At 62.3% G+C, this 57,671-nt stretch carries 48 protein-coding genes, 1 tRNA gene and 1 pseudogene; 17 read left to right on the top strand and 33 right to left on the bottom strand.

The genetic code is table 11. The features are described from left to right. Nucleotides 1–359 precede the first annotated feature (359 nt). Nucleotides 360–1,121 carry a GGDEF domain-containing protein gene (locus tag L4923_RS22155; protein ID WP_239369196.1) on the top strand — a complete coding sequence of 254 codons (762 nt, stop codon included), beginning with the start codon at nt 360–362 and terminating at the stop codon, nt 1,119–1,121. Nucleotides 1,122–1,351: 230 nt separating this feature from the next. Here L4923_RS22155 and L4923_RS22150 read toward each other — a convergent pair whose 3' ends face one another. From L4923_RS22150 to rtcR, 7 genes are all read right to left on the bottom strand, one after another. Further along, complete coding sequence (locus L4923_RS22150; protein WP_425530989.1) at nt 1,352–3,829, bottom strand: DNA translocase FtsK; 2,478 nt, start codon at nt 3,827–3,829, stop codon at nt 1,352–1,354. Nucleotides 3,830–3,977: 148 nt separating this feature from the next. After that, on the bottom strand, nt 3,978–4,823 hold the full coding sequence (locus tag L4923_RS22145) for a DUF3313 domain-containing protein (protein ID WP_275448525.1): 846 nt from the start codon (nt 4,821–4,823) through the stop codon (nt 3,978–3,980). 186 nt (nt 4,824–5,009) lie between these two features. Further along, complete coding sequence (locus L4923_RS22140) at nt 5,010–5,633, bottom strand: methyltransferase family protein (protein WP_239369192.1); 624 nt, start codon at nt 5,631–5,633, stop codon at nt 5,010–5,012. A 205-nt stretch (nt 5,634–5,838) separates the two neighbouring features. Then, nucleotides 5,839–7,119 (bottom strand): HAMP domain-containing sensor histidine kinase, encoded by a 1,281-nt coding sequence (locus L4923_RS22135; protein WP_239369190.1) that lies wholly within the window; start codon nt 7,117–7,119, stop codon nt 5,839–5,841. Between the two features lies 1 nt (nt 7,120). Next, a complete protein-coding gene (locus L4923_RS22130; protein WP_239369188.1) occupies nt 7,121–7,807 on the bottom strand; it encodes a response regulator in 687 nt (228 codons plus the stop codon). A 203-nt stretch (nt 7,808–8,010) separates the two neighbouring features. After that, nucleotides 8,011–8,087 (bottom strand) — tRNA-Arg (locus L4923_RS22125). 128 nt (nt 8,088–8,215) lie between these two features. Further along, a complete protein-coding gene (gene rtcR / locus L4923_RS22120) occupies nt 8,216–9,826 on the bottom strand; it encodes an RNA repair transcriptional activator RtcR (protein WP_239369186.1) in 1,611 nt (536 codons plus the stop codon). A gap of 208 nt (nt 9,827–10,034) precedes the next feature. Here rtcR and L4923_RS22115 point away from each other — a divergent pair, with 208 nt between their 5' ends. Both L4923_RS22115 and L4923_RS22110 read left to right on the top strand, forming a co-directional pair. Next, nucleotides 10,035–11,594, top strand: a complete 1,560-nt coding sequence (locus L4923_RS22115) for a vWA domain-containing protein (protein ID WP_239369184.1) — start codon at nt 10,035–10,037, stop codon at nt 11,592–11,594. Between the two features lie 1,212 nt (nt 11,595–12,806). After that, nucleotides 12,807–14,195, top strand: coding sequence for an RtcB family protein (locus L4923_RS22110; RefSeq protein ID WP_239369182.1), 1,389 nt, complete (start codon nt 12,807–12,809; stop codon nt 14,193–14,195). Nucleotides 14,196–14,200: 5 nt separating this feature from the next. On the opposite strand, the gene L4923_RS22105 is transcribed toward L4923_RS22110, so the two are convergent. The 15 genes and pseudogenes from L4923_RS22105 to L4923_RS22040 all read right to left on the bottom strand — a co-directional run bounded on the left by L4923_RS22105 (nt 14,201) and on the right by L4923_RS22040 (nt 30,248). After that, the gene (locus tag L4923_RS22105) at nt 14,201–14,455 is read right to left on the bottom strand and encodes a hypothetical protein (protein ID WP_239369180.1); all 255 of its coding nucleotides are present in this window, start codon (nt 14,453–14,455) and stop codon (nt 14,201–14,203) included. A gap of 59 nt (nt 14,456–14,514) precedes the next feature. Continuing rightward, nucleotides 14,515–14,703 (bottom strand): annotated as a pseudogene (locus L4923_RS31230) (helix-turn-helix domain-containing protein); the annotation flags it as partial. 95 nt (nt 14,704–14,798) lie between these two features. Continuing rightward, the gene (locus tag L4923_RS22100) at nt 14,799–17,036 is read right to left on the bottom strand and encodes a nitric oxide reductase activation protein NorD (protein WP_239369178.1); all 2,238 of its coding nucleotides are present in this window, start codon (nt 17,034–17,036) and stop codon (nt 14,799–14,801) included. 5 nt (nt 17,037–17,041) lie between these two features. Next, a complete protein-coding gene (locus L4923_RS22095; protein WP_239369176.1) occupies nt 17,042–17,875 on the bottom strand; it encodes a CbbQ/NirQ/NorQ/GpvN family protein in 834 nt (277 codons plus the stop codon). Between the two features lie 171 nt (nt 17,876–18,046). After that, complete coding sequence (locus tag L4923_RS22090) at nt 18,047–19,084, bottom strand: aliphatic amidase (RefSeq protein WP_239369174.1); 1,038 nt, start codon at nt 19,082–19,084, stop codon at nt 18,047–18,049. A 92-nt stretch (nt 19,085–19,176) separates the two neighbouring features. Next, complete coding sequence (urtE, locus tag L4923_RS22085; protein ID WP_239369172.1) at nt 19,177–19,872, bottom strand: urea ABC transporter ATP-binding subunit UrtE; 696 nt, start codon at nt 19,870–19,872, stop codon at nt 19,177–19,179. Continuing rightward, on the bottom strand, nt 19,865–20,623 hold the full coding sequence (gene urtD / locus L4923_RS22080; protein ID WP_239369170.1) for an urea ABC transporter ATP-binding protein UrtD: 759 nt from the start codon (nt 20,621–20,623) through the stop codon (nt 19,865–19,867). The genes urtE and urtD overlap by 8 nt, the downstream gene beginning before the upstream one ends. Further along, nucleotides 20,620–21,846, bottom strand: a complete 1,227-nt coding sequence (urtC, locus tag L4923_RS22075) for an urea ABC transporter permease subunit UrtC (protein ID WP_239369168.1) — start codon at nt 21,844–21,846, stop codon at nt 20,620–20,622. The genes urtD and urtC overlap by 4 nt, the downstream gene beginning before the upstream one ends. A 32-nt stretch (nt 21,847–21,878) precedes the next feature. Beyond that, nucleotides 21,879–22,748, bottom strand: coding sequence for an urea ABC transporter permease subunit UrtB (gene urtB, locus L4923_RS22070; protein WP_239369166.1), 870 nt, complete (start codon nt 22,746–22,748; stop codon nt 21,879–21,881). Between the two features lie 65 nt (nt 22,749–22,813). Beyond that, on the bottom strand, nt 22,814–24,061 hold the full coding sequence (locus tag L4923_RS22065; RefSeq protein ID WP_239369164.1) for a transporter substrate-binding domain-containing protein: 1,248 nt from the start codon (nt 24,059–24,061) through the stop codon (nt 22,814–22,816). A gap of 234 nt (nt 24,062–24,295) precedes the next feature. Further along, nucleotides 24,296–24,961: an ANTAR domain-containing response regulator gene (locus tag L4923_RS31125; protein WP_239369162.1), complete on the bottom strand. Its 666-nt coding sequence runs from the start codon at nt 24,959–24,961 to the stop codon at nt 24,296–24,298. 23 nt (nt 24,962–24,984) lie between these two features. Next, nucleotides 24,985–26,145, bottom strand: a complete 1,161-nt coding sequence (locus L4923_RS22055; RefSeq protein WP_425530990.1) for a transporter substrate-binding domain-containing protein — start codon at nt 26,143–26,145, stop codon at nt 24,985–24,987. Nucleotides 26,146–26,228: 83 nt separating this feature from the next. Further along, nucleotides 26,229–27,245: an alpha/beta fold hydrolase gene (locus L4923_RS22050; protein WP_239369158.1), complete on the bottom strand. Its 1,017-nt coding sequence runs from the start codon at nt 27,243–27,245 to the stop codon at nt 26,229–26,231. 64 nt (nt 27,246–27,309) lie between these two features. Next, nucleotides 27,310–28,623 (bottom strand): purine-cytosine permease family protein, encoded by a 1,314-nt coding sequence (locus L4923_RS22045; protein ID WP_239369156.1) that lies wholly within the window; start codon nt 28,621–28,623, stop codon nt 27,310–27,312. 431 nt (nt 28,624–29,054) lie between these two features. Then, nucleotides 29,055–30,248, bottom strand: a complete 1,194-nt coding sequence (locus tag L4923_RS22040; protein WP_239369154.1) for a GGDEF domain-containing protein — start codon at nt 30,246–30,248, stop codon at nt 29,055–29,057. Between the two features lie 366 nt (nt 30,249–30,614). Between L4923_RS22040 and L4923_RS22035 the strand changes: the two genes are divergently transcribed. Together L4923_RS22035 and L4923_RS22030 are read left to right on the top strand one after the other, a co-directional pair. Further along, a complete protein-coding gene (locus L4923_RS22035; protein WP_239369152.1) occupies nt 30,615–31,508 on the top strand; it encodes a DMT family transporter in 894 nt (297 codons plus the stop codon). A gap of 28 nt (nt 31,509–31,536) precedes the next feature. Beyond that, nucleotides 31,537–32,217: a class I SAM-dependent methyltransferase gene (locus L4923_RS22030; RefSeq protein WP_239369150.1), complete on the top strand. Its 681-nt coding sequence runs from the start codon at nt 31,537–31,539 to the stop codon at nt 32,215–32,217. A 263-nt stretch (nt 32,218–32,480) separates the two neighbouring features. Here the strand turns inward: L4923_RS22030 and zwf are convergent, their stop codons facing one another. From zwf to L4923_RS22015, 3 genes are all read right to left on the bottom strand, one after another. Then, nucleotides 32,481–33,866: a glucose-6-phosphate dehydrogenase gene (zwf, locus tag L4923_RS22025; RefSeq protein WP_239369148.1), complete on the bottom strand. Its 1,386-nt coding sequence runs from the start codon at nt 33,864–33,866 to the stop codon at nt 32,481–32,483. 11 nt (nt 33,867–33,877) lie between these two features. Further along, nucleotides 33,878–34,885: a phosphogluconate dehydrogenase (NAD(+)-dependent, decarboxylating) gene (gene gnd, locus L4923_RS22020; protein WP_239369146.1), complete on the bottom strand. Its 1,008-nt coding sequence runs from the start codon at nt 34,883–34,885 to the stop codon at nt 33,878–33,880. Nucleotides 34,886–35,185: 300 nt separating this feature from the next. Beyond that, a complete protein-coding gene (locus L4923_RS22015) occupies nt 35,186–36,079 on the bottom strand; it encodes a LysR family transcriptional regulator (protein WP_239369144.1) in 894 nt (297 codons plus the stop codon). A gap of 113 nt (nt 36,080–36,192) precedes the next feature. Between L4923_RS22015 and L4923_RS22010 the strand changes: the two genes are divergently transcribed. Beyond that, the gene (locus L4923_RS22010) at nt 36,193–36,888 is read left to right on the top strand and encodes a type 1 glutamine amidotransferase domain-containing protein (RefSeq protein ID WP_239369142.1); all 696 of its coding nucleotides are present in this window, start codon (nt 36,193–36,195) and stop codon (nt 36,886–36,888) included. Nucleotides 36,889–36,930: 42 nt separating this feature from the next. On the opposite strand, the gene L4923_RS22005 is transcribed toward L4923_RS22010, so the two are convergent. Continuing rightward, nucleotides 36,931–37,641 (bottom strand): HAD family hydrolase, encoded by a 711-nt coding sequence (locus L4923_RS22005; RefSeq protein WP_239369140.1) that lies wholly within the window; start codon nt 37,639–37,641, stop codon nt 36,931–36,933. A gap of 12 nt (nt 37,642–37,653) precedes the next feature. Next, a complete protein-coding gene (gene pgi, locus L4923_RS22000; protein WP_239369138.1) occupies nt 37,654–39,291 on the bottom strand; it encodes a glucose-6-phosphate isomerase in 1,638 nt (545 codons plus the stop codon). A gap of 335 nt (nt 39,292–39,626) precedes the next feature. On the opposite strand from pgi, the gene pdxR reads away from it, so the two are divergent. From pdxR to L4923_RS21985, 3 genes are all read left to right on the top strand, one after another. Next, a complete protein-coding gene (gene pdxR / locus L4923_RS21995) occupies nt 39,627–41,117 on the top strand; it encodes a MocR-like pyridoxine biosynthesis transcription factor PdxR (protein WP_239369136.1) in 1,491 nt (496 codons plus the stop codon). A gap of 412 nt (nt 41,118–41,529) precedes the next feature. Next, nucleotides 41,530–43,119, top strand: coding sequence for a trimethylamine methyltransferase family protein (locus tag L4923_RS21990; RefSeq protein ID WP_239369134.1), 1,590 nt, complete (start codon nt 41,530–41,532; stop codon nt 43,117–43,119). A gap of 72 nt (nt 43,120–43,191) precedes the next feature. Then, nucleotides 43,192–43,785, top strand: a complete 594-nt coding sequence (locus tag L4923_RS21985) for a dimethylsulfonioproprionate lyase family protein (protein WP_239369132.1) — start codon at nt 43,192–43,194, stop codon at nt 43,783–43,785. Between the two features lie 10 nt (nt 43,786–43,795). On the opposite strand, the gene chrA is transcribed toward L4923_RS21985, so the two are convergent. The 3 genes from chrA to L4923_RS21970 all read right to left on the bottom strand — a co-directional run bounded on the left by chrA (nt 43,796) and on the right by L4923_RS21970 (nt 46,943). Continuing rightward, nucleotides 43,796–45,004: a chromate efflux transporter gene (chrA, locus tag L4923_RS21980; RefSeq protein WP_239369130.1), complete on the bottom strand. Its 1,209-nt coding sequence runs from the start codon at nt 45,002–45,004 to the stop codon at nt 43,796–43,798. A gap of 116 nt (nt 45,005–45,120) precedes the next feature. Then, complete coding sequence (locus L4923_RS21975) at nt 45,121–45,405, bottom strand: hypothetical protein (protein WP_239369128.1); 285 nt, start codon at nt 45,403–45,405, stop codon at nt 45,121–45,123. A gap of 71 nt (nt 45,406–45,476) precedes the next feature. Beyond that, nucleotides 45,477–46,943 carry an MATE family efflux transporter gene (locus tag L4923_RS21970; protein WP_239369126.1) on the bottom strand — a complete coding sequence of 489 codons (1,467 nt, stop codon included), beginning with the start codon at nt 46,941–46,943 and terminating at the stop codon, nt 45,477–45,479. 341 nt (nt 46,944–47,284) lie between these two features. On the opposite strand from L4923_RS21970, the gene L4923_RS21965 reads away from it, so the two are divergent. Continuing rightward, entirely contained in the window at nt 47,285–47,704 is a 420-nt protein-coding gene (locus tag L4923_RS21965) for a GFA family protein (protein ID WP_239369124.1), read from the top strand. Between the two features lie 276 nt (nt 47,705–47,980). Continuing rightward, nucleotides 47,981–49,825: a sensor domain-containing diguanylate cyclase gene (locus L4923_RS21960; protein ID WP_239369122.1), complete on the top strand. Its 1,845-nt coding sequence runs from the start codon at nt 47,981–47,983 to the stop codon at nt 49,823–49,825. Nucleotides 49,826–49,836: 11 nt separating this feature from the next. Here the strand turns inward: L4923_RS21960 and L4923_RS21955 are convergent, their stop codons facing one another. After that, nucleotides 49,837–50,640, bottom strand: a complete 804-nt coding sequence (locus tag L4923_RS21955; RefSeq protein WP_239369120.1) for an alpha/beta fold hydrolase — start codon at nt 50,638–50,640, stop codon at nt 49,837–49,839. Nucleotides 50,641–50,930: 290 nt separating this feature from the next. Here L4923_RS21955 and L4923_RS21950 point away from each other — a divergent pair, with 290 nt between their 5' ends. The 5 genes from L4923_RS21950 to L4923_RS21930 all read left to right on the top strand — a co-directional run bounded on the left by L4923_RS21950 (nt 50,931) and on the right by L4923_RS21930 (nt 54,000). Further along, nucleotides 50,931–51,083, top strand: coding sequence for a hypothetical protein (locus L4923_RS21950; RefSeq protein WP_239369118.1), 153 nt, complete (start codon nt 50,931–50,933; stop codon nt 51,081–51,083). Between the two features lie 13 nt (nt 51,084–51,096). Then, nucleotides 51,097–51,765 (top strand): DUF2066 domain-containing protein, encoded by a 669-nt coding sequence (locus L4923_RS21945; protein ID WP_239369116.1) that lies wholly within the window; start codon nt 51,097–51,099, stop codon nt 51,763–51,765. Between the two features lie 159 nt (nt 51,766–51,924). Next, nucleotides 51,925–52,902, top strand: a complete 978-nt coding sequence (locus L4923_RS21940; protein WP_239369114.1) for a bestrophin family protein — start codon at nt 51,925–51,927, stop codon at nt 52,900–52,902. Between the two features lie 211 nt (nt 52,903–53,113). Continuing rightward, nucleotides 53,114–53,779 carry a glutathione S-transferase family protein gene (locus L4923_RS21935; RefSeq protein ID WP_239369112.1) on the top strand — a complete coding sequence of 222 codons (666 nt, stop codon included), beginning with the start codon at nt 53,114–53,116 and terminating at the stop codon, nt 53,777–53,779. 71 nt (nt 53,780–53,850) lie between these two features. After that, nucleotides 53,851–54,000: a hypothetical protein gene (locus tag L4923_RS21930; RefSeq protein ID WP_239369110.1), complete on the top strand. Its 150-nt coding sequence runs from the start codon at nt 53,851–53,853 to the stop codon at nt 53,998–54,000. A gap of 140 nt (nt 54,001–54,140) precedes the next feature. Here L4923_RS21930 and L4923_RS21925 read toward each other — a convergent pair whose 3' ends face one another. Continuing rightward, nucleotides 54,141–55,946, bottom strand: a complete 1,806-nt coding sequence (locus tag L4923_RS21925) for an IlvD/Edd family dehydratase (RefSeq protein ID WP_239369104.1) — start codon at nt 55,944–55,946, stop codon at nt 54,141–54,143. Nucleotides 55,947–56,099: 153 nt separating this feature from the next. Here L4923_RS21925 and L4923_RS21920 point away from each other — a divergent pair, with 153 nt between their 5' ends. Further along, on the top strand, nt 56,100–56,555 hold the full coding sequence (locus tag L4923_RS21920; RefSeq protein ID WP_239369102.1) for an SRPBCC family protein: 456 nt from the start codon (nt 56,100–56,102) through the stop codon (nt 56,553–56,555). Nucleotides 56,556–56,819: 264 nt separating this feature from the next. Here L4923_RS21920 and L4923_RS21915 read toward each other — a convergent pair. Then, the coding region (locus L4923_RS21915; RefSeq protein WP_239369100.1) for an Mrp/NBP35 family ATP-binding protein at nt 56,820–57,671 on the bottom strand (852 nt) is incomplete at its 5' end.

The raw sequence follows: 57,671 nt of genomic DNA, 5'->3' as shown, positions 1-57,671 counted from the left end.
GAGTCGACAAGCTTGAGGGCGTTCAAATGGAAGAATATTCGTTACTGACCCCGAATCTTTCTTCATGTAGTAAAAAAGGCACATACACCCAATTAAAGTTGCCTTGCCTTGGCAAGTTTCGTCTTGACACGTCTCAGCTTGGAACAAGCTCCCGTGATATTTGGCCGACATAAGGTCTTCGCAAATTCAGATCACATTAACGGGCCGGCATGCTGAGAAGCTGCAACATATGTTGATCGAGACGGCTTCTAGAATCTGTAGGAACTAAGTTGAAAATTGTCTTCAATATGAGCGGTTTTCGAAACCAAGGCTGAACGCATTGTGGTTTATTCACATAACGTTGGCATGGAGAATGACAGTTGGCGAACGAAGATCCTAAAAGCCGCTATCCGGTTGACTGGCGACCGGTTGCAAAACTGGTCCTGATCGGCACGGCCATCTGCATCGGCGTCTCGGCGATCTTCAGCTACCTGCTGCTGTTCGGTTCCTTCTCCAGCTTCCAGCGGACGGTTATCACGTCGCTGGCTATCCCCATCGTCATAGGGGTGCCCGTCTTCACGCTGCTTAGCCTGAAGATGGAAGAGATTCGCCGGCTGAGGAAGGAACTGACCCATTCGGCCAGCCATGACAGAACGACGGATCTCTATCATGCCGATGTGTTCTCCTCGCTTGTGGACCGGCGCGTGCGCGCACCGATGGGGAAAACGCGCCCGCAAGGCGCCTTGCTGGTGGTCGATGCCGGCCAGTTGAGATCCACCGCCGAGCAGTACGGCTTCGAATGGGCCAATGAAGCGCTGAGGTCGATTGCCACCACCATTCGGTCATCAGTGCGCAAGGAAGATTTTGTCGGCCGGCTGGGTGAGACCGAGTTCGGCGTTTTCCTGCACCATGCGAGTGAGGAAGACGCCCTAGAGGTCGGCGAGCGCATTCGCGGTGAAGTCGGCAAAGTCTATTTTGCCCCGCAGGGCAAGGCGATCGAACTGGCCGTGCAGGTCGGCGGCATTTCGTTCGAGGACGCCACGACCGTCACCGAATTGCTGCGTATCGCCGACAAGCAGCTCGACTCGGCCAGGCGGCAATCCAGCGGCCTGGAGATCAAGAAGCTGATCGCGGACAGCTAAGCGTCCCCCGACGACGGAGCGCCGGACTCAAACCCCGTTCAGGTTGCCCGCATCGACCGCCGCACGGCATCCACCACCGCGGACGCGTGGCCCAGATGGAGCGCGTCCTTTGGTGGCAGATTCCAGCTAGAGCGTTTCCGTTTTTCACGGAAACGCGGAAACGCTCTAAGCTTTTGTTTTTTGTCGCATTTTTTGTAACGCCAAGTGATTCCACTTGGCTACAAAATGCTCTAGCGAATGATCTCGCGCTTGCCGACATGGTTGGGCTCGCCGACAATGCCTTCCTTCTCCATGCGCTCGACGATCGAGGCGGCACGGTTATAGCCGATGCCGAGCCGGCGCTGGATGTAGGAGGTCGAGCACTTCTTGTCGCGCAGCACCACCTTGACCGCCTCGTCATAGAGGTTGTCGCCATCCTCGGCGCCCATGCCGCTCTTGTCGAACACCGGGCTGTCGTCGACTTCGGGCAGCTCTTCCTCTTCGTCGGCGGTGACCGTCTCGAGATATTCAGGACGTCCCTGGGACTTGAGGTGATTGACGACGTGCTCGACTTCGGCGTCGGAGACGAATGGACCGTGCACGCGGGCAATGCGGCCGCCGCCGGCCATGTGCAGCATGTCGCCCTGGCCGAGCAATTGTTCGGCACCCTGTTCGCCGAGAATGGTGCGACTGTCGATCTTCGATGTCACCTGGAAGGAGATGCGGGTCGGGAAATTGGCCTTGATGGTGCCGGTGATGACGTCAACCGAGGGGCGCTGCGTGGCCATGATCAAATGGATGCCGGCGGCACGCGCCATCTGGGCAAGACGCTGGATGGCGCCCTCGATCTCCTTGCCGGCGACCATCATCAGGTCGGCCATCTCGTCGACGATGACGACGATGTAGGGCATCGGCGCCAGGTCAATCTCCTGGTCCTCGAACAGCGGCGCGCCGCTGCCTTTCTCGAAGCCGGTCTGCACCTGCATGACCACGACCTCGCCCTTGTCGCGGGCGACAGCGGCGCGCTGGTTGTAGCCGTCGATGTTGCGCACGCCGAGCCGAGCCATCTTGCGATAGCGGTCCTCCATTTCGCGCACTGCCCATTTCAGCGCGGTGACCGCCTTCTTGGGATCGGTGACGACTGGCGTCAGAAGGTGCGGGATGCCGTCATAGATCGACAGTTCCAGCATCTTCGGATCGACCATGATGAGGCGGCATTCTTCTGGCTTCAGCCGGTAGAGCAGCGACAGGATCATGGTGTTGATGGCCACCGACTTGCCCGAGCCGGTGGTGCCGGCGACGAGCAGATGCGGCATCTTGGCAAGTTCGGCGATGACGGGCTCGCCGCCGATGGTCTTGCCCAGGCAAAGCGCCAGCTTGCAGGCCGTATTCTGGAAACCGTCGGATTCGATCAGTTCGCGGAAATAGACGGTTTCGCGGGTCTCATTCGGCAATTCGATGCCGATGACATTGCGGCCCGGAATGACGGCGACACGAGCCGAGATTGCCGACATGGAACGAGCGATGTCGTCGGCCAGCCCGATGACACGCGAGGATTTCACGCCCGGCGCCGGTTCGAACTCATAAAGCGTGACGACCGGCCCCGGACGGACATGGATGATCTCGCCCTTGACGCCGAAATCCTCAAGCACGCTTTCGAGAAGATCGGCATTCTGCTCCAGCCGCTCCTGCGACATGTAGAAGCCCTGCCCTTCCGGGGGCAGCTGCAGCAGCTCCTCCGACGGCAGCTCGTAGTCGCCCGGCTCAACCTCAGCCATCCTGCCGACCATGGGCAGCGACTGGCGCGGCGCCGGCATGGTGATCTCGACCGTGCGCGAGGGAACGGCTGGTGCTGCATCGTTTGCAGCGACGGGCCGGTTGACCGGTGTGGTCGCGACGACCGGGGCTTCAACGGCTGCTGTGGCGACCGTCTCCGCCACGGCCGGCACGACGGTCCTGACCGTTTCGGTCGAGGTCATCTGCATGGAAGCCGAAACCTCGATGACCCTGTAGAGAGATGTCGCGTCAGGGGTGACGACCGGCCGGGGCTCGGCCCGGCGGGGAGCAGAGACAGGCGCTGCTGCCTTGGGGGATACAGAGGCCGCCTGTGCCTGAGCGGATGCCACCGGGGCGGACTGCGGCACGAATCCGGAGGCGAACTCAAAGAAGGCGTGGTCGGAGAGATAGGACCAGCGTGTTCTGGCCGCGGGCGCGGCGGCTTTCGCTGCCGGTTGATGAGACACAGCCGTGCAGGTCACGGCAGCCGGTGGAGTGGGGGCGGCTTGCTTGCTTTCGACGGCACCACTGGCGGGGTGCGGCTGCTGAGACGGCACGGTTGCCTGGGCCGGCCTGGCAGCCATGGCGGGTCTTGATGGCTGAGGCGTGGGGATGACGGGCCGCTCGAGCGACTGCACGGGCTGCACCGGCTCCCCTTGCTCGCCGTCCTTGATCTTCTTGACCTCGCGATCGGGGGTGCGCGTGAAGCGAACATTGGGCGCCAGGAAGAAATAATCCTGCCATTCCGGGCGCGCGAATTCGCCGTCGCCGCCGAAATTGGGAAACACCGCGCCGTCGCTCTTGGGTTTCATATATGTGTGTTCGGTGCCACTGCGGCCAGCGATGCGGCCGGCGAAGTCGACCGCATTCGGCGCGACCTGGTGGCGAGGCTGCTCATCCTCCTCAGACGCAACAGCCGTCAGATTTGCCCGAGAAAAACGCATGGATGCCATACTGGAGACTCGCCGATTTGAATGCCTCCTGAGACATAGGAACCGATGGTTAACAGTCCCTTCCGAAAACGGGCTGGAATGAGAGGAAGTGATGGCGCGGCGCTCGGCGGCCGCACTCACGATTTGTGACGAGATCTATTGTCTGTCGCTATCGGGAGGCTACGGCGCCTTTGTCGACCCAGGTTGGCGGCAGGCCAAATCGGGCAGCGACCATTCCCGGAATGCCGGGAGCCCTCCCGAAAACCCTGCAGGCGTCGTATTTCGGATTGCCACCGAGCGAAACCCGCAATTTTTGCATCGACGGGATAGCCGGTATTCCCTTGAACGGATCCTTGCCCTTGACGAGCATGCGGCTGAAATCTGCGGCGAACGTGGAGGAGAGGGAATACGCATCTCCGACAGTGGATATCCGAGCCTTTGTCGTGATCATGTTGGCACCACGCGACCAGACCATGGCGGCCTTCTGCAAACCATCCTTATCGAGCGCTTCCGCCTCGATGGCCAGCCCGCCAAGGCCGATCGGAAGGCGCGGAATCGGAACTCCGAGATCTGCCACGGAGGCGCCGAGCGACGCTGCGATGGAGCCCGCGGCGGCCAGACGATTGGTCGCAACGATGTCGGTGACCGTTGCGTGGATGACGAGGTCTGCCGGCTGGCTCGGAGGCACAATCTGGAAACGGTCGCTAAGGTTGGTGCAGATCGCCCGGTCGATCGCGTTGCTGACCAGCGCGAGATCTCGGGCATTGAAACCATGGCTGCCGATTCGCGTCGAGGTCGGCACGATGCGCACCGTCTTTGCTGCCAGCACCGGCGTGGAATCCAAACGCAATTTTGCTTTTGTGAGGGTTCCGCCCGATGGGCTCATTCCGGCGTAGGAACTGAGGGACGTTCCCTCGGGCAAGGGCACACTTGTGCATGCGGACAGACACCAGAACAGGGCGACGCTGAGCGCTGCTCGCGGCTGCTTTTCAAGTCGTCGGAGCTTCAAGGTCATTGTCCGCCCTGTGAACCGGGATGATGGATCAGGCTTTTACCGACCCCGGCGTTAAGGGCGGTAAGGGCCGTGTAAAGTTCGGTAAAAGTCACGATCAGGCTTTGCCGATTGCCGCAAAGCGCCAAGCGTGGCGCCGCCGCCCAACGGCAGCGGAGCGATTGGCCGGCAGGACAGGCAACTCGGCTGTCAAAAAAGCCGCAACATAGGCCTGATGAGCCCCGCAAACTGCAGCGCCTGGATGAAGTCGGACGCAGGGATCGCGAGAAGAAAGCAAGAACTGTCGATGGCAGTGCGCTTCAGCGCAACCGGATTGAACGTCGCGGACATTTGGTGTGTGCCGGCGCCTGGCCTGAAACGTGGAAAGAAGGCCGGCACCTGCCGGCAATATTTCCAGTAGGCTTCGCCGAAGAGCCCGTCCAAAGAAATCGCTTCGCGGGCGGAGACATAAGCGAATACCAGATATCCGAACAAGAAATAGACAACCGCTATCGTGAGCGAGCCGAACGCAAGTCCGATGCCGGCCAGTCCCAGCGAAGAAAAGAAATACAGCGGATTGCGGGTGTAGCGATAAGGGCCGTTGGCAATGAGCTCCCGATTCTTGCGCCCGCCTATGTATAACGATGCCCAGCACCGCCCGGCGACACATAGGATGATGAGGGCCGATCCCACAAACTCTATGACGTGGCGGGGAAGGGTCTGCGGCGACCACGCGCTCTGAGAGAACAGGATGGGCGTCAGAAGCAGCGGGACGGCCAGCCAGAGGAACCGCACCCTCTTGCCCTGCTGAAACGCCATCATAGTCACCGACATTGGTTCACTTTCGCACTGGAAACCGGGCTCCCGGTCCAGCCGTAGCGACGCCAGCGTTAATGGCGGTAAAGACAGTGCAAAGTTCGGTAAAACTTACGATCAGGCCTAGAGCGTTCCCGTTTTGACGGAACGCGGAAACGCTCTAAGTTTCTGTTTTCGTTGCATTTTTGTAACGCCAAATGATTCCACCTGGCTCTAAAATGCTCTATGCGTTCGCAGGCGGGCGCGTCGCCGGCTGCCGGGGGATCTCCAATGTGACAGTCAATCCGCCGGTGTGCGGCAGCGACGCACAGACCCGCCCGCCATGGCGCTCGATGGCCTGTCTGGCGATCGCAAGGCCAAGGCCGTAGCCGCCGCTCGGAGCCGCGTCGCTCCCGCGGGAGAATGGCTGGAAAATCCGCTCAACTTCGTCTCGCCTGACGCCCGGCCCCTGATCCGCAACGCATACTTTGAGAAGGTCACCCTTCGTCTCGCATTGCACGGTGATGTGCGAATGTTCGGCGGTGTATTTGACGGCGTTGCGGATGATGTTTTCCAGCGCGCGATAGATCAGCTCACCCTCGACCTCGGCAAGGAAGCTGTCGTCGACAATGGGAGTGATCGAAACATTGCGCGCCTGGGCTTCGAAGGCTGCATCGGCCAGGATTTCGTTGAGGAGATCGATGACGTCCAGCGTCTGTGTCTTCAGCGGAAGGCGGGAACCGGCTGTCAGCCTGGCGAGCGTGAGCACTTCGCCGACCAGCGTATCGAGCCGCTCGACCTCCCGGTCCATGCGATCCAGCATGGCATCGAGCTTCGCCGGATTTTGCCGCAGCACGCCGCCGACGGCCTGCAGACGGGACAATGGAGAGCGCAATTCATGGGACACGTCGTGGAAAAGTCTCTGCTGCGTATCCTGGAGGTCCTGCAACCGCGCGGCGCTGGAATCGAAATCGTGAGCGAGCGCGGAGACCTCGTCCTTCCGACCCGCCATCTTATGCCCGATGCGGACGTCGAAACGACCTTGGGCGAGAGCGCTCAAACCATCGCGCAGGTGCACAACCGGGCGAATGAGATAGAGGGCGAGTGCAGCGGCCGATATCGCACTCGAAATCAGGATACCCACTGCCGGCAGGAAACGACCGAACGTGGCGGGAATGACCGTGTATGGCTGCGGCGCGGAAATCCGGTAGCAAATCCCGTCCTTCAGAACGATTCTGGTCTCCGCCTCGCTCGTGTCGATACATGCGCCGGGCTCCGTTGTCCTGGAGATCGTGAGGCCGACCGGTACCGTATCCTCGCTTGTGCGGGCAAAGCGCCGAGCCGCATCCTCACCGTCCTTGGCAAGCAGTTTTTCCGTCAGGTCGAGGACGACTTCCCGCTTCTGACGTTCCAGTTTCGAAGCGGAAGGGAGCGTCTGATAGAAATTGAGCGTCAGGATTATGATCGCTACGGCGACGAGCGTTAGCCAGGTTATCAGGAAGAACTTCGTAAACAGCCGGGGCATGTCAGTCCAAAAGAAGCTGGTAGCCTTGGCCGCGGACAGACTTTATCCGTGACTGTCCTTCTTCCCTGAGGCCGAGCTTCTGACGCACGCTGCTGATGTGGACATCGATGCGCCGATCGAACGGGGCCAGTGGCTTCCCGAAAGCCCGTTTCGAAATGTCCTGCTTCGATACCAGCTGGCCGGCATTGCGGGCGAGGACTTCGAGCAGGCTGAACTCGGTGCCGGTAAGGTCCAGCGGCTGTCCGTCCCATTCGGCTGTCCTGTTGCCTGGATGAACCGCGAGCCGGCCGGCGCGTATTGTCTCGGCAGGGGAACCGGCCGCAGGCTGGTTGGCACGACGAAGAATCGCGCGCACCCTGGCCGCGAGTTCTCCTGGCGAGCAGGGTTTCGTCACATAATCGTCCGCACCGAGGTTCAGGCCTGATATCCGGTCGATGTCATCACCCCTCGCCGTCAGCATCAGCACGGGAATCTGGCTGAGTTTCCTGATCCGTTGCAGGACCTCGATGCCGTTCATGCGAGGCATCATGATATCGAGCACGATCAGATCGACCGAGTTGCGCGCAGCAGCAGCAATCGCAGCACCGCCATCCGTGCCCGTCGCGACGTCATACCCTTCTTCGGTTAGGTATTCCTGCAGCAGCGTCGTCAGCTCGACATCGTCGTCGATGAGGAGGACCTTGCTCATTGCACTCCGTCCGTCATTCATGCCGGCCACCCATAAGGCACAAGTGCGCGCGTGCGACTGGATTTTACCCAACTTAACACAACTTGCCGGCACTTGACGTTCATCCGGCTGGGGATGGAGGGGCGATCGGTCGCGCTCCACCGCCGCCAGGGTCTGCAGCTTCATGGATCGCGATTGGGTTCTTTCGACGGCGAGACATTGGTTGGCGCACCCGACAGGATTCGAACCTGTGACCCCTGCCTTCGGAGGGCAGTACTCTATCCAGCTGAGCTACGGGTGCTTCCGGGATCGCAAGATCCAGAAAACGAACCAGCCCGCCGGGGCCGGTCAACGGCTTCATAGACGAAGCCGGCACCCGCTTCAATGCAGAAATGGAACTTGAATGCTGTGCCCGGCAGGGTGGCGTGTTCAAACCGGGGCTGAGGTCAGCTCCTCGAATGTCAGCCCGAACCGTATGAGATATTTGCGTAAGCGGTCCGCATCGTTGCCGCTCTTCTTCTGAAGGCGGGAAACGGCAAAAAGCTTCCGTCCTGCAGCGCTTATCGAGCCGCTTTCGCGGCAGACATCGATCACATTGGCCAGTTGCGTGCGATCGAACGGGTCGATTGCTTCAACGCGGTCTGCGCCGAGTATCGCCAGCAGCGACTTGCCCGGCGCCGCATCGGTTTCGGCGGGCGCCCATATCTGCCTGAGGCGGCCGATCTCGTCGCGCACGGTCTCTTCATTGATGCGCCCTTCCGGCGCGAGCGTCGCCATGCGGGTTACCGATGCGGACAGGTCGCGGAAGTTCGCACGCCAGGCTGCATCCGGCGCCATGGCGAAAGCCAGATAGAGGTTGCGAGCCTCCTTGTTGAAGGACACGCTCTGCCCCTCAAGCTCAGAAAACCGCTTCAATTCGAAGTCGAGGTTCGGCTCGATATCCTCGCGACGGTCTTTTAGGGCAGGAAGCCTGAACGTCCACAGATTGAGCCGCGCAAACAAATCTTCCCGAAAGCGACCTTCGTTGACTGCGATTGCGAGGTCTCTGTTGGTCCCCGCAAGCAGCTGGAAATCCGAGGCGACGTCCTGGTCGGCACCGACCGGGAGAAAGCGTTTCTCCTCGATAGCCCGCAAGCACATCGCCTGCTCGTCGGCGCCAAGTTCTCCGATCTCGTCAAGGAAGAGGACACCCTTGTCGGCTGCCTTCATCAAACCGGCGCGGGCGGCCTGCGCACCGGTGAAGGCGCCCTTCACATGGCCAAACAAGGTGGACATCGCCTGGTCACCGCGCAGCGTTGCGCAATTGACCTCAATGAAAGCGCCGCTGACCTGGTGCTGGGCTTTCTTGAGCTCGTAGATGCGCTTGGCAAGCTGCGACTTGCCGGCTCCCGTAGGGCCAGTCAGCAAAACCGGCGCTCGCGAACGGATCGCCACCTTCTCGATTTGGTCGATCATGGAATTGAAGGATGGGTTGCGCGTAGCGATGCCCGATTTCAGGAAAGACGTCGCCTCCTCACGTTCTGCCGCGAACCGTGTGGCTATGGCATCGTAACGTGACAGGTCGAGATCGATGATCGAATAGCTGCCCGCGACATTGCCGCTCTCGCCGCGGTCTTTGGGCGGCGAGAGCTGCAGAAGTCGCGCCGGAATGAAATGGGCTTCGGTGAGCAAGAACCAGCAGATCTGGGCGACATGCGTGCCCGTGGTGATGTTGACGAGATAGTCCTCGCGGTCCGGATCGAACGCATAGCCGCGGGCAAATGCGTGCAGGCTGGTGTAGACCTCGCTGAAGTCCCAGGGATCCTTAAAGTCGATCACATGCGAGCGCACCTCGGTTGCAGGCGATATCTCGTTAATATCGGCCGTCACCTGTGCGGCCAGCCCCGCTGCCGATCCAGAACCATGGATCAGTTCGAGCCGGTCGATGAAGAGTTCGGGTTGCTGGCATAGAGCCACCGTCGGTCGCCACCGCTGCCAGCGTCCCCCTCGTCCCATATCCAGCGTGGTTCCAAGAAAACCGATAACGACCCGACGACGCATCTCTTATCCAAAAATCTAACCTGTTATCTGACAATATCAGGAACCGAGAACCAACTCAATCACGCCAGCTTAGCATTAAACCCGATGCAATTTTTTTATGTCAGCAAAATCAGCAGGTTATAAAAAATCTTCTCTCCGGTCGGCTCATAGCACGCAGGTTGGCACGCAACTTGGAATGTAGATGGCGTGAACAGAAGGAACGAGAACAATGGCAAACAAATCCGTGTTTGCGACGATCCAGGGAAAGCTGCTCCCGCGCGCTGACGCCATGAACCAGGCAGGTGCCCAGGCCTATGCTCTGACACCGCACCAGGCTCTGGCGCAGTTGGCATCGACAGGAACGATGAACGCGACCTTCTATGCAGAGCCGCGGGAGCAGCTGGATGAAGTGCTGAAGCTGGCCTGGCAGGTCGAGCCGGAATTCCTGGCGAAGACTGCCGTGCATGCCTACGAAACCGGCTACATGAAGGACATGCCGGCGCTGCTGCTGGCCGTGCTCTCCATGATGCAGGGCGACGCCTTCGAACGTGCCTTCGTGCGGATCGTGAAAAACGGGCGCATGCTGCGCAATTTCGTGCAGGTCATGCGCTCGGGAACGGTCGGACGCAAGTCGCTTGGAACGCGGCCGAGGCGGCTCGTGCTCAACTGGCTCGAGCGTGCCTCGGACCTCGAGATCATGCGGGCAGCCGTCGGGAACGACCCGTCGCTGGCGGATGTCGTGAAGATGATGCATCCGAAGCCGGTTTCGGCCTCGCGTGCGGCGCTTTACGGCTACCTCATCGGCAAGCCGCACGACGTGCTGGCGCTGCCGGATCTGGTGAAGGCCTTCGAGGCCTTCAAGCGCGATCCGTCGTTGCCGGTGCCCGAAGTGCCGTTCCAGATGCTGACCTCGATGCCGCTGACGAAGGCGCATTGGGTGCAGATCGCGGAGACGGCCGGATGGCAGATGCTGCGGCAGAACCTCAACACCTTTGCGCGCAACGGCGTGTTCGAGGTGGAAGGTTTCGCCGAGAAGCTGGCGGCGCGGCTGCGTGACCCAGCGGAAGTGAAGCGCGCCCGCGTCTTCCCTTACCAGCTGATGGTTGCGTTCAACAGTGTCGATGCCGGGGTACCGAATGTCGTGCGCGATGCATTGCAGGATGCGATGGAAGTCGCGCTCGGCAACGTGCCCGAGGTGAACGGCCATGTTGTGGTGGCGCCGGACGTGTCGGGCTCGATGAGCTCACCCGTTACAGGCCACCGCAAGGGGTCGACCTCGGTCGTGCGCTGCATCGACGTGGCTGCCCTGGTGGCGGCGGCCCTGCTACGGCGCAACCCGACGGCTAAGGTGCTACCGTTCGAGAACGATGTGGTGGACGTCCGACTCAACGCGCGCGACTCGGTGATGACCAATGCGCAGAAGCTTGCCGCGGTCGGCGGAGGTGGAACCAATTGTTCGGCTCCGCTTGCCCGCCTCGTCAAGGAGCGCGCCAAGGTCGACCTCATGGTGTTCGTGTCGGACAACCAGTCCTGGGTGGATGGAACCTCCTATCCGCATCAGGGAACGGCGACGATGCAGGAATGGCGCAAGCTCAAGGCGTTGAATCCTGGGGCGAAGCTGGTCTGCATCGACATCCAGCCCTACACCACGGTGCAGGCCAAGCCGGGAGCCGACATCCTGAATGTCGGCGGTTTCTCCGACCGGGTCTTCGAGGTGGTCGGGACGATGCTCTCTTCGAAGGGCGATCCGGACCATTGGGTCCGCCGCATCGAGGCGACCGAACTTTAGAGCAATTCCAGGAAGAGTGTGTAGCGGTTTTCCGTACGGAATTGCGTCAAGAGTTAGAGTGTATTCGCGTTTCCATGAAAAATGGAAACGCTCCAACGACGATCCCGGCGGATGACCCGCCGGGATCACCAGCGGTGATATTGAACAGGCATGACGAATGCCGATGGAACTACAGGCTGTTACCTCCAGGTCGCGGGTTCGAATCCCGCCGGATCCACCAGATACGGGTCCGTAGCTCAGCGGTTAGAGCAGGTGCCGATCCGAACGGACCGGCGACGTTTCATCATTCTTGTCGTCATGACCCTCGACTCTGAAAGGTACACAGAAAGAAGACAACGACGTGGCGGATGCCGGTGAAACTACAGCTTCAGGTGCTCCTTACGCAGGTTCAAATCCTGTCATGCTCATGCAGAGCGTGTGGCCGAGTGATCAGGCGGGAAAAATGTTTCATCACCCCTTGCCGCCACGACCAAGATTTGCCGCGGCGAATGCCGGACGGAACTACAGCACCGATCGGGGCAATCCGCGAGGTTCGACTCCTCGCCTGGCAGGCGCTCTCTGGCACGAGCGGGATCCCGGAGTTTCGTCCACCCTTGTCGCTGCGACAACGAATAGCCGGCGAATGCTGGCAGGACTACAGGTAGCGCGCCCGTCGCAAGACGGGAGGTCGGATGTTCAAATCATCCCTTCGCCTTCGGGCGGAGTGGCGCAGCAGAAACGGTCTTGCCGATCTCGTCGCCGGTGCGGCGAATGCCTGCGGGACTACAGGGATAGAGCGCCTGCCTTGAGAAAGGCGGGAGGTCGGGTGTTCAATCCACCCCTTTCGGGTTCTTCCGGAAAAGTAGCTCAGTACCGTCTCGCAAATCTTGTCGCCGTGTTCGCGGGGAAGACGAATGAATGCAGGACTAGATTGGGACTGGCGGTTCGAATCCGCCCGGCGGATTCCGCCGAATTGTCTTCCGGCCGAATGGCGGATGCAGGCCAGACTACAGGTAGACGCAACCTGCGCAGGCAGGTGTCGAAAGACGTGAAGGTTCGTGTCCTTCCTTCGCAACGTCTGCGAAGTGGCGGAACAAGTCTTGCCGATCCTGGCCGCTATTCGGCCATCACGATCTAGAGCATTTTGTAGCCAAGTAGAATCACTTGGCGTTACAAAAATGATGCTAAAACAAAAGCTTAGAGCGTTTCCGCTCTCTTGAAGGGAATGTGGTTATGGTTGAGGTATTGAGTGGACAGGATCTGATAGACGCCGGGCTGGCGCAGGGCAAGTGGTTCGGCAAGGCGCTGGCCGCCGCCAATGCCGTGCTCGAAGGCGGCGGCTCGATGGATCAGGCGATGCAGGTGGCGCAGGGTTTCGCGCCGCCGCCGGTGATTGCCCCGCATCCTGCCGGTTCGGTGCCTTTCCACGTGAACATCGAAGCGGAAACGCCCGAGGAAGCCGCCAATGTCGAGGCGGTGAGCCGGAGCATGACGGAGCTGATGCGCACGCCTGTCATCAAGGCCGGCGCGATCATGCCCGATGCGTGTCCCGCCGGCCCATCCGGCACGATCCCAGTCGGCGGCGTGGCGATCTCGGAAGCCATCCACCCAGGCATGCATTCGGCCGACATCTGCTGCTCGATGGCGATCTCGACCTTTCCAGGTGTTGCGCCAGCCGCGCTGCTCGATGCCGTCCATGCCGTGACGCATTTTGGCCCGGGTGGCCGGCCGCGCGGCCAGCAGATGCGGCCTCCGAAGGATGTCGCGGAGCGCATCGACGGCAACCTGTTGCTGCGCGACGTGATGAGCGCCGCCATCGAGCATTTCGGCACGCAGGGAGACGGTAACCATTTCGCCTTCGTCGGCACGATCAAGTCGACGGGAGAAACGGCGCTGGTGACCCATCACGGATCGCGGGCGCCGGGCGCCAGGCTCTACAGCAAGGGCATGAAGATCGCCGAGAGCTACCGCAAGCAGCTCTCGCCCGAAACGCTGCCACAGAACGCCTGGATCCCAGCCGATACAAGCGAGGGTGAGGACTATTGGGATGCCTTGCAGACAATCCGCGCCTGGACGAAGGCGAACCACGAACTGATCCACGAAATGGCCGCGGAACGCCTGTCGGCCAAGGTCGCGGATCGGTTCTGGAACGAGCACAACTTCGTCTTCAGGCGCTCCGACGGACTGTTCTACCACGGCAAGGGTGCGACGCCGGCCTTCGACAACTGGGCCGATGACGCGACGGACCTGACACTGATCCCGCTCAACATGGCGGAGCCGGTGTTGATCGCGCGCGGAAAGAACGCCCCGAACGGTCTGGGCTTCTCGCCACACGGTGCCGGGCGCAACTTTTCGCGCACGCAGCACCGCAAGCAGAAGGCGGGACGAACGAATGAAGAGATCTTCGCTGAAGAGACAAAGGGCATCGACACCCGTTTCTTCTGCGGCGTGACCGACATTTCCGAACTGCCCAGCGCGTACAAGAACGCTGCGGCGGTGCGTCGGCAGATCGAACATTACGGTCTCGCCGAGATCGTCGACGAGGTGCTGCCTTATGGCTGCATCATGGCCGGTGACTGGGAAGTCGGCGCGCCCTGGCGCAAGAAGAAGCAGCGCTCGTAGGGCGCTCACCGGTTGCGGGGATGCATGGTCCCGGCAACCGGAAAATCCGTCAGCCCCGTCTGGGCGGCAGCGACGGCTCGCGTGCGTCTGGCCAACCGTGCGGGACGTGCCGCCTTTCGTTCGTCAATTCCCTTTTTTCCCAGCTGCACATCATGAATGCCGGCCACCAGTGAACGGATCGAGTCCTGCAGGTTTGACGGCAGCGCCGAGAATTCCCGCCACATCTTCCGATCCGCCGGGTCGAGCCCGGCGATTTCCATGTTGCGGCTGGCACCATTGCCGCCCGGGCTTCGGGCATGCTCGGAGAAAAATAGTCGATCGGCACGCTGAGATATTCGGCACAACGCTGCAGCATCGCCGGCGAGATACGGTTGCGGCCCCGTTCGTATTTCTGCAACTGCTGGTAGGAAACGCCGATATGAGTGGCCAACTCCATCTGGGTGACATTGCGCAGCTGGCGCAGGCCCAGCAACCGCGCCGCTATGGCGGCCGTTTCCGTATGGTGCATCGCTCTCGTTCCCCCTCTGCTTCGATTGCTCGGGGCTTAAGCGACGGCCCCTTTACTGGCGCCTTGAGCCCCAAATCCTGCATGCTGCATTTCCGTCATCGGCTCAGCGTCAGATAGAGCTTCGGCAAAAGATCGGTCAGCCGCTCGACCGCCGCGATGGTGATGGCGTTGCGCTGGCCGAAGATGCGGCCGAGATAGGAATCGGCGTTGGAGTCCAGCCCGACACAAAACGTGTCGATGCCGAAAAGGTTGAGGTGATGCACCGCCTTGCGGGCATCCTCGACCAGATATTGGCGATCCTCGATGTCGATGTCGGAGGGTTCCCCGTCGGTGACAACCAGCAGCAGGCGGCGGTAACTGCGTTCGCAGGCAAGGTCGGCTCCGGCATGGCGCATGGCCGCGCCGATGCGGGTAGAGAGCCCGCTTTCGAGGCCGTCGAGCCGGGCGTCGACGAGATCATCATAAGTCTGGTTGAAATCCTTGATGCGGACATAACGCACGTCGTCACGCTTGTCGGAGCAGAAGGCAGCGATGGCGAAGGGATCGCCCAGTCCCGCCATGGCCCTTGCCAGCAGGGCGGCCGACTGACGCTCGACATCCAGCACCGTCCGCGTCGAGCCACGCACCTTTTCTGCCGTCGACTGCGAGATGTCGAGCAGCAGGAGTACCGATAGGTCGCGGCTGCGCCGCTCATAACGTCCGTGAAGGCGATGGTCGGGGGCCTCGCCGATGCGGCGGGCAACCATCGCCTCGATGCAGGCGTCCATGTCGAGGAACTCGCCTTCCGGCTGGCGACGCAGGCGCTCGGCGCGGCTGACGCGAGCGGAGCGGATAAGTGCCTTCACCCGCGCGACGAGATCGGCATGCTCTTCGACAAGCCGCGCGGCCGGACCGCTGGCGACGGCTTTCGGCGCGTATTCCTTGACCGATGTCCATTCCGGCTGCTCGCGCGCAGCGACATAGTCGTATTCTGGATATCGGGCGACGAGCACACCGTCCTGCGCCTGCTCGATCAGCTCGACGCACCCGCCGGCGTCACCCATTTCGGTTTCAGTACGGTCGGGCGGACGGCTGTCGTCCAGCTCCTCGCGGATGCGCGCCGAAGACAGCACCTGCTCGGCCTCGGACGATTGCTGCTGGTCGTCGTCGCCGAAATCCCAAAGGCCGAGATTGTCATCGCGGTAGGGCGGCTGCACGACATAGTTCTTCGGGTCGAACTGCACGCGCATCTGGCCGAGATCGTTGCCGAGCAGGTCGCCGATGCGGCGGCTGATCTGCTGGCTGGCCCAGTCTGCTTCGGCTTCGAAGAAGGCGCGACGGCCCTTCTGCACCCAGGGATCGGGATCGTCGTAGCCCGGATCGGCGAGCGCCCGGGCCAGCCGCGCGAACAGGCCGGGTGCGGTGGCGGTGCCGGAGGGTTCGGCCGCATGGAAAGGCGTGAACAGGCGCGCAAGGCCGGGCAATTCGCGCATAGCCAGGTGCTCCACCCTGGCGTCCTCGATCAGCGACACCAGCGCGATCTGGGCCGGCTTCAAACCACCAACCGGAAAGCGTTCGTGGGAGAATTTGAGGTGGGCGCCGATATGGGCAACGGCGGCGCGGTAGAGTTTTTCGCTGTCGCTGCCGGAGAAGCCCGGATAGGCGGCGGGCAACCTGACGACGCTGCCGTCGAAACCCGGTCGTCGCCTGGCCTGTTCCGGCGCGTTGGCCGGCGTCTCGCGCATCGGCGGCGTCTCGCCCCACAGGGCGGTCAGATAGGGTTTCAGTCGCGCTTCGAGGTCGAGGAAGCCGACCTCGCCGCTTTCGCGCAGCAGCCAGCGCCGCGCATTGGGGTCTTCCAGCGTGAAGAAGCGCAGGCGCCGCTCCGGCTCGCCATTGTTCGAACGCAGGCCAATCCTGATCCAGGACGCCAGCGCGTGCACGTCCAGGCGTGCGGTGAGGCTGGCGGTCTGGTCGAGCAGGGCGCCTGCCGATTCCGGCGCCTGATCGCCAACCTGCTCGATCAGCCGCAGCCACTCCTGCAGCGAGGCGGCATCGTTATAGCGTTTTGCCGCGACGATCGCGGCGACCGGTGCCACCGCTGCTGCGCGGCGGCCAGCCCTGATCGCAAGGCCGGACACGATCGTCGCCAGGACGATTGCCGCCTGTGGCGAAGCCAGGCGCGCGAGTTCGGGCGAGTGCCTCAGATAGCTGTCGGTGACGACATTGCCATAACCGGCACCCGCAAGACGACGGCAGACGTCGTCCCAGGATTCGTAGAGATCCCCCGGGAAAGCAGACCGGATGGTTTCGCCCGGATGCATCGCCCTGACCGTCTTGTGCTCAGCGGTCATCGCCGTCAGAGACAGGCGGCGATCGCGGCGGTGAGGGCGTCGCGCATGTCGGTATCGTCGGTGATCGGCAGCACCAGTGCCACCTCGCAGGCCTGGTCGAGCGCGATGCCGCCGGCGACGAGCTGACCGGCATTGATCAGCATGCGCGTCGAGGCGCCCTCTTCCAGCCCATGCCCTTTCAGATTGCGCGAGCGCTGCGCGATGCGCACCAGCGTTTCGGCAACGGGCCGCTCGACGCCGGCTTCCGAGGCCACGATCTCGGCTTCGATCGCGGCATCCGGATAGGTGAAGGCGATGGCCGCGAAACGCTGCTTGGTCGATTCCTTCAAGTCCTTGAGTACGCTCTGGTAGCCGGGATTGTAGGAGATGACGAGCTGGAAATCGGGATGCGCCTTCAAGACCTCGTTCTTCTTTTCCAGCGGCAGGATGCGGCGGTCGTCGGTCAGCGAGTGGATGACGACAGTGGTGTCTTGCCTGGCCTCGACGATCTCGTCGAGGTAGCAGATAGCGCCGGAGCGCACGGCTAAAGTCAGCGGGCCGTCATGCCAGACGGTGCCGTCCGCATCGAGCAGGTAGCGACCGACCAGGTCGGAGGCGGTCATGTCCTCATGGCAGGACACGGTGACCAGCGGACGCTTGAGCCGCCAGGCCATGTGTTCGACGAAGCGGGTCTTCCCGCAGCCGGTCGGCCCCTTGAGCATTACCGGCATGCGCGCGCCATAGGCGGCCTGGAACAGTGCGACCTCGTGCCCGACGGAGCGGTAATAGGGTTCCCGGTCGATCCTGAAATCGTCGAGCGCAGGATCGTGAGCCGATTTGGCGCCGCTGGTGCTGTGCATTTCCAACCTCGATGCAATTGCCTGTCAGTTCCGCCCGCCCGCTTGCTTTCCCGAGCCCTGGCAGAGCGAGCCCACGGCAAAGCCACCGCGAGCGAAGAAGCGTGAATCGGAAACCTGGGCCAAACGTGTCGCGGCCCCTCGCCTGCCGCGACACTTTGGTGGCCGCGCCGTTCAGCGGTGCGCCGCCACCTTGTTCGGGATGCCTTCGATCGGGCTTTCCGGCGTGCCGACCGTCTGACGGGTCATCGCCTCGACCTTCTCGCGCGTGCCTTCCGGATCGGTGATCCACTGATGGTAGAAGTTGTACGGGCACACGGCGTGGCCGCGAGTGTCGTCACCGGAGTTGATCAGGCCGGTGTAACCGCGGTGCAGCAGCTTGAAGAGGTGGTTCTGCGACTGCATGTTGCGGCGCGCGTCGCGCAGCAGCGAGGTCGACAGCTGGGCATACTGGATGCCGTTCTCCTCGGTGCCGCATTCGCCGAGCGTGCGGCCGTCGAAGCCGATGATCGCCGAATGACCGAAATAGGAATAAACGCCGTCGAAGCCGGACGCATTGGCGACCGCGACATAGACATTGTTGGCCCAGGCCATGGATTTCGAGATCAGCACCTGCTGTTCTTTAGCCGGGTACATATAGCCCTGGCAGCGGATGATCAGCTCGGCGCCGCGCATGGCGCAGTCGCGCCAGATCTCGGGATAGTTGCCATCGTCGCAGATGATCAGCGAGATCTTCAGGCCCTTGGGACCGTCGGAGACATAGGTGCAGTCGCCAGGATACCAGCCTTCGATCGGTACCCAGGGCATGATCTTGCGATACTTCTGCACGATCTCGCCCTTGTCGTTCATCAGGATCAGCGTGTTGTAGGGCGCCTTGTTGGGGTGCTCCTCATGGCGCTCTCCGGTCAGCGAGAACACGCCCCAGACACGCGCCTTCTTGCATGCTTCGGCGAAGATCTTGGTCTCCTCGCCTGGAATGGCGGAGGCGGTCTCGTACATTTCCTTCTGGTCGTACATGATGCCGTGCGTGGAATATTCCGGGAAAATCACCAGATCCATGCCGGGCAGGCCACGCTTCATGCCTTCCACCATCTCGGCGATCTTGCGGGCATTGGCGAGCACTTCTTCGCGTGTATGCAGCCGCGGCATCTTGTAGTTGACGACGGCAACACCGACGGTGTCGTTGCTGCTCGAAATATCGCCATGGTACATTTTTCAGTCTCCTCCTGTGGTTGCTGAACTCTTTGTTGGGGCATGATCTTTTCCGAAAACCGGGAACCACTTTTCGGGATCATGCTCCGCATCTAGACGACGAGATGTTTGTGGATGAGGTCGTCGCTTAGCTCGGTGATCGCGCCGCCGACGGCGACGCTGCCGCGATTGAGGATCGCGAAGTGTTTGGAGGCGCGGCGAGCAAAAGCGATGTTCTGCTCGACCAGCACGATGGTCAGGCCCTGCTTGCGATTGAGATCGATCAGCACGTCCTCGATCTGCTCGACGATGTTGGGCTGAATGCCCTCGGTCGGCTCGTCGAGCAGCATCACCTTGGGTTCCGACAGCAGCGCCCGCGCGATCGCCAGCTGCTGCTGCTGGCCGCCGGAGAGGTTGCCGCCGCGGCGATTGAGGAATTCCTTGAGGATCGGGAACAGGTCGAGCACCCATTCGGCGATACGGCCGCCGCCGCCCCTGGCGGCAAAGGTGCCGACCATCAGGTTCTCGCGCACGGTGAAGCCGGGCAGGACGCCGCGCCCTTGTGGGACATAGCCGAGGCCGGCCAGCGCGCGCTCATGGGTCGGCTTGGCCACCAGTTCCTCACCATCCAGCTTGATCGAACCGGAGGTGCGACTCATCAAGCCAAGCATGGTGCGCAGCAGGGTGGTCTTGCCGACGCCGTTGCGGCCGAGCACGGAGAAGAAGTCGCCCTTCTCCACCGTCATCGACACCGATTGCAGTGCGCGGCTGCGGCCATAGAAGCCGTCGACATTGGCAAGCTCAAGCATGGCCGATTCCTCCGGAACCGAGATAGGCGTCACGCACCGCCTGGTTGCTTTCGATGTCGGTGATGCTGCCCTCGGCGAGCAGCTTGCCCTGGTGCATCACCGAGATGGTCTGGGCGATGTCGCGCACGAAACCCATGTCGTGTTCGACGACGATCAGCGTGTGGCGTCCGCCGAGCCGGGTGAAGAGCTGCGCCGTCTTCTTGGTCTCCTGCGCCGTCATGCCGGCGGTGGGCTCGTCCATCAGGATCAGCGACGGGTCCTGCGCGAGGATCAGAGCGATCTCCAGCCATTGCGTCTGCCCGTGCGAAAGATGCGCGGCCGGCGTGTCGAGCTCGTCCTCGAGGCCGACCAGTTCGGCCAGCCGCTCGATGTCTTCGGTGTCGCCGCTTTGGCCGAAGGTCGCCAGGTTGGCCAGCACGCCGGGCTTTCTCGAGTGGCCGATGTGCAGGTTGTCGCGCACGCTGAGCGCCCGGAACACGCTGGGCACCTGGAACTTGCGGCCAATGCCAGCGCGCGCGATGGCGTGTTCGCTGAGCCGATGGATCGGCTTGCCCTTGAACACGATCTCGCCACCCGACAGACGAGTCTTGCCGCAGATCAGGTCGAGTGCGGTGGTCTTGCCGGCGCCGTTCGGACCGATCAGGCAGCGCAGTTCGCCAGCGCGGACCTTGAGGCAGAGGTCCGACACGGCGCGAAAGCCGCTGAAGGACACGCTGGCATTCTCGACAACAAGTTGATTTTCAGTGGTCATCGCGTGCTCTCAATCTCGCGGCCATTGGCGATGGGCTCAGCATGTTGCGCCTGCTTCGGGGCCGGGCGCTGCCGTTCGAAACGCCTGGCAAGGCTGGCGAAAGCGCCGGCGATGCCTTGCGGCAGGAACAGCACGACGAGCACGAACAGCAGGCCCATGATCAGGGTCCAGGTGTCGAGGAAGGTTTCCGATTCCGACAGTGCGCCCTGGACGCCGGTGACGATGAGGGCGCCGAGCATGGCGCCGAGCAGGCTCTGGCGACCGCCGACCGCGACCCAAATGACGACCGAAAGCGAGAGCGGCACGCCGAGGAAGGTCGGCGAGGCGAACTCCATGACGACGGTGTAGAGCATGCCGGCAAGGCCCGCGATCGCCGCCGAAACCGAGAAGATGAAGATCTTGTAGAGCGCGACGTCGTAGCCGAAGAAGCGGACGCGGTCCTCCTGATCCCGGATCGCCTGTACGATCAGGCCGGCCTTGCTCTTGGTGATGGCCAGCGCCAGGAACAGCGTGACCGTCAGGCAGATGGCGACAAGATAGTAGCTCGACGAGCCATAAGCATCGAAGGTGAAACCGGCGACATCGAACTGGCCGAGGTCGGTGATGCCGTTGAAACCGCCGGTGAAGGCCTGCTGGTCGATGATGACGAGTTGCACCACCACCATGGCGGCGAGCGTGATGATGGCGGCGTAGACGCCGGTCACTCTGCCCTTGAAGACGAACCAGCCGAGCAGGGCAGCGACGCCCGCTGGCAGCAGGATGCCGGCCAGCACGCCGAACAGCGGCGAATAGAACGGCGTCCAGAACCAGGGCAGTTCGGTGACGTTGTTCCAGACCATGAAGTCGGGCAGGCCATCTGCGCCGGTGTGCACCGGAATGGTCTTCAGCTTCAGCATCATCGCCATGCAGTAGGAACCGATGCCGAAGGTCATCGCCTGGCCGAGGTTGAGGATGCCGGCATAACCCCAGGACAGGCTGAGCGAGACAGCCAGCATGCCGAAGACCAAGTAGCGGGCATATTTGTTGAGCAGGAAAGCGTCCTGCAGGAACACCGGCACCAGCAGGATGGCCAAACACACCGCCGCGTAGAGCGCGATTTCGGTCTTCGTTCTGGCTAGAGCGTTTCCGTTTTTCACGGAAACGCGGAAACGCTCTAGTTCTTCGTTTTCACGCAATTCCGGACGGAAAACCGCTACGCCCTTTTCCTGGATTTGCTCTGGCACTCTGTTGTTTCCTTGATTGGACATGATCGGTCTCAGGCCCGCACGCGAGCGGTGAATAGGCCCTGCGGCCGGAAGCGGATGAGCACGACGATGGCGAGCAGCACCAGCGCCTTGGCGATCGTGTCGTTGGAATAGAAGGCGAGATAACCCGACAGCTCGCCGAGGATGCCGGAGCTGGCCAGCGTGCCCATCAGGCTTTGCGTGCCGCCGAGCACCACCACCATGAAGGCGTCGACGACATAGGTGGTGCCCATCTCCGGCGACACGCTCTTCAGCGGCGACACCAGCGCGCCGGCAAGGCCGGCCATGCCGGCGCCATAGGCGAAGGTCGAGCGATAGATGCGGCCGGCATTGATGCCGAAGGAGGAGGCGACCGCCCGGTTCTGGGTGATGGCGCGCAGCTTCAGGCCGAAACTGGTGTAGCGGTAGATGCCCCAGGTCAGCGCGAACAGGCCGAGCGCCAGGAACAGGATGAACAGGCGATAGGCGGAATCGGTCGCGCCGAGGATGTTGACGCTCTGCGACAGCGATTCCGGCATCTGCACATAGCGCAGCTCGCCACCGGCGGTCAGGCGGATCGCCTGCTGCGCCATGACGCCGATGCCCCAGGTCGCGAGGATCGTGTCGAGCGGCCGATCGTAGAGATGGCGGATGACCAGCGTCTCGATGAGCCAGCCGAACAAGGCGAGCAGCAGGAAGATCGGCACAAGGCTCGCCAGCAGACCGAGCCCGAACTGCGTCTGCAGGAACCAGGCCGCGTAGGCGCCGAGCATGACGAACTCGCCATGGGCAAGATTGATGACGCCAGTGACGCCGTAGATGATGGCGAGGCCGAGCGCGACCAACAGCAGGATGGAGCCGATGCTCAGGCCCGTCATGATCTGGGAGACGAAGATTTCCATGGCGCCGCTTCTTCCGGGAAAGAGGGGATGGTGGCGGTGCGAGACCGCCACCATTGTTGTGGCAATCAGCTCTGCTTCAGTCCTTCGGCCGTGCAATGCTGGTTGGGGTAGGCCTTGTAAGGCGAAGGCTCGAGCCAGTTGGCCGACTGCTTCAGGATCTTGAACTGACCATCGGCCTGGCACTGGCCGATCTTCGGCCACAGCCAGCTGTGCAGGTTCTCCGGCTCGATGCGTACCTTGCCCTGCGGCGCGACCAGTTCCTGGCCCTTCACCGCTTCGCGGATGGCGGTGGGCGAGATGTCGGAGCCGGCCAGTTTCTCGACCGCCTGCTTGAACAGGTAGATCTGGAAGTAGGATGGCTCGGACACGAAGTGGGTGACCTTGTCGCCGCCCCAGCGCTTCTTGTAGGCGTCGACGAATTTGTGGTTCTCGGGCGAGTCCCACACCATGAAGTAGGGCGCCGAGGTGAAGTGGCCCGCGGCCGCCTCGCCGCCCATCGCCGCCACCTCGTTTTCGGAGGTGGTAAGGCTGGCCATCGGCATCTTCTCGGGGTCGAGGCCGGCGGCATGGTACTGGCGGTGCAGCGCCACGACGGAATCGCCGACCACGGTGGAGAAGATGACGTTCGGCTTCTCAGCCTTCAGCTTGTTGATGACGGACGAGAATTCCGAATGGCCGAGCGGCACATACTCCTCGGCCACCACTTCGGCGCCGAGTTCGGCCAGCAGCTTCTTGCAGTAGTTGTTCTCTTCCTTCGGATAGATGTAATTCGAGCCGATCAGGTACCAGCGCTTGCCGAACTTCTCGACCAGCCATGGCACGAAGTCGTCCTGCTGCTGGTTCGGCACAGCACCGGTATAGATGACGTTCTTCGAACATTCGCGGCCCTCATAGAGGGTCGGGTACCAGTAGAGATTGTTCTGCTTCTCGAACACCGGCAGCACAGCCTTGCGGCTGGCCGAGGTGTAGGAGCCGAACACCGAAACACATTTGTCGGACAGCACCAGCTTGCGGGCCTTCTCGGCGAAGGTCGCCGGATCGGAGGCCGGATCTTCGACCACCGGCACCAGCTTCCTGCCGTTGATGCCACCGGCGGCGTTGATCTCCTCGATCGCCATGATCGTCGCCTTGTTGAGCGACTCCTCGATGATGGCCGTGGTGCCGGTGAGCGAGAACAGCACACCCACCTTGATCTCACCGTCGGCGGCATAGGCCAGCGACGAATTCTTGCTCCAGATATGCGGGAAACCGACGAGGGACACGGTGCCGAAAGCGGCGGTGGCCTTCAGAAAACTGCGACGATTGCTTTTCACCTTTCTTCTCCCCTGAAAACAGAAAAGGCCCCGAAGCGAGCTGCCGAAGCAGACCGTTTCGAGGCCGTATTGCCCTGTTGTTTTTCGCGGCAGCAACGCCGCTGCGAACCCTCCAAGGGCTCGCTAGAGTAAGGTCGTACGCAACAAAAAACCCCACGTCCCGCTTCCGCGAAAGTCGTGAGGTTCCGTTACCTTCATTTCGCCGGCAGCGTCGTTGCTGCCGATACCCGAACGCTAGCCAAGAAGTTCGTAGGAGTCAATGATGGCGGTGGCCACCGCGCCGATCGTCACGCGCCGTTCCATCGCCTGGCGCCTGAGATAGTTGTAGGCCTCTTCCTCGCTGACATTCTTTAGCCGCATAAGCAACGATTTCGCCCGCTCGACACTGCGCATGGTGCGCAGGCTCTCGTCCAGCTTTTCAATGCGTCCGCGCAGTCGGCGCTCGTAGAGGAAATGGCCGCGCGCCAGCGCGAGGGTCGACTGCACCGAACGCGAGGTCACCGGATAATGCAGCACGCCGTGGGCCGCGCAATTGTGCAGCAGGTTGAGATCGAGCATGCCGGCGCCGGGATCGATGACCACCAGGGCCGAGGCCGGCTCTCCCGGGATCCAGGGCAGGCGCTGCGGCAGGTCTGGCGAAAGCACGCAGAAGACGACGTCATACTGCGCCGGTATCTGCGACGGCATCGGCCATTCGTGGTGCACGTCGCAACGCAGGCGCTGCAGTTCACGGATCAGCCGCTCGCCGTCGTCATTGCGATCGACGATGACCGCGACCTTGAGGTTCCAGAACGAACGCGACGACGGTGGCCCGGATGGCGCATCGCGACCGCCTTCCTTCTTGGCACCCGCACCCTGTCGATCGCGGGTGAATCTTGCGATGTCGATGGTTTCCTGCACTGTCTGTTCCTCCCCGCCGCCGCCTATGCGAGCTCGAGATTCTTCTGGCCAAGGCTGCGCCCATACCCCAGCAGATAGGGGTCGGAGAGAACGCAGGATGGCGATTCATAAACAAGGTCGAACTGGCCTTGCCGGTTGGCGCGGCCGATACGCGTCCACAGGTCGGCGTGACCCCAGATCGGATTGATGGCGACGTCGCCCTGCGGCGCTTCGAACTCCGATCCCATCACCGAAGCACGCAGGATCTCGGTGTCCATCGAGTTGGTCTGCTCCAGCGTCTTGGCGAAGGCGTTGACCTGGAAATAGGACGCTTCCAGGCACATGTTGGTCGGCTCGTCATCGCCGTATCGTTTCTTGTAATCACGCACGAAGGACGAGTTGCGCTCGTTGCCGACGCCCTGGAAATAGGGCGCCGCGGTGATGTGGCCTTCACCGACGTCATAACCCATGGCGCGGATCTCGGCCTCCGTCGTGGTCAGCGAAGCGATCGGCATGACCTTCGGGTCGAGCCCAAGATCGGCATAGGCCTGGTAGAGATAGACCGTGCCGTCGCCGACGACGGTGGAGAAGATGACATCGGGCTGCGCCCGCTTGACGTCGCGCATCACCGGCAGGAATTCCTCACGCGAAGCGCCCATGCGTACATAGGACTCGCCGACGACCGTGCCGCCGCTGTTGCGGATCAATTCGCGCATGATGCGGTTGGATTCGCGTGGATAGATGTAATCGGCGCCGATGAAATAGAAGCGGGTGCCGTAGCGCTCCATCAGGATGCGACAGAGCTCGACGCTGTTCTGGTTCGGCGTCGCCCCGGTGTAGATGACGTTGGGCGAGAATTCAAAACCCTCATAGAGGGTTGGATACCACAGCAGCCCGTTGAGCCTTTCGACCACCGGCAGCACGGCCTTGCGGCTGGATGAGGTGTAGCAGCCGAAGATGGTGGAAACGCCATCCTCGACCATCAGCTTCTTGGCGTAGCGGCCGAAGGCGCTGGCCTCCGAGCCGGGGTCATAGACGACCGGCTCCAGCGGCCGGCCATTGACGCCGCCGCCGGCGTTGATTTCTTCGATCGCCGTCAGTGTGCCACGCAATTGCGTCTCCTCGATCACGGCCATGAAGCCGGTTCGCGAGAAGAGGACGCCGACGCGCCACGGTTCGGAGGTATTGCTTGATCTCGTCAATATACGCTCCCACGATTCCCCAATGCCGCTTGTTTTTTCTGTATGTCGCGGCCGGCCTCGCAGCTTGAAGCCGGCCGCTTCACGGGTCAACTGGCCAGAAGTTCCTTCAGCTTGCCGTCGAGAAATTTGACATCGTTCGGGCTGGTTCCCGGCCCGCCGGCGAAATGGCCCCAGACCGACTCATAGGGAACGAACTCAGCATTCGGCATGTTGGCCACTTCGAACTCGCTGTCTTCGGGCGGGAAATAGAGATCGGTGCGGCTGGGCATGACGAAGGCCTTGGCCTTGATGGCCTTGAGCGCCTTCTTGAAGTCGCCCTTGTAGAGTTCGTTGTCGCTGATGTCGCCATTCTGCCAGGTCCACAGCATGGTCAGAAGGTTGTTGGCGTCCTTCGGCAGGAAGAAGCCTTCCCAGAAAGCTACCAGGAAATCCTCCAGCGAGGAGTAGCCGAGCGCCTTGAGGTCTAGTTCCTGGCGATAGAAGGTCTGCGAGAAGCCCCAGCCGGCATAGACGCGGGCCATGGCGCGCAAACCCTTCTCCGGCTTGTTGTCGTACCAGCCATTGTTCCATGCAGAGTCGGCGGTGAGCGCGGCCTTGACGCCTTCCAGGAATACGAAATTGTGGCGCGAGCATTTGGCCGAGCCGCAGAACGGCGCGATGCGCTCGACCATGTCGGGATACATGGCGCCCCAATGGAAGGTCTGCAGCGCGCCCATCGACCAGCCGACCACCAGCTTCAGCTTCTTGACGCCGAACTTCTCGGTGACCAGCTGGTGCTGGGCACGGACGTTGTCATAGGCCGTCACCTGCGGGAACCGCGACTTGTTGTAGGGTTCCGGCGTGTTGCTGGGCGAAGAGGACAGCCCGTTGCCGAACATGTTCGGGATGATGATGAAATATTTGGCCGGGTCGAGCGTCATGCCCTTGCCGATCAGCCATTCATTGTCGACGTGCTGGCCGGAGTACCAGGTGGGGAAGACGATGACGTTGTCCTTCTTCGCATTCAGCTTGCCGAAGGTCTTGTAGGCAAGCTTGGCGTCGCGCAGCGTCGCCCCCCTTTGCAGGACGAAGTCGCCCAGCGAATAGATCTCATAGTCAGGCATCAGGCAGTTTCCTTTACTTGCGAACGTTGAGACGAGGCCCGGCGACCGGGCCCCATCCGGAACATCATGCGGTTGCGCGTTCCGGCGATGCGCGCAGCGACAGAGCGGCATAGGCGATGCCGCCGGCGAGCGCCGCGCTGATCGCGGTCGAGAAATGCGGCAGGTAGAATTCGACGATGACGGCCACCGCCGAGCCGATGATCCAGGCAATGAAGGCGGTCGGCCGCCAGTCGCGATCGATCTCGGCATTCTTGCGAGCGACATACTGGTCGACCAGGATGATCGCGCCGATCGGCGGAACCAGGATGCCGAGCAACGACAGCCACTGGATGAAGAAGGCCCAGACATTGCCGGCGGCGACCGCGATGCCGATGGCGCCGAGGATGACAGCCATCACGCGCATGCGGGTGTGGAAGATGCGCGACCAACCGGTGGCGGCATTGTACAGGCAATGCGCGCAGACCGAGCCGAGGTTCAGGTAAAGGAACACGAAGGCAAGCGCGCTGAGGAAGGCCACCTGCTTGCCGTTCATGTAGCCGAACATGTTGTCGGCACCGAACGGGTTGGCATTCGGAACGGCAAGCGCTGCCGTCATGATACCGCCGACCAGCATGGCGATCAGGTTGGCGAAGGGGAAGGCGCTGAAGGTCGCGATCAGCGAGGCCCTGCCATCCTTGGCCCAGCGGTTGAAGTCGGCGCTCACCGTGCCGGCGTCGATGAAGAGCGCGATGACGACGGTCAATCCCACGCCCATGGACATGGTGGCTGCGCCATTGTTGCCGGGATAAGCGAGGATGGCTTGCCAGCCGGAGGCTGACGCGGCGTCGAACACCACCCAGCCGCCGAGAATGACGAAGAGCGGAACCGAAACCAACCCGACCAGATGCAGCCCGTGCACGCCGACGAAGGTGATGCCGATGTAGAGCAGACCGGCGATGATGGTCATCGCGACATAATTGAGATCATAGGCCGAACTGATCAGCGCACCGGTGATGCCGGTCTGCACCGCATACCAGCCGAGCAGCAACGTCGACAGAAGGCCAGAGGCGAAGACATAACCCTTGCGGCCGAACACGATCGAGGCGAGCAGGGCGAAGTTCATGCCGCGGTTGGTGCCAAGAAGTCCCAGCGCGCCGACATAGGCGAACATGATGAGGTTGCCGATCACCATCGCCCAGAGTGCACTGGTGAAGCCCATGCCGAGCACGAGGATCGAACCGGTCATGGCACCGGTGATGATCATCGGAAAGCCGATCCAGACCGTTGTCACCGAAAAGGTGGAGCGCCGCGCCGCCATCGGCACGGGCTGATGCTCGTATTCTTCTCCGAGTATGTGATCGACGCTATCGAGCGTCTCGATCTCCGTCTTGTTGTTCATGCCACCCTCCCAGGGGTCAATCGCGTTGCGTGTGCGGCTGTCGTCGCGATCGGACGTCCTTGTCCTCACCCGCTTTCCCCGGTGGAAGCGCATTCAGGCCATGGTCCCAAAGGCGCGCGGCGTGAACCACTGGCGGTTCGCCGGCGCAAGCCCCTTGTCATAGCCGTCCGGCGCCGGTTCCCCATCGGCATCTCGGTCGGTATCGCCAAAACGACAAAGGCCTCCCGATGGCTTCGTGTCCGAAGTCAAAGGGAGGCCTTCTTGCCTTGATCTGATTGGGTGGCCTCGTTGCCACCTGCCTGCTTAACAGGCGAAGGAAACGTTAGACGGGCATCCAAATCCTGTCAATACGACGTTTCGGAGTTCAAAAAGGAAGGAGCACCCGCCATCACTCCTGGCTGAGCGACCTTCTTTGGCAACGGCTGTTCCGCTTATGAAACCACCAGCTTGAGATGACTCTGCCCCGCCGGACGACGATTCTTCATGCCGGAAATGGCATAGCCGTTGCGACCGGCTTCCTTGGCGCGATAGAGCGCCTCGTCCGCCCTGGCGGTGAGGTCGACAGCGGCGACATAGATGTCCGGCGTCCACTCCGCGATGCCGACGCTGATGGTGAAACGGTCCTCGTCTTCCGCTTTGCCGCTGCCTTCGCGCACGGTGGCGACGAGAACGGAAGCGACTTTTTCCGCCTGGCGCGCAGTCGTTTCCGGCAGCAGGATCGCAAACTCGTCGCCGCCAAGCCGGAAGACCGTATCGCTGCCGCGTACCATCGCCTTGGCGATCTCGGCGAACTGGCGCAGGATGCGGTCGCCGAAAGCATGGCCGTGCGTATCGTTGAAGCTCTTGAAGTGATCGATATCGATCAGCATCAGCGAGAAATGGCGGCCGGTGCGGCGCGTGCGTTTGTCCTCCGCCTCCAGCACAGCCAGAAAATGGCGGCGATTGGGCACGCCGGTGAGATCGTCGGTCTGGGCAAGCTCGGCAAGCTCCTCACGCAGCCGCCCGATCGACATGACGGTGAAGCCGAAGTTCCAGACCACCCCCGAGAAGATGACACACAGCAGTGCGTAGGATTCCACCGCCGTGTAGAATTCCTGATCGACGCGCCCCAGCATCAATCCTACGTTCAAGACGCTTTCGATGAGATGGCCGAGGATGCCGACGATCATGGCGGTGGCCGCAATCATTGCGCCGAGGTCCTTGCGATGCCAGCGCAGCAGATACCAGGCGGCGAGCACCAGCGGCACCGACTGACCAGCGGCATAGACGAGATTGCGGCCCTGCAGGCTGCCGAACAGGAGGAGCAGCAAAACCAGGCTGCCGGCAGTGATCGTCGCGCTTGCCTTCAGCCCGCCGGACTGGCCGTAGAAAACGCGCACGCCGACCCAGAACATGCAGAAGCCGAAGATGACGAAACCATTGCCGATCACGGCCGGCACATAGCTGCCCTCGTTGCCCTGCAGGGCGAGCACGCAGCCACCGATGGTGGAAAGCACGCAACCAGCCAGCCAGACGCGCGCTGCCGCGAAGTTCCGATAGCGGTAGGCGATGGCGCCCCAGATGACCGCAACCGTCAGCGAGTTGAGCAGGATGACGATGTAAAGCGTGAGGAAGTCGAGTTTCATCACAATGTCCTGGGCGAAGCTCTCCTCCTACGGGTTCGCCACTTGCGCAGACGTTAATATAAACGGTGCGTTTTGCGTCAACTGTTAGAAAAAGCCGGCGACCTCCTGCAATTCCAGCAAAGTGCTCGGGTTTGCGCACGAAATTGCAAGGGAGTTTGAGCGTAGCTCCCTGCTGGACGTGCTGGCGCAACCAATCCACACCAACTACCCGCTTGCGGAAGGCATTGAATTACGCGAGATCGACGACCGCCTTGCCGGAAGGCTGAAGACACTTTCGTAGACGAACGCTGACTTGTCGTTTGGCCGGCGCCGCATATCGAGCCGACGGCAAGGCCAGCCTTCCGAACCTGATCTAACCGAGGACCAATGCCCATCCACGAACTCGCGGCGCTCGGCGCCGCAACCTGCTGGGCGCTGACCGGCATCATCTCGGCAGGGCCGGCCGGCCACCTCGGCGCTCCGGCCTTCAATCGCCTGCGCCAGATCTTCGTCACCGCCATGCTGGCCCTTTACGTGCTAGCGACCGGCGCGTGGCGCGAACTCGATGCAGCCAATGTGCTTCCACTTCTGCTGTCAGGGTTCATCGGCATCTTCATCGGCGACACGCTGCTGTTCGCCACGCTGAACCGTGTCGGCCCCCGCCGCTCCGGCATCCTGTTTGCGCTCAATGCGCCGATCGCGGCCATTCTCGGCTGGCTGCTGCTCGGCGAGACGCTGACCATGAAGGCGCTCGCCGGGATGGCGCTGGTCGTGGCCGGCGTGCTGCTGGCCATCCTGTTCGGCAAGCGCCGCGCGCAGCTGCATCAATGGGAAACGGTGAAAGGACCGCTCTGGATCGGCGTGGCGCTTGGGCTCGGCGCTGCAACGGGGCAGGCGATCGGATCCATCATCGCGCGGCCGGTGATGGAAACCGGCATCGATCCGTTCGTGGCTTCGATGCTCCGGGTCGGCATCGCCGCGGCCTGCCTCAGCGTCATGATCCAGCTGCCCATTCCCGCGTTGAAGCCCAAAGGCCCGCTGACCTGGAAGGTGGCGGTCATGACTGCGCTCACCGGCATCCTGGCCCTGGCGATCGGCATGACGCTGCTTCTGTTCGCGCTGTCCGGCGGCAAGGTCGGCATCGTCTCGACATTGTCGGCAACCTCGCCCGTCATCATCCTACCGCTGCTGTGGCTGCGCACCGGTGAGCGACCGGCCGCCGGCGCCTGGGCGGGTGCCGCCCTCGTGGTTGCTGGCATGGGGCTGATCTTCATGGCGTGAGACCAGGTGGCGGTCTAGGTTAGCTCGCATGAGCGTGCCGATATCCGATCCGTACCAAGCTGCCGTGGCGATGGATGATGTCACAGCCTTCATAGCCACCAACCTGCCGGTCGCACCTGTCCCGGGCATTCCGGAGATCCGGCTGCATGGAGCGCGGCCGGGCAGCAATCTGCGCCGCGTCGTTGAGCAGCGGAGCAAGCTCTCCCCCTACTGGGCCTATCAATGGGCTGGCGGCGCGGTGCTGGCACGCCATCTGCTCGACCATCCGGAAACGGTACGAGGGCGGACCGTGCTCGATCTCGGCTCCGGCTCCGGTCTTGTCGCCATCGCCGCCGCGAAGGCCGGCGCCGCAAAGGTGATAGGCACAGACATCGATCCGCATGCGATCGCCGCGCTGCGTCTCAACGCGGAATTGAACGACGTGGCGGTAGAGCCTGTGCTGGCAGATCTTACAACTGGAGAGCCGCCTCACATCGACCTGCTGCTGGTCGGCGACCTGTTCTACGAACGTCGGCTCGCCAGACGGGTCACGGCATTCATGGATCGCTGTCTTGCCACCGGCATCACGATCCTGGTCGGCGATCCGGGCCGCGCCTATCTGCCTCGCGAGCGGCTGGCAGCGATCGCCGAATACCCAGTGACCGACTTCGGCGCAGCGGCCGGCGTGGCCACCCCAGCGATGGTCTTCACTTTCATGCAGAATAGCTAATTCAACCCTGGCGGCAGAACAGACTTCTACGCCACCTGCGATTGCCCGGAAAGATGGCACCTATTTTTGCGTGGATTGCCCAAAAAACAGAATCTCATGCTTCGCGTGCACAAGATTCTTGCTGCAAGCTAAAAAAATCATCCGGTGATTCCTCCCGTAGCACTGGATGTGTTCTTCCCTCCCGAGAGGCTCTTAAGCCTCTGCTTCGGCCGGGACGCCAGGCGTCCCGGTCTTTTTCTGTGCTGCAGTGTTGTTTTCAGGGTCTATTTGGCCGGGTCGATCCAGCCGTTCGGCGGCCCGAACTTGGCCATGGCTTCGGTCGGGCCCCAGGTACCCGGCTCATAGATCGCAGGCTGGCTCTTGTCGTCGAGTATCGGACCAACGATGCGCCAGGCTGCTTCAGACGCATCCTGCCGCGTGAACAGGCGCACGTCGCCGTTCATGGCATCGCCGATCAGGCGCTCATACGGCTCCATGTCACCCGCTGAATCGTCGACGGCCGAAAGCTCGACCTGTTCGCCGATCATCGCGTCGCCGGCCTGCTTGCGGCGCGCGCCGATGCTGATGGAGATTTCCGGGTTGATGCGGAAACGCACATAATTTGCCTCGCCCGGCGCGATCGTGTCGAAGACATCGAGCGGCGGCCGCTTCAGCCTGACCACAACCTCGGTGGCCCGCACCGGCAGGTTCTTGCCGGCGCGGATGAAGAAAGGCACATCCTGCCAGCGCCAGGTGTCGACGAAGAAGCGCACGGCGGCAAAAGTCTCGACGGTCGAGCCCGGCGCGACGCCCGGCTCCTTCAGATAGCCGGCAAACTGGCCGCGCACCACATCGTCCTTGGTCAACGTACGAACGGCCTTCAGCACCTGCACCTTCTCGTCGATCAGGTCCTCGGCCGAGCGGCCGGAAGGCGGCTCCATGGCCAGAAGCAGCATGATGTTGAGCAGATGGTTCTCGATGACGTCGCGGATGCAGCCGACCTCGTCATAGAACTTGCCGCGCCCCTGCACGCCGAAATTCTCGGCCATGGTGATCTGGACGCTCTCGACATAGTTGCGGTTCCAGATCGGCTCCAGGAAGGAGTTGGCGAAACGGAAATAGAGCAGGTTCTGGATCGCTTCCTTGCCGAGATAATGGTCGATGCGGAAGATCGAATTCTCGTCGAAGACGATGTGCAGGACCCGGTTCAGCCAACGCGCCGACTGCAGGTCGCGTCCGAACGGCTTTTCCACCATCAGTCTGGCGCCGGTCGCACCGCCCGACTGCTCCAACCCCTGCACCACCGGCTCGAACATCGAGGGCGGCACGGCAAGGTAATAGAGCGGATGCCGGAAGCCGTTCAGCTCTTCCTTCAATTTGTCGAAGGTTTCCTGATTGCGGTAATCGCCGCTGACATAGCGCAGCAGCCCGACCAGCCTGGCGAACACCTTCTCATCCACCTTGCCGAGTGCCGCCTTTATGCCGTCATGCGCGCGTTCGGCAAGCTTCTCCACCGTCCAGTCGTCATAGGCGATGCCGATGATCGGCTCCTTCAGATGGTTGCGTTCCACCATCGAATAGAGCGCCGGGAAGATCTTCTTGTGCGCCAGGTCGCCGGTGGCCCCGAAGAGCACAAGCACGTCCGATCGGGTTTCAGCCGCTACTGCCATGATTGTGCCCCTTACGCCTTCGGCTTTTCGAGATGGCCGCCGAAGGCATAGCGCATGGCGGACAGAAGCTTGTCGGCAAAGGCCGACTCGCCCTGCGAGGAGAAGCGGTCGAAAAGGGCCGCGGAAAGCACCGGTGCCGGCACGCCGGTGTCGATGGCGGCCTTCAACGTCCAGCGGCCTTCGCCGGAATCCGAAACCCGGCCGCCGAACTGCGCCAGCGCCGGATCTGCCTTCAGCGCACCCGCTGTGAGATCGAGCAGCCAGGAGCCGATGACCGACCCATGCCGCCACACTTCGGTCACTGCCGGCAGGTCGATGTCGAACTGATAATATTGCGGTTCGGACAACGGTGTCGTCTCGGCATCGGCGCTGCGCTTGGCCTTGCCGGAACTGGCTGCCTTGAGGATGTTCACGCCCTCGGCATAGGCGGCCATGACGCCGTATTCGATGCCGTTGTGCACCATCTTGACGAAATGGCCGGCGCCGCTCGGGCCGCAGTGCAGATAACCGAAGGGCGCGGTGCCGGCGGCCTTGTCGGGCGTAGCCCCTTGGTCGGCGCCCGGCGCCAGCGAAGCGAAGATCGGGTCGAGATGCTTCACCGCAGCATCCGGACCGCCGATCATCAGGCAGTAGCCGCGCTCCAGGCCCCAGACACCGCCGCTGGTGCCGACATCGACGAAGGCCAGGCCCTTTTCGGCATATCTGGCGGCGAGATCGACCGCATCGCGATAGTTGGAATTGCCGCCGTCGATGATGATGTCGCCCTTGTCCAGAAGCGCTGCGACCTGGTCGGCGACCTTGCCGGTGATGGCAGCCGGCAGCATCAGCCAGACGGCGCGCGGCTTGGCCAGCTTGCCGATGAACTCTTCCAGAGAACCGGAGCCGATCGCCCCTTCCTTGACCAGGGCTTCGACACTGGCCGGGTTGATATCGTAGACGACGCATTCATGGCCGTCGCGCTGCAGGCGCCTGACCATGTTGGCGCCCATCCTGCCCAGTCCCATCATTCCGATCTGCATATTTCTATCCTGCTGCTTACATTGGCCTGCCCGATCGCCCTGCCCGCCGGCATCAGCCGACGCAACCGAGACGCAGACAATCTCCGATCCGCGGCCATCAAGCCAGAGGAATGTGAAAGCTGTGTCAAACGAGGTGCGAGTGACTGGTTGGACGCCAAGATCTCCTTCCCAGAGGGAAAGGGATAGTGGCACTATTCCAGGTGCCAGCCGTTGATCCTGTAGTCACTCAAGCGCTCCGCTTCGTCGCGCGGCACATGCCGCGCGGTCTCGGCAAAGGTCTAGACATAGAAACCGAAAAAATCATGTAACCAGGAAATCGATCAGCGTTCGGACCGCGGCCGGAAGGCTGCGATGGGGGGCATAGAGTAGGGAAAAGGCGCGCGAGCGCCCTGCAACTTGCGGCATCACCCTGACCAGCTTGCCGCGTTCGAGGCGATCGCGCACAACAAAATCGTAGGCTTGGCAGATTCCCGCGCCGGCTTCCGCCAGAGAGACGACGCCGAGAATGTCGTCGAAGACCTGGATATCTCCTTCCGGTACCCAATCCAGATTCTTGCCTTCGACAGAAAACAGCCAAGGTGCAGGCTTGCCCGTGCTCGGCATGATGAATGGCAGACAGACATGCCGTGTCAGCTCATGGATATCTTGCGGCATGCCCTTGCGTTCCAAATAACTCGGCGCCGCGACAAGTTGCAGCGTTGCTTCTTCGAGCTTGCGGCCGATCAGCCCGCTGTCGGGAAGCTCACCGCCTCGGATGGCGATGTCATAGCCCTCGGCGATGAGATCGACATTACGATTGGCTATATTCACCTCGACCTTCACATGTGGATGAGCCGCCGCAAAACGCGCCAGCTTTTCGGGCAGACGAAAATGTCCGTAGGTGGTGGAGACGCTGAGACGGACACGTCCAGTCAACGCCCCCTCCCGACCCCCTATCGCGCGTTCGGCGTCGTCAATCAGAGAGAAAGCCGCGCGGGCTTGCTCCAGATAGTCGCGGCCTGCCTCGGTCAGGTTGAGTTGCCGTGTGGTACGACGAAGGAGCTGGGTGCCCAGCCGGACTTCGAGGCGTGTGATCGCTCGACTGAGAACCGATGCTGTCGTGGAGAGTGCGACCGCCCCCGACGTGAACGACCCCTTTTCGACAACCGTCACGAAGGCTTCCACGTCCCCCAGATGATCAAAACGACGCGCCATTCGAGCCTCCAGGGAACAGATCTTTTCCACTGTGACCCATTTATCGCCATTTGGCACAACAATAAATGTTTGGCCAAGCAGCCACGACATTCCTCACAAGGCAGGAGACAGAGATGACAGATGCCAATCCTTCGACACGCAAGCCGGTTCTATTCGTCCTCACGAGTCACGGCATCAAAGGCGACACCGGTCAACCGACGGGCTTCTTTCTCGGCGAAGTGACCCACCCCCTGGCCGTGATGGACGCCGCCGGAATCCCAGTTGAATTCGCGTCGATCCAGGGCGGCGAGCCGCCGGTGGACGGCTTCGACCTGGAGGACGCGACCAATGCCCGATACTGGAACGACGAAAATTTCAGGCGCGCGATAAAGAACACCGCGAAGCTGGCCGACGTCGACACGTCCCGGTACTCGGCGATTTTCTTTGCCGGAGGGCATGGAGCGATATGGGACATGCCGACGAGTGCCGATGTCGATCGGACGACACGCGAGATTTTCGAAGCCGGGGGCGTTGTCGCTGCCGTGTGTCACGGCCCGGCAGCTCTGGTGAACGTCAAGCTCAGCGACGGCAGCTATCTGGTCGCGGGCCGCAACGTGAGCGCCTTCACGGATTCCGAGGAACGGGCCGTTGGCCTCGACAAGACGGTTCCCTTTCTTCTGGCAACCACACTCGTCAAGCGTGGCGCGATCCATCATCCAGCGCAGGACTGGACGAAAAAGGTCGTTGTCGACGGCAGGCTCATTACCGGGCAGAATCCGCAATCGGCAACCGCGGTCGGTGAAGCGCTCCGCGACCTGCTGTCTGTTTAAAGCAAGCCCACTCTTCGACTCCGCGCGAAAGTAGGGGGGCGCTTACCCTCGCCCAGCCAGAAACGCCGGCAAATCCGCGACGGAGGCCAGCACCACATCGGCCAGCGGCGCGAGCGACTCGCGCGTGCCGGTGCCCGACAGTACGCCGATCGCCAGACCACAGCCGCCGGCGCGGGCCATGTCGAGATCGTGACGGTTGTCACCGACCATGGCGATTTCGGACGGCTTCAGGCCGGTGAGGTCGCAGAAGGCGATCACCGCATCGGGCGCTGGTTTCGGGTTGGCGACCGCATCGTAGCCATAGGCGGCGTCGAACAGCTGCGCCATGCCGATGGCCGACAGCGTGCGCTCGCAGCCGGCGGTGGAATCGTTGGTGGCGACGCCCAGGCGGTAGGATTTGGCATGAAGCGCGGCGAGCGACTCGGCAATGCCGGGCAACGGCACGGCGAGCGCGGAGCCCTGTTCGGTGCTGATCTCGTTGAAGTGATCCAGCGCATCGCGCTGCTCGACAGCGGACAATTCGGGGAACCACAGCGCGATGATGTCGGCATTTGTGCCGGCAGCGAAGATGGAGTCCGGCTTGAAGCCCTTCGTCTGGAAATCATAGCCGGCCTTGGCCAGGAGCACGTCGGCCCTGGCGCGATCGCCGTTCGCCGCTTCCAGTGCCATGCGATCGGCCACGCCGCCCCAGGTGGCGTGGAAATCGATCAGTGTGCCATCCTTGTCGAAAAGAATGCCCTTGATGCCCGCCAAATCCCCGTACTCCTATTCGTTTAGCCGGTGAATATGTCCTATCAGCCCGGCTGTCGAGGCATCTCTCTTGGCGGCATTCTCCTTGCCCTCAACGACAGGCAACAGGCTGGTGGCGAGTTCCTTGCCGAGTTCGACCCCCCATTGGTCGAAGGAATTGATGTCGTAGAGCGTGCCTTCGACGAAGACGCGGTGCTCATAGATCGCGATCAGCCGGCCGAAGGTGCGCGGGTCGAGCTTGCGATAGAGGATGGTGAGCGAGGGCCGGTTGCCGGAAAAGACGCGATGCGGCGCTATCCTGTCGACCTGTTCAGGTTTCATGCCCTTGGCCAGCATCTGTGTGCGCGCTTCCTCCAGCGTGCGGCCCTTCATGAGGGCTTCAGACTGCGCCACCACATTGGCGAGCAGCAGATCATGATGATGCTTGAGATCCGGCTCATGGCCGACGGCAGCGGCTATGAACTCGACCGGAATGATGTCGGTGCCCTGGTGCAGCAGCTGGAAGAAGGCGTGCTGGCCGTTGGTACCGGGCTCGCCCCATACCAGAGGACCGGTCGGCGTCACGGCCTTGCTACTGTCCAGCATGACGCTCTTGCCGTTCGATTCCATGTCGAGCTGCTGGAGATAGGCCGGCAGGCGCGACAGGCGCTGGTCGTAAGGAATGACGGCACGGGCCGGATAGCCGCAGACGACGCGATGCCAGAAACCGATTAGGCCGAGCAGCGCCGGCAGGTTCTTGTTCAGCGGCGCGGACCGGAAATGCTCATCCATTTCGTGCGCACCGGCCAGGAAGGCGCGGAAGTTTGCAGGACCGACGGCGATCATCACCGGCAGGCCGATGGCGCCCCAGACGGAGTAGCGCCCGCCGACCCAATCCCAGAAACCGAAGACGCGGTCCTTCTCGATGCCGAACTTGGCGACCAGGTCCAGCGCGGTGGAAACGGCTGCGAAATGCTTGCCCACAGCTTCCTTGCCAAGCTTGGCCTCGACCCATCTGCGCGCCGTCTCGGCGTTGGTCATGGTCTCGACGGTGGTGAAGGTCTTGGACGCGACGATGAACAGCGTGGTTTCCGCCGACAGGCCTTTCAGCGTGTCATGCATGTGGGCGCCGTCGATGTTGGAGACATAATGCGTGCGCGGCCCGTCGTGGTAAGGGGCGAGCGCCAGCGTCGCCATCACCGGGCCGAGATCGGAACCGCCGATGCCGATGTTGACGATGTCGGTGATCTTCTTGCCGGTATGGCCCGTCGCCTTGCCGGAGCGGATGGCATCGGCAAAAGCGCTCATCGCATCGAGCACCGAGCGGACATCCTTCTGCACGTCCTGGCCGTCGACAGTGAGCCCCTTGCCGTCGAGGTTGCGCAGCGCCGTGTGCAGGACGGCGCGGTCCTCGGTGATGTTGATGTGCTCGCCGGAAAACATCGCTGCGCGCCGGCCCTCGAGATCGGTCGCCTTGGCCAGGCCCTCGAGCAATTCCATCGTCCTGTCGTCGACGGCGCATTTGGACCAGTCGAGCAGCAGGTCGCCGTCCAGCGCCGAGAAGCGCTCGAAACGATCAGGATCGGCGGCGAAGGCCTCGCGCATGTTCATCGGGGTTGCGGCGCGATGGGCGCGCAGGGAAGCGAGCTGTTTGTCGAAGGCGGTGCGGTCCACGGCGATCTCCAGACTATGGCAGGGTCGGTTCAGACTTTAGCAGAGTGAGTAGCGCAAACGACAGGTTTGCAGCGAACTTATCTAGCGGAGTTTCAATCGGTTCAAGCCGAGTGCCGCGCACATTTTGCGTCCGCGCGAAATGGAACCGACGGCGCATTCCGTCACGCCGACCAGAGCGGGAAATTTCTGCCTTTTGTCGTTCACCGGCGGGAATGAAGGATCACTGGCATAAATCCCAGCGATCAGAAAAATTGATTGGCGCAACCCCTTGTACCAATCATACAGTCCAATGGTCCACAAAACAAAAAAGACTGACCAACGAGGAGCGCCCGAATATGCCACAGCGTAACGACACAGCGATATGGTCAGGCCTTTTCAGGATTTCGGCCGAATCCGGCCAGACCCTGCAGGCACAGATCCGCCAGGCGATCGTGGCCGCCATCCTCGACCGCCAAATCGCTGCGTCCATGCCGCTCCCGTCCTGCCGCATCCTTGCCGAGAAGCTCGGCGTTGCGCGCGGCACCGTGGTGCTCGCCTTCCAGCAACTCGTCGACCAGGGCTTCCTGGTGGCGCGCGAACGGCGCGGCCACTTCGTGAATCCGGAGGTCCTTGCCACACCGGCGCGGCCGCAGAAGGCACCCGAACAGGCCAATGAGATCGACTGGAAGAAGCTGCGCCAGATCGCCGCCAGCGACATGCCACCGCCGAACAAGCACGACAACTGGATCAAGTCGTCATATCCGTTCGTATACGGCCAGTTCGATCCGGCGCTGTTCCCGACCGCGGAATGGCGCGAGTGCAACCGCATGGCGCTGGCCGTGCTGGAGATCCGCAACTGGGCCTCCGACATGGTCGACCGCGACGACCCGCTGCTGATCGAACAGATCCAGGCACGGCTGTTGCCGCGGCGCGGCATCTTCGCCAATCCGGACGAGATCATCGTGACGCTTGGCGCCCAGAACGCGCTCTACATGCTGGCCACGCTCTTGATGACCAAGGGCTCGAAGGTGGCGATGGAAGACCCCGGTTACCCGGATGCCCGCTCGATCTTCAGACTGGCCGGCGCCGACATCCAGCCGATCCCGGTCGATCAGTCGGGCATCGTCACCTCGGCGATCCCGTCCGATTCCGGCTTCGTCTTCGTGACGCCGAGCCACCAGTGCCCAACGATGGTGCCGTTGTCGCAGGAGCGTCGCCAGGATCTTCTGGCCCGCGCCAACCGCAACAACCACATCATCATCGAGGACGGCTATGACAGCCAGTTGCTGGACGAAGCGCCGCAGCAGGCGCTGAAGAGCATCGATCGCTCCGGCCGCGTCGTCTATGTCGGCTCGATGTCGAAGACGCTGGCTCCGGGCCTGCGCCTCGGCTACATCGTTGCTTCGGCCGGCCTGATCGCCGAACTGCGCGCGCTGCGCCGCTTCATGCTGCGCCACCCGCCAGCCAACAACCAGCGCGCCGTGGCCCTTTTCCTGTCGCTTGGCCACCACGAGGCGCTGGTGCGTCGTCTTTCGACGGCGTTCGACGAGCGGCGCAAGCGGCTGGTGAACGCGATCTCGGCCTTCCTGCCGGATTGGCGTGCCACCGACTCGGCCGGAGGCACCTCGTTGTGGCTGGAAGGACCGCGCGGCACCGACTCGCGCGATCTCGCTGCGGCGGCAGCCAGCCGCAGCGTCATCATCGAGCCGGGCGACCGCTTCTTCGACCGCACGGACAAGCCGTCTCGGTTCATGCGACTGGGCATCTCGTCCATTTCGCTGCAACATATCGAACCCGGCATTCGCGAACTCGCGACCGCAGCAGGCCGACGGCCGGCAGCGGCATAAATCCACCTCCCAAGCAACAATCAACCCTCCCCCTTGAACGGGGGGAGGGTTTATAAATTGCCGCTGCCGCTTTCTCGTTCATCGCCGAAAGTCGGCCCCTCGCGCTCGGATCTCAAGCGGTCGAGCAATGCCGTTCACCTGCCGCTGTCCACTACCTTCAGCAGTTCCCGACACCCTGCCTGCGAGGGCCTGACAAAGGCGCGAACCGTGGAAGCAAGCCGCTTCCCGATCTCATAATCGCGTCGCTCGTGAACCGCATTTTTGCCTTTTGCCTGGTCCATCTTCCGGGAATCGCTGGCCCATATGCTGTACCAACACGATTGGCATAGTTCGGCGAAAGAAGGGGAGAAGCGCGCTGATGGTGGACCAACCACCACATGCAAAGCTTCAAGACAAAAAGTGGAGGTTTTCCATGTCTATGACCGCGGAAAAGCAGGATTTGCAAGGCGACGGCCGATCTCGCCGGTCCGGCGGGCGCGAAGCGCGACGCGCCATGCGCGCGGCACCTCTGGCTGATGATATTAGGCCAGTGAGGGCTGGCCTGGAGGGTGGACGCTACGGCCCATTGGCCCAAAACGACCTCGAACGCATCCATGAGGCGGTGCTGACGCTTTTGGAAACCGTCGGCTTCGCCAATGCCATTCCATCCTGCATCGAAGCACTGACGGCGGTCGGCGCCAGCTACAGCGAAGACGGCCGCATCCGCTTCCCGCGGGCGCTGGTGCTCGACACGATCCGCAAGGCGGCACGCAACTTCACGCTGCACGGCCAGGACCCGAAGCACGACATGTTGATCCAAGGCAAGCGCGTCCATTACGGCACCGCCGGTGCAGCCGTGCACCTGGTCGATGTCGAAAAGCGCGAATATCGCGAGAGCCTGCTGCAGGACATCTACGATGCTGCACGCATCGTCGACGGCCTGGACAACATCCACTTCTTCCAGCGACCGATGGTGCCGCGTGACATCCCCGATCCGCTCGAGATGGATTTCAACACGCTTTATGCCTGCGTGATGGGAACCTCCAAACATGTCGGCACCTCCTTCACGGTGCGCGAGAATGTGAAGCCTGCACTGGAGATGCTCTATACGATCGCCGGCGGGGAGGAGAACTTCCGTGCCCGGCCCTTCGTCTCCAACTCCAACTGTTTCGTCGTACCGCCAATGAAATTCGCCGAAGATGCCTGCGGCGTGCTGGAGGCCTGTGTCGAGGGCGGCATCCCGATCCTGCTGCTTTCCGCCGGCCAGGCCGGCGCGACCGCACCGGCCGCAATTGCAGGCGCAGTGGTGCAGGCGGTGGCCGAAGTGCTGGCGGGACTGGTGTACGTCAATGCCATCAAACCCGGCCATCCCGCTATTTTCGGCACCTGGCCCTTCGTCTCGGACCTGCGCACCGGCGCAATGTCCGGCGGCTCTGCCGAGCAGGCGCTGTTGACCGCGGCCTGCGCGCAGATGGCGCAATTCTACGACCTGCCCGGCGGCTCGGCCGCCGGCATGGCCGATTCCAAACTGCCCGACATCCAGTCGGGTTTCGAAAAGGGCATCACCGACGTGATGGCCGGCCTGTCGGGCCTCAACCTCGTCTACGAATCCGCGGGCATGCACGCTTCCCTGCTCGGCTTCTGCCTGGAAAGCCTGATCATCGACAACGACATGATCGGCCAGTGCCTGCGCTGCGTGCGCGGCATCGAGGTCAGCGACGAGGCCCTGTCGATCGACACCATCACTGAAGTCTGCCTCAACGGTCCCGGCCACTATCTCGGCAACGACCAGACGCTGAAGTTGATGCAGACGGAATATTTCTACCCGGCCATCGGCGACCGTTTCTCGCCGAAGGAATGGAACGAAAAGGGCAAGCCCGACATCCTGCAGCGTGCCATCGCCGAGAAGAAGCGCATCCTGGCGGAACGTTTCCCGAGCCACGTGCCCCGCGCCATCGACGACCGCCTGCGCCAGCGCTTCGACGGTATCATCCACCTGCCCCGCTCAGGCATGGGTGGGTAGGTGGGCATCCGCAGGCATTGCCCCCGTCCGCACGATCGTGGAACAATGCGGCTGTAACGGCGGAGCGGCAATATGGCAGCAACCAACCGGGAAAAGCTGGCAACCTTCCTCGATGATCTGACTGCCGCGATCGGGCCGAAAGCAACCGGCGACACGCCGCTGGCGCTTGGCTGGCAGCGTGTAGCGGTGGCCATTCCGCGTGGCGAGGCCGAAACCGGCTCGACAGAACCAGCTCGACGGCCAGCCTGTATCCATCTGGAAACCAGCTATCGCAATCTGGAAAATGCAGGACTGCGCAAGCTGGCGGCATCCTTCCGGGAGATCGAGCCGCTTCTGGCCTGGAGCAGCCGCGCCGAGCGGCGCATCTCCGACACGCTTGCCGAAAACTATGCCGAGGCGACGATCGTCGGGGACGGCGGCGCGATACCCAGCAAAACGGTCGAGATCGGCGCGTCTATCCTGAGCCCGAACACGGATTATCCGAACCACCGGCACCCACCGGAAGAAGTCTACATCGCCTTGTCGAAGGGGCACTGGCGGCAGGATGACGACCCGTGGATCGAGCCCGGCATCGGCGGCCTGATCCACAATCCCGCCAACATCATCCACGCCATGCGCTCGGGGAACCAGCCGCTGTTCGCGATCTGGTGCCTGCCTCTGCCATAGGCGAAAGGGGTCACGCCACGGCTCCTGCCGCCGCCAGCAAAAGCACCACCACCCAGGGCGGCGCCTTGGCGAAGACCAGCAGCAGGAAGCCACCCAGGCCGAGCAAGACATCGAGCGGCCCGGTGATGGCGCTGGTCAATACCGGATCATAGAAGGCGGCAGCAAGGATGCCGACGACGGCGGCATTGGTGCCGCGCATTGCCGCCTGCGCCTTCGGCAGGCCGCGCAGCTTGTCCCAGAACGGTAGCGCGCCATAGACAAGCAACAGCCCGGGCAGGAAGATGGCGACAAGCGCCAGCGAAGCGCCGAGGAGACCGTTGGGCACGACACCGGACACGGCGCCGAGATAGGCGGCGAAGGTGAAAAGCGGGCCGGGCACGGCCTGTGCCGCGCCATAACCGGCAAGGAAATCCTGCACCGGCACCCAGCCGGGCGCCGCAACGGCGTTTTCCAGCAGCGGCAGCACGACATGGCCGCCACCGAACACCAGCGCCCCGGACCGGTAGAAAGCGTCGAAGAAGGCCAGCGCATGGTTGCCGGTCCAGGCAACCAACAGCGGAGGGAGCAGGAGCAAGATGGAGAATAAGGCAAGCGCTGCAGTGCCGGCCCGACGGCTGACCGGGAAAGCCGGGTGAAACGACGGCTCGCCAGCTTCACTCCGGCACAGGAAGAGCCCGGCGACCGCACCGGCCGCTATGGCGCCGACTTGGCCGAACCAGCCGCCGACAAGCGTGGCAAGCAAGAGAGCACCAAGCGCAATGGCGATGCGCTGGCGGTCCGGCGTCAGCGTGCGCGCCATGCCCCATAACGCCTGCGCCACCACGGCCACCGCCACCAGTTTCAGCCCATGCAGGATGCCCTGGCCGACAGGATTGTCGAGTGCGCCGGCACCCAGCGCGAAGACAAGCAGCAGCAATGCCGACGGCAGCGTAAAGCCGGCCCAGGCCGCGAGGCCGCCGACGAGACCGCCGCCGCGCAGCACGCCGAGCGAAAAGCCGACCTGACTGGAGGCAGGGCCAGGGAGGAACTGGCACAGCGCGACGAGATCGGCGTAACCGGCGTCGTCGATCCACTTCCTGCGCACCACGAAGGCGTCGCGAAAATAGCCGAGATGCGCGATCGGACCGCCGAAGGAAGTCAGGCCAAGCTGGAGAAAAACGCGGAACACCTCGGCGATGCGCGATCCTCGCGATGCCGCTTCATCATTCTCCCCCGTCACCGTCCACCCTCGCCGCTGGCGCCCCGTTTCGGCGGCGATCCTATCGGGTCAGGATCGAAGGGCAAGCACCCGCAATGCGATACGTCCTGCCTCTCTTGGCGAGAGTTCGAAGTCTGCTACGCTGGATTCACGGCAGCACCCAACACGCCCAGCAGCGTAATCAACCCCGAGATATAATTCAGCCGTGACGTGGTGAACTTCGCGACTGCCTGACTGCCGCGCACAAGCCGCGTCGCGTGGAAAAGAACGACCTGCACGATCAGGAAAAAGACGATAGGGCCAAAAAACATCGAGCCGACCGCCTCGCCCCAGTTGCCGACCGATGCCATCAGCGCCGCCGTCTTCAGGTTCAAAACCACGGCAACAAGGATAGTCAGGCTCACTGACCAGAATAGTGGCATCTGACACAATCTCCCCCTGAGAATAGAACGGCGAGCATGCCGATATTCGATATGCCGCCAGCAAACACCCTTCAGCTCTCTCCCTGCGGCGTCAGCGCAGCGCGCCCGCGCGGCACGCCGAGGCCGGTATCCGGCGGCTCGCCCGCCGCCGGCCGCTCCTCCTCGATCATATGCATGGTGCGCCATTTGCCGAAACGATAGTAGGCGACGGCCAGCACCAGCGAGGCGATCGAGCCGGCCGGGAAGCTCCACCACAACGCGTCCTGGCCAAGCATATCGCGCAGCGCATAGGCAAAGCCGGTGCGAATGAACAGCACCGAGATGATGAGAATGATCAATGGCGGCATAACCGCGCCGGTGGCGCGAACGGTGGCGAACAGGACGATGGTGACGCCGAACAGGATGAACGACCATGACGCCAGGTTGTTGATGTGCTGGGCGATGTCCACCGCGGCACCGTCGGCTGCGAGGAACAGACCGAGCATCGCGCGGTCGAAGACATAGAGCAGCAACACCAGCGTACCGGTGAGCAGGAGATTGAAGCCGACGCCGGCAGCGGCGATCCGCCCGATCCGATCCCAGCGGCGGGCGCCGACATTCTGTGCCGCCATCGATGACACCGCGGCGCCGATCGCCAGCGCCGGCATCTGGATATAGGTCCAGAGCTGCGCGGCGATGCCGTAGGCGGCGGCCACTTGCGAGCCGTAGCCATTGACCATGCCCATCAGCACGAGCGCCGCCATCGAGATGACGATCATCTGCAGGCCCATCGGGATGCCCTTGGTGACGACGATGCGCAGCAGCCTGGGATCCGGCTTGAGCAAAGCGAGATCCGGTCCGGCCAAACGCAGCGGATGCTTGCGCCGGTAGAGCAGGATCAGGATCGCTGCCACGCTCACCGTCTGGCCGATCAGCGTCGCGAGCGCGGAGCCAGCGATGCCGAAACCCGGTATCGGACCGAAACCGATGATGAGCAGCGGATTGAGAATGATGTCGAGCACCACGGCGAGCGCCATGAAGTAGAAGGGCGTGCGGGAGTCCCCTGCACCCCGCAGGATGGTCATCACGAAAGACAAGAGGTTGGCCGCCGGCACCGCCGCGAAGATGATGACAAGGTAGGCGCGCGCCAGCGGCATGACGTCGGCCGGCGTGCCGAGCAGCCCAAGGATCTGGTCGACAAACAGCCATCCGCCAAAGGCGAAGACCAGGGAAACCAGGAAGAAGAACGTCGCGCTGGTGCCGACGATGCGCCTTGCCTCGACCATGTCGCGGGCGCCCACCGACTGTGCCACCAGGATGGTTGCCGCCATGCCGATGCCGAACATGGTCCCGAGCAGAAGGAAGAGCACCAGATTGGCGTTGGACGTCGCGGCCAGCGCCGTTTCGCCGAGAAAGCGGCCGACCCAGACCGAGTTGATCGAACCGTTCAGCGATTGCAGCACATTGGAGCCGAGAACCGGCAGCGCGAAAATCAGAAGCGTGGAAGCGATCGGCCCGTTGGTGAGGTCGCACGGGCGGCGGGAAGTCTTGTCGTTCATTGCCGGTCGTTCCTGATTCCGCCGTCCAGAGCAATTCCAGGAGAAGTGTGAAGGGTTTCCGTCTGGAATTGCGAAAAAACAAGGAGTTGGAGCATTTCCGGAAGAAGCGGGAATGCTTCAGTGACTGTAGCGAAAAAATACTGCCATTGTCGAAACGGCAGCTCTATGCCCGGCTTTGCCGCTTACGTCAATATTACCCGGGTAAAACTGTCGGCATATGATCCCTGCGCTGCGGTGGCAAGAACTGGCCACAACGATGCCAGTTGCATGGCAAGGCGGGTATCATCGCCACCCGCAATGTGCATGCTTGCGAAGCTGGTCGGACAGAGGATGGGAAAAGGATGAGGAAGACCTATCATGGCAGCTGCCATTGCGGCTCTATCCGCTTTTCCGCCGAACTCGATTTCGACGACGGCATCCGCCGCTGCAATTGCAGCTTCTGCCTGAAGGTCGGGTACAAGAAATCCTTCGCCGCCTACGAAGCGGTCGAGATCACCAGCGGCAAGGCCGAGATGATCGACTACCAACCCACGCCCTCGAATTGGCCCGAAGGCGACATCAACCACTACATGTGCCCGAAATGCGGCGTGCATCCCTTCTCGCGCGGTTATCTCGATTTCATGGGTGGAAATTTCTGGGCCGTGAACGTCGCCTGCCTGGACGATGCCACCGAAGAAGAACTGGCGGCGGCGCCTGTCATCTATGAAGACGGCAAGCGCGATCGGCAGCTAGAGGCGCCTCAAATCACGGCTTATCTTTAAGCGCGGCGGCGCCCGCCAAGCGCCCGACAGTTTCGTTTCCGGACAGTAAATCTCCGGTGCCATGCGGCTTGTTTGCTTCAAGGCCGGCATTTGCCGGTGTTCAAGCGTCATCGGGCATTCATCGAATTTGATTTAAAGGCAATTGCCGCTGGCATCTCATTCTTAAAGGCGGCAAGCTAGATAGGGGGCGGGCAAGGCGCACTCGATCACGCACGGCTAATGCAGCAATTACAAATACTTGGCTCCAGTCAAAGAACAGGAACCACGGCACGGTTCGTGTTCTGGATCGCCCTGCTCGGCCTCGCCAACTACCTTTCGAATTCGCTGTTTCGCATTCAGGGCATGGTTGCCTTGCAGCTTACCTATGCCTTGTTGCTGGCGATCCTGCTGCTGACGCCGCGCCGACAGTGGCCCGCCTATCTGATCACTGCATTTCCGATGCTGATCATCGTGCGGGCGTTGGCGATCGGCTCACTCTCCGAGCTGACCAGCCTTTTTGCGTTGGTCAGTACCATAACGTCGATCCTCGCCGCCACGGCCGGTGCCGCCATCCTGTCGCGCGATCGTGACTGGGTCGAAGGCCGTTCAGACCAGCTCGGCGCCTGGGCAACGGCCGGTTTTGTCACAGTGGTGGTGCTGCCGCTTATCAGCGCCAGCATATTTGCCCTCGTACGCATGCCACCACCAGGCTACGGTTCGACGGAATACTGGTTGAACGTCTATTCCAACGTGGCGCTGGCCTATCTGGTGCTGACGCCGCCGGTGCTGCGGGCGCGTCCACGGCAATGGCGCGATCTCTACCGCAGCGGGAAACTGCCGGAAGCAATCGCCCTGATCGCCGGCTTCGGCGCGTTCGCTGCGTTGATCTTCACGCAGTCATCGGTGTTGCCGCTGTTCCTGATCCTGCCGCCACTGATCATCATCCTGTTTCGCGTCGGCTTCATCGGGCTTTCAGTGGCCATGGCCTTGCTGGTGCCGATCGCGGTGCTTTTGACCGGTGCGGGCCAGGGTCCTTTTCATGCCATCGACCATCTGCATTTGACCGGGAGCGCGCAGAAGGGAGCCGATGTGCATCAGGCACTGCTGCTTTGCCGCGTGTTCCTGGTGCTTACCTTCATTGTCGTCGTGATGATCGCGGCACTTCTGCACGAGCGCGAACAGTTGCAGCGCATGGCGCAAGCCGATCGCGACATCTACGAAATGGTCGCCCGCCAATCCGGCGACATGGCCTTCGTCAGCGATCTCGACGGGCGCATCGTCTTCATTTCGCCGGTGGCTGCACAGGTGCTCGGGCTCGCCGAGAGCGCGCTCAGCAATTTCGACTGGCGCAACCACATACACCCGGACGATCTCGGCACCATCGACGCCGCCTTGCAGCGGGTGGGCCGTGGCGAAGAGGACGTCGACTATCTCTTCCGCGCCTTCGATGCCGGCGGCAACGAACTGTGGTTCGAAAACCGCGTGCGCCTGTCGACCGCCACGTCCAAGGACGGGCCGCGCTACATCGTTGGCTCGACACGCGAGGTGACGGCCCGCGTGTTGCGCGAACAGCAATTGGAAAAAATGGCCGCCGTCGATGTTCTCACTGGATTGCCCAACAGGCGCCAGCTCAATGAGCAGAGCCGCCTGAAATGGCGTCTTGCCGCGCGGCACAGCGACTTCCTGTCCCTGCATGTCATCGATATCGATTTCTTCAAGGCCTATAACGACGTCTATGGCCACGCCAAGGGCGACAAGTGCCTGCGCGAGGTGGCATCCGCGATCCGCAAGGTCTTGAAACGGCCGGATGATTTCTGTGCGCGCTACGGCGGCGAGGAGTTCGTCGCGATGTTGCCTGGCACCGACGGAGCCGGGGCGCTGAAGATCGGCGAGGACATCTGTGCGGCGGTGCGAGACCTCAATATACGACACGATGCCAGCGAATATGGGATCGTAACTGTCAGCGTCGGCTGCTCGACCATCCGCCCCGCCTTCGCCGACGACGACGGCTCGCTGTTCGAGGCAGCCGATGCTGCCCTCTACCAGGCGAAACGGCAGGGGCGTAACCGAGTCGTGGCCAGCAACCTGCGCAACCTCATCATCGACGCGAATATCGTGGCGCTGCCCAAGCGCCAGGTCTGACCCCGTGATATTCATCCTATCCGGTCGAGGAAGCGGCGCACTTCCCGGTTGAACTGAACCGGACGCTGCAACGGCGCGAAATGGCCGATGCGGGGGAGCACGGCGAGTTCGGCGCCCGGGATGCTGAGCGCCAGGTAATCGGCATGATCCTGCCGGATGAATTCGTCCTGTTCGCCGATGACGACAGCGACCGGCACCCGGATGCCTCTGAGCTGACCGGCAGTGTAGTTCGGCTCGCTCTGCATCATGCGACCGACATCCGCCACCAATGTCGAGAAGTCGTCGGGCGTTGCCGACATGGCCTCGTAGTCCTTCTTGTGACGGCTGAAGCAGCGATCGGTCAGCGGCGTCGGCTTGAACTCCAGCGTGCCGCTGGGATCCATGTTGCAGGCGAAGAAGAAGACGCCCGACACACGCTGCGGATACTTGTCCGCCAGGATCAGCGCCGTGCAGGCACCATCGCTCCAGCCGACCAGCGCCGCTTTCGTGAGGCCAAGATGATCCATGACGGCCAGTACGTCGTCCGCCATCCGCTCATAACCGAACGGTCCGGCGTCGCGTGTGCTGCGGCCATGCCCGCGACTGTCGATGACGACCACTGTCCTGCCCGCCTGGACGAGCGCCGGGACCTGGTGGCCCCAATTGCCGGCATTGCCCAACCCGCCATGCAATAGGATCACGGCGGGACCGGATCCATAGACAGCGTGCCAGATGCGAGCGCCGTCGTTTTCCACGAACCCCTCCGTCACCGCGGCGGGAAGCGGCGCGGCGCCATGCGCGTCGAAATTCAGGAGTTCGTCGTCGGTGAAATTCATGGGCTTCTCCTCAAAACGGCACGCGTGCGTTTGGACGTTAAAGAACGCCATCCCCTAAAGACGATCGAACTCGGCCATTCGCGACAAAGTCCCGGCGAAAAAGTTCGAACAGGCGCCGGCGTCATCCTGCAAATTTGCATTGTCTGCCGTCGTCTCTGGAGCGTTTCCGTTTTTCACGGAAACGCAGAAACGCTCTAACTCTTTGTTTTTACGCAGTTCCGGACGGAAAACCGTTACACACTTTTCCTGGAATTGCTCTAAGCTGCCGCCGTCAAACCAGGAGAATTGGCATGTTTGGTGGTTTGAAGCCCGGGATCGTTGCGGCAATGTTGGTGGCTGCGGTTTCCGCGGGAGCCGCGGAAGTCGACCGCGCCAGCCTCTATCGTGGCCGGTCGGTGACCAACGGCTTCGGCGAAGTGAACCGGGCGCGCGCTGGCCCCTAGCCTGCAAGACGTATTGGTCAAGGTTTCCGGCGACCCTCGCCTGATCGGCGATCCGCGCGTCGCCGAAATGGCGCGACACGCTCCCGACTATGTCAAGACGTTCAGCTATCGCGACTTGCTTAACAATCGCCCGCCGCATGACGAACAGGGCACCTACGACCGGCCGCAATATCTCACTGCCAACTTCGATCCGGACAAGATCAACGCTCTGCTGGCATCGCTCGGACGCAAGCCCTGGCCGTTGCCGCGACCGAAGGTGGTCGCCCTGGTCGAGGTCGCACCGATGAAGGGCGACAGTTTCATGCTGGCAAGCAAGAGCGACAATCTTTTGGCCGCGGATATGCGTGCAGCATTGTTGGCGGCCGCCCAGCAGACCGGCATGCCGTTGCAGTTGCCTGCACAGAATGAGGCCGAGGCCATTCGAACCCGGAAATCGGAGCCTAAAGGGCTTGCAAGGAGAGCCAGGGCGCTGGGCGGCGACCTCCTCCTGATCGGCACCATGGTCTGGCGCGAGGAAGCGCTCGGTTGGGTTGCTGACTGGCAGCTCATTTCCAGGACCCGGAACCATGTCTGGCAGTCGCGGGGCTTCGGCTTTGACGACTCGTTCCGCAATGCCTTGCGCGGAACCGCACAAATCCTGTCGGGCAACGGGCAACCCGACGCCGTCGTCACGGCGAAATAGGGCGTTCGTCCTTAAAAGCCGCCGTTTCGGTTGTGCAGAACGCGATCTTGCGGCTGCGGCAATCGAAGCAATCTCAGCGGTTCATGATATGCCTTGCCTATTGGTGTCGTTTGTAGGCGGAGGATTGCATTCCCGATGTATGTAGGCCGCTCTTACAGATTGCTGGATTTCGCGCTCTGGTCGCGGCGCAGCGTTATTTACATGGTCGCGGTGAGCGCATTGGCGATCGTGCTTTACCGTTTTCCCGGCACAGCAGGGTTCTCCGTTCCCTGGTCCGTCGTGTTGGTGCTCGGCACCACGGTTTCGCTTGTCACCGGGTTCAAGAACTCGCAGGTGTTCACCCGCAGCAACGAGGCCCTGCAGGCGTTTTCCCAAATCACCGCAAGCAGCCGGCTGTGGTCCAGCTTCTGCAGGGACTTCACCGATGCCGCAACGGCAAGACAGCTGATCTATCGTCATCTCGCCTGGTTGACGGCGCTACGGTTTTCGCTGCGGCGGCCGATGCCGTGGGAGTCCCTCGCGCGTGCCGCTAACATCGAATTCCGCCGGCGGCGCTATCACATCCAGGAGGACAAAAGCTCGGTTGCCGAGGAACTGCGAGCACTGCTGGCCGCAGACGCTGAAACCGTCCTGAAGTCGGCCCAGCCGGCGATTGCCTTGCTCGACATTCAGTTGGCCCAGGTCAACAAGCTGCTCAAGAATTCCGCCGTGCCGACGCAGGTTTATTCGGAGCTGACCAAGCTCATGCGCGACTTCCACGACCAGCAGGCGCGGTGCGACCGCATCAAGAACAACCCCTATCCGCGCCAATACGCGATCATCAGCTCGATGTTCATGATCATCTTCTGCACCTTGCTGCCGTTCGGCGTCGTTCCCGTCTTTGCGGACATGGGCAAGCTGGGCGGCCTGCTCGGGCCGGTCGCGATCTGGCTCACCATCCCGTTCAGTGCCCTCCTGGGATGGGTCTACATGTCGCTCGACCTGGTCGGCGAGAGCAGCGCCAACCCGTTCGAAGGCGGCGCCAACGACGTGCCCATCTCCCAGATCTGCCGGGATATCGAGATCGAGCTGCGCGGAGCCCTCGGGGAAAGCAGCCTGCCGGCGCCGCTGCCGGCGATCAACGACATCGCGACCTAAGCAGCTCTCACGCAAGCGATGCCTCACTAGAAACCCTTGCGAACGCCAGGGCATCCGGCACCCTATCGCGTCTGAAATGGAGCGGAATGTCGGAAACAGCCCCCTTCGTTCGTCCTTGGTATGCAACGCAAGAACGGACAGCTGGTCATAAAGAGATCGCCGCAATCGCGCGTACCTCCCGACCGGAACCTGCAATCACAGGAACCTTTTGATGATCCCTACCATCACAGCCTTTGAGCAATCACCCGATGAAGGCCAGGGCCTGGCGCGCGACATGCGCGTTCGCTGGGCGCTCGAGGAGGTGGGGCAGCCCTATGAGGTCCGCCTCGTGTCGTTCAAGGAACTGAAGCAACCCGCGCATCTCGCGCTTCATCCCTTCGGGCAGATCCCGACCTATCAGGAAGGCGACCTCGCACTGTTCGAAACGGGCTCCATCATCTTCCACATAGCGCAGCGCCATCCCGGCCTGCTGCCGAAGAATGAGAATGCCCGGGCGCGCGCAATCACCTGGATGTTTGCCGCACTCAGCACGATGGAGCCGCCGATCATCGAGCGCGAACAGATTCCCTATGCGGAGGGCGACAGGCCCTGGCACGCGGAACGCGTGCCTCTGATGGACGATCGGGTCCGCGTGCGGCTGGATCAGCTTTCGAACCGGCTCGGCGAGGCCGACTGGCTCGACGGCGCATTCAGCGCCGGCGACCTGATGATGGTGATGGTGCTGCGCAGATTGGAAGGAACGGGCCTGGTGGAGGAATATCCGAACCTCTCAGCCTATGTCGCCCGCGGCCAGGCACGGCCTGCCTACCAGCGCGCCTTCGATGCCCAATTGGCGGTCTTCACCGCTAAATCGGGAAGCCAGACGTCGCGACTATGACCATATGACATCGGCGATTGTCGGGAACCTCCGGCACCTGCGCAAGGTTATTGACCGGAAAGGAGGTTTCCATGATCCGCAAGCTGAAGTCCGGTGAATACCGGCTCTACTCGCGCAAGGTCGACCCGAAGACCCACAAGCGCAGGAACCTCGGCACCTTCAAATCCAGGGAAGCGGCCGAGAAACACGAGCGCGAGGTGCAATATTTCAAGCGCCACTAGAGCACTTGGCGTTACAAAAATGCGACGAAAACAAACCGTTAGAGCGTTTCCGCGTTTCCGTGAAAAACGGAAACGCTCTAGGTGCGGCTCAGAGCCGTGACCGGGACCGTCTGAAGTCCCGGCACATGATCATGCCGCAGCTAGTGATTGTCGCGCGGCATGCCTGCGGTGTGGGCGACATCCTGGTATTTGACTGCCGGCTTCAGCACCATCCCTTCCGAGAACTGGTCGACCATCGAACGCTGGATTTCCTGCCACGGCGTCTGGTGCTGTGGATAGTGATAGCCGCCATTGCCGTTGAGCGCGGCCCGACGGCGAGCAAGCTCATCCTCCGGCACCAGCATGTCGGCGGTGCCCTTGCGCAGGTCGATGCGCACGCGGTCGCCCTTCTGCAACAGCGCCAGGCCGCCACCAGCGGCAGCTTCCGGTGAAGCGTTGAGGATAGAAGGCGTGCCGGATGTGCCCGACTGGCGGCCATCGCCGACGCAAGGCAACGAATGCACGCCCTTCTTGATGAGGTAGGCAGGCGGCTGCATGTTCACCACTTCGGCGCCGCCCGGATAACCAACCGGACCGGCGCCACGCATGAAGAGGATGGTATATTCATCGATGCCTTCGGCAGGATCGTCGATGCGGGCGTGATAATCCTCCGGCCCGTCGAACACCGCAGCCTTGCCTTCGAAGGCCTCGGGATCATCCGGGTTGGAGAGATAGCGGTCGCGGAATTCCTTCGAGATCACGCTGGTCTTCATGATGGCGCTGTCGAACAGGTTGCCCTTGAGATTGATGAAGCCGGCTTCCTTCTTCAGCGGTTCGGCCACGGGCAAGATCACCTTGGGGTCGAGATTCTCGGCCTTGCCACAATTCTCCCCCATGGTCCTGCCGTTGGCCGTGACAGCACCCGGATGCGGCAGCAGCCCTGCCTTCATCAGCTCGGCCACCACGGCCGGAACGCCGCCGGCATGATGGTAGTCCTCGCCCAGATATTCTCCGGCCGGCTGCAGATTGACGAGCAGCGGTATCTTGTGGCCGATCGCCTGCCAGTCGTCATTGTCCAGCCGGACGCCGAGATGACGGGCTATCGCATTCAAATGGATCGGTGCGTTGGTCGAGCCGCCGATCGCGGAGTTGACGACGATGGCGTTCTCGAAGGCTTCGCGCGTCATGATGTCTGACGGTTTCAGATCTTCATGGACCATATCGACGATGCGCTTGCCGGTTTCGTAGGCGATCTGGCCACGCTCGCGATAGGGCGCCGGAATGGCGGCCGAGCCGGGCAGTTGCATGCCGAGCGCTTCGGCCAGGCTGTTCATGGTGGTAGCTGTGCCCATGGTGTTGCAGTAGCCGACCGAGGGGGCGGAGGAAGCCACGATCTCCATGAACTCATCATAATCGATCTCGCCTGCCGACAGACGCTGGCGCGATTCCCACACGATGGTGCCGGAGCCGGTGCGCTTGCCCTTGTGCCAGCCATTCAGCATCGGCCCGACGGAAAGCGCGATGGCCGGAATGTTGACGGTCGCGGCGGCCATCAGCATGGCCGGCGTGGTCTTGTCGCAGCCGATGGTGAGCACGACGCCATCGAGCGGGTAGCCGTAGAGCACTTCCACCAGCGAGAGATAGGCGAGGTTGCGGTCGAGCGCAGCGGTCGGGCGCTTGCCCGTTTCCTGGATCGGATGGCAGGGGAATTCGAACGGGATGCCACCGGCCGCAACGATGCCTTCGCGCACGCGCTTGGCCAGTTCGAGATGATGGCGGTTGCAAGGCGAAAGGTCCGAGCCTGTCTGGGCGATACCGATCAGCGGCTTGCCCGACTGCAGTTCGGCGCGGGTGAGGCCATAGTTCAGGTAGCGCTCCAGATAGAGCGCGGTCATGCCCGGATTATCAGGATTGTCGAACCATTCCTGCGACCGGAACTTCTTCTTATCGCTAGGCGCGCCTGCCATGGCTGTCTCCCTATTTGTCTGACAAATGGATATGTCATCGTACGCATTCGGGCAAGGGGCATGCCCCGGACTTTGGTGCGATGGACAGCATTGATGCACTACGGTACGGCTTTGACCAGTGGGCAGTTTTGGCTGCCTCAATGGGAGGATTGCATGGCTCTGGTGATCGAAGGCGAGGAACGCATTGCAGCCCCGGTGGAGAAGGTGTGGGCGGCGCTCAACGACCCCGTCGTGCTCAAGGAGAGCATTCCCGGCTGCCAGAGCCTGGAGATGAAGTCACCCACCGACATGGCGGCCACGGTGGTGCTGAAGATCGGACCGATCAAGGCGACCTTCAACGGCGAGGTGACGCTGAAGAACCTCAAGCCGCCGCACTCCTACACCATCCAGGGAGAAGGCAAGGGCGGCATCGCCGGCTTCGCCAAGGGCGGCGCTGACGTGACACTGACCGCCGATGGCGACGGCGCGACGCTGCTGAAATATGCCGCCAAGGCGGATGTCGGCGGCAAGATCGCGCAATTGGGCAGCCGCCTGATCACCTCGACCTCGAAGAAGCTCGCCGGCGAATTCTTCTCCACTTTCGGCAAGAAGGTGGGGGCCGCCGGCTGAACTCGGCCGGACGGTGGTGCGTCCTTCGAGGCTCGCCCGCTAGTGGTTGCGCATATTTTCCAATGCGTTGCGGGCTCGCACCTCAGGATGAGGGCGGTTGTGCAGCACCGCTCAAGTTTCGAACTGTTCGACTATTTGGCGAGCAAGCGCCAGCGGTCCTCGTCCTGAGGTGCGAGCCCGCAAAACCCGTGAAAAATATGCGCAACCACTAGCGGGCGAGCCTCGAAGGACGCACCGAAAACACGCCGCCCTTGTCAGCTCAACCTATTCGAAAACGATGCTCGGGCCGGTCTCAGCAGCACCCTTCCCGGCCTGCAGCTGCGCCCAGGTCTTGGCGGCGATGTCTTTGTAGATTTTGGCCTCCGCGCCATCAGGCTTGGCGGCAACCACTGGCGAGCCCGCGTCGGAACTCTCGCGAATGCCCATCTCCAGCGGCACGGCGCCGAGGAACGGCACGCCCAGGCGCTCGGCTTCCCTCTGCGCCCCGCCATGGCCGAAGATGTCGTAACGTTTGCCGGTGTCGGGAGCGATGAAATAGCTCATGTTCTCGACGATGCCGAGCAACGGCACGTCGACCTTCTTGAACATGTTCAGCCCCTTGCGCGCGTCAATCAAGGCAAGGTCCTGCGGCGTGGAAACGATCACCGCGCCGGCCAGCGGCACCTGCTGAGCCATGGTCAGCTGGGCGTCGCCGGTGCCGGGAGGCATGTCGACCACCAGCACGTCGAGCGGGCCCCATTCGACCTCGCGCAGCATCTGGGTGAGCGCCGACATCACCATCGGTCCGCGCCAGATCATCGGCGTTTCCTCATCGACGAGGAAGCCCATCGACATCACCTTGAGGCCGTAATTTTCCTTCGGCTTCAGCACCTTGCCGTCGACAGTCTCCGGCTTGCCGTGAATGCCGAGCAGCTTCGGCATCGAAGGCCCGTAGATATCGGCATCGAGAACGCCGACCTTCAGGCCATTGGCGGCGAGACCCAGCGCGATGTTGACGGCGGTGGTGGATTTGCCGACGCCGCCCTTGCCGGAAGCGACCGCGATGATCGCCTCGATGCCGGGCACGCCGCGCTTGCCGGAACTCTGCGACGGCGGCGCCTGGCGCGGCGCCGGTGC

The sequence above is a fragment of the Terribium retamae genome (assembly GCF_022347545.1).
Taxonomy (GTDB): domain Bacteria; phylum Pseudomonadota; class Alphaproteobacteria; order Rhizobiales; family Rhizobiaceae; genus Mesorhizobium; species Mesorhizobium retamae.
Note: the sequence above shows the minus strand (reverse complement) of the source record. Positions and strands in the feature narration are given on the sequence as shown.

Coding starts and splice junctions, on each gene's coding strand:
- L4923_RS22150 (WP_425530989.1), bottom strand. CDS start 3,829: ATGGCATCCATGCGTTTTTCTCGGGCAAATCTGACGGCTGTTGCGTCT.
- L4923_RS22145 (WP_275448525.1), bottom strand. CDS start 4,823: ATGACCTTGAAGCTCCGACGACTTGAAAAGCAGCCGCGAGCAGCGCTC.
- L4923_RS22140 (WP_239369192.1), bottom strand. CDS start 5,633: ATGTCGGTGACTATGATGGCGTTTCAGCAGGGCAAGAGGGTGCGGTTC.
- L4923_RS22135 (WP_239369190.1), bottom strand. CDS start 7,119: ATGCCCCGGCTGTTTACGAAGTTCTTCCTGATAACCTGGCTAACGCTC.
- L4923_RS22130 (WP_239369188.1), bottom strand. CDS start 7,807: ATGAGCAAGGTCCTCCTCATCGACGACGATGTCGAGCTGACGACGCTG.
- rtcR (WP_239369186.1), bottom strand. CDS start 9,826: ATGCGTCGTCGGGTCGTTATCGGTTTTCTTGGAACCACGCTGGATATG.
- L4923_RS22115 (WP_239369184.1), top strand. CDS start 10,035: ATGGCAAACAAATCCGTGTTTGCGACGATCCAGGGAAAGCTGCTCCCG.
- L4923_RS22110 (WP_239369182.1), top strand. CDS start 12,807: ATGGTTGAGGTATTGAGTGGACAGGATCTGATAGACGCCGGGCTGGCG.
- L4923_RS22105 (WP_239369180.1), bottom strand. CDS start 14,455: ATGGAAATCGCCGGGCTCGACCCGGCGGATCGGAAGATGTGGCGGGAA.
- L4923_RS22100 (WP_239369178.1), bottom strand. CDS start 17,036: ATGACCGCTGAGCACAAGACGGTCAGGGCGATGCATCCGGGCGAAACC.
- L4923_RS22095 (WP_239369176.1), bottom strand. CDS start 17,875: ATGCACAGCACCAGCGGCGCCAAATCGGCTCACGATCCTGCGCTCGAC.
- L4923_RS22090 (WP_239369174.1), bottom strand. CDS start 19,084: ATGTACCATGGCGATATTTCGAGCAGCAACGACACCGTCGGTGTTGCC.
- urtE (WP_239369172.1), bottom strand. CDS start 19,872: ATGCTTGAGCTTGCCAATGTCGACGGCTTCTATGGCCGCAGCCGCGCA.
- urtD (WP_239369170.1), bottom strand. CDS start 20,623: ATGACCACTGAAAATCAACTTGTTGTCGAGAATGCCAGCGTGTCCTTC.
- urtB (WP_239369166.1), bottom strand. CDS start 22,748: ATGGAAATCTTCGTCTCCCAGATCATGACGGGCCTGAGCATCGGCTCC.
- L4923_RS22050 (WP_239369158.1), bottom strand. CDS start 27,245: ATGCCTGACTATGAGATCTATTCGCTGGGCGACTTCGTCCTGCAAAGG.
- L4923_RS22045 (WP_239369156.1), bottom strand. CDS start 28,623: ATGAACAACAAGACGGAGATCGAGACGCTCGATAGCGTCGATCACATA.
- L4923_RS22040 (WP_239369154.1), bottom strand. CDS start 30,248: ATGAAACTCGACTTCCTCACGCTTTACATCGTCATCCTGCTCAACTCG.
- L4923_RS22035 (WP_239369152.1), top strand. CDS start 30,615: ATGCCCATCCACGAACTCGCGGCGCTCGGCGCCGCAACCTGCTGGGCG.
- L4923_RS22030 (WP_239369150.1), top strand. CDS start 31,537: ATGAGCGTGCCGATATCCGATCCGTACCAAGCTGCCGTGGCGATGGAT.
- zwf (WP_239369148.1), bottom strand. CDS start 33,866: ATGGCAGTAGCGGCTGAAACCCGATCGGACGTGCTTGTGCTCTTCGGG.
- gnd (WP_239369146.1), bottom strand. CDS start 34,885: ATGCAGATCGGAATGATGGGACTGGGCAGGATGGGCGCCAACATGGTC.
- L4923_RS22015 (WP_239369144.1), bottom strand. CDS start 36,079: ATGGCGCGTCGTTTTGATCATCTGGGGGACGTGGAAGCCTTCGTGACG.
- L4923_RS22010 (WP_239369142.1), top strand. CDS start 36,193: ATGACAGATGCCAATCCTTCGACACGCAAGCCGGTTCTATTCGTCCTC.
- pdxR (WP_239369136.1), top strand. CDS start 39,627: ATGCCACAGCGTAACGACACAGCGATATGGTCAGGCCTTTTCAGGATT.
- L4923_RS21990 (WP_239369134.1), top strand. CDS start 41,530: ATGTCTATGACCGCGGAAAAGCAGGATTTGCAAGGCGACGGCCGATCT.
- L4923_RS21985 (WP_239369132.1), top strand. CDS start 43,192: ATGGCAGCAACCAACCGGGAAAAGCTGGCAACCTTCCTCGATGATCTG.
- L4923_RS21975 (WP_239369128.1), bottom strand. CDS start 45,405: ATGCCACTATTCTGGTCAGTGAGCCTGACTATCCTTGTTGCCGTGGTT.
- L4923_RS21970 (WP_239369126.1), bottom strand. CDS start 46,943: ATGAACGACAAGACTTCCCGCCGCCCGTGCGACCTCACCAACGGGCCG.
- L4923_RS21965 (WP_239369124.1), top strand. CDS start 47,285: ATGAGGAAGACCTATCATGGCAGCTGCCATTGCGGCTCTATCCGCTTT.
- L4923_RS21955 (WP_239369120.1), bottom strand. CDS start 50,640: ATGAATTTCACCGACGACGAACTCCTGAATTTCGACGCGCATGGCGCC.
- L4923_RS21950 (WP_239369118.1), top strand. CDS start 50,931: ATGTTTGGTGGTTTGAAGCCCGGGATCGTTGCGGCAATGTTGGTGGCT.
- L4923_RS21935 (WP_239369112.1), top strand. CDS start 53,114: ATGATCCCTACCATCACAGCCTTTGAGCAATCACCCGATGAAGGCCAG.
- L4923_RS21930 (WP_239369110.1), top strand. CDS start 53,851: ATGATCCGCAAGCTGAAGTCCGGTGAATACCGGCTCTACTCGCGCAAG.
- L4923_RS21925 (WP_239369104.1), bottom strand. CDS start 55,946: ATGGCAGGCGCGCCTAGCGATAAGAAGAAGTTCCGGTCGCAGGAATGG.
- L4923_RS21920 (WP_239369102.1), top strand. CDS start 56,100: ATGGCTCTGGTGATCGAAGGCGAGGAACGCATTGCAGCCCCGGTGGAG.